Below are 56,573 nucleotides of genomic sequence, written 5' to 3' on the forward strand. Positions count from 1 at the left end.
CCCAGTAAATGATTTGTGTTCTGGTGCAATAAGTTTGACTCCAACTAATAATTGTGTAACAACTACAGGAAGTTTTAGTGGTTCGGGAAATATAGGAACAACAACTTCGTGTTTTTCAACTGCTTTACAAGATGTTTGGTACAGCTTTGTAGCTACCGATCCTACTATGAGCATATCACTTTCTAATGGTGTAGGCGTAAACTTGGGGATGGAAATCATTACTGGTTCATGTTCTGGAACTAGTTTTGTATGTGATAATAGTTCTACTAGTTCTGTTAGTGAGTTTTATCAAAACAATACTTTTACTGTAGGGCAAACGTATTTTGTTAGAGTATTTCATGCTGAATCAAGTTTATTGACTACCAATTTTACAATTTGTGTTCAAAATTATCCAACCCCAGTAAATGATTTGTGTTCTGGTGCAATAAGTTTGACTCCAACTACTAATTGTGTAACAACTACAGGAAGTTTTAGTGGTTCGGGAAATATTGGAACAACAACTTCGTGTTTTTCAACTGCTTTACAAGATGTTTGGTACAGCTTTGTCGCTACCGATCCTACTATGAGTATTTCACTTTCTAATGGTGTAGGCGTAAACTTGGGGATGGAAATCATTACTGGTTCTTGTTCTGGAACTAGTTTTGTATGTGATAATAGTTCTACTAGTTCTGTTAGTGAGTTTTATCAAAACAATACTTTTACTGTAGGGCAAACGTATTATGTTAGGGTATTTCATGCTGAATCAAGTTTACTGACTACCAATTTTACAATTTGTATTCAAAATCCTAGTCTTTCAACGACGGAATATATTGTTGACGACATAAAAATTTATCCAAATCCAACAACTGATTTTATTGATATAGAAACAAATTTAAATGTTAAAGAAATCAGTTTGTATACAATTAGTGGTCAATTGATCTTGAGTTCAAATCAAAAAAGAGTTTTAACTTCAAATTTACCAAAAGGTATTTATTTGTTGAAGTTAGAAGATGAAAATGGAAATATTGCAACAAAAAGAATAGTAAAAAATTAATAGAAAAAAGCTGAAATTTTGATTTCAGCTTTTTTTATCTTCGCTTTGAGCGATTTTTATTTGCATAATCGTTGAAAGATTGTGTGCCATATTTTTCATACGTTCGCAATTAAAACCTTCAAAATTTTCGTTTATGGCTGCTTCAAAATGTTCTAACCAAATTTCAAACAATTCTTTTGATAAATACGATTTCATATTGACATCCAAATGAATTTGAGTCAGATTATTAAAATAACCACCGGTTCCAAAAATAGCTTGCGACCAAAAAGTCACTAGAATAGGTAAGTGTTCTTCCAACTTTATTTTGACAACATCAGTAAATATATAACTGATTTTAGCATCAGCTAAAAGTTTTTTGTAAAAATCCCCTACAATAATATATAAGTCGTCTTGATTTTGAACGTCATTCATTTCTCAAAAAAATTAAAGTACAAAGTTACATGATTCTGATTTCAATAATCTGATTTATGTCATATTTATAAAAGAAAAATCCCAAACTCCTTGTTGGAATTTGGGATTTAAACTATTGGGATTTATTTTTTACATATACGCTTCAATAGGAGCACAGCTACAAACTAAATTTCTATCACCATAAGCATCATCTACACGACGAACGCTTGGCCAAAATTTATTTTCAGCAATGTATTCCAATGGATAAGCCGCTTGTTCTCTAGTGTATGGGAAAACCCAAGTATCAGCAGTTAACATATTTAAAGTATGTGGTGCGTTGTGCAACACATTGTTAGTTTCTTCTTTGGTAGCTGCTTCAATTTCTTTTCTAATTGAAATCATAGCGTCACAAAAACGATCTAATTCGGCTAGATCTTCTGATTCTGTTGGTTCAATCATCAAAGTTCCTGCTACTGGGAAAGAAACGGTTGGTGCGTGGAAACCATAATCCATCAAACGTTTTGCAATATCGGTAACTTCAATTCCTTTTTCTTTGAAAGCTCTACAATCTAAAATCATTTCGTGAGCCGCTCTTCCCATTTCTCCTGAGTATAAAACAGGATAGTGCGATTCTAAACGCGTTTTCATATAATTAGCATTCAAAATTGCATATTTTGTAGCATTTGTAACGCCTTCTGAACCTAACATAGATATATATCCATAAGAAATTAAGCAAACTAATGCCGAACCATAAGGCGCAGCAGAAATAGCTGTAATTGCTTGATCTCCACCAGTAGGAATGATTGGGTTGGTTGGTAAAAACGGCACTAATTTTTCATTGACACAAATTGGTCCAACACCTGGTCCACCGCCACCATGAGGAATAGCAAATGTTTTGTGTAAGTTCAAGTGACAAACATCAGCACCAATGGTTGCCGGATTTGTTAATCCAACTTGTGCATTCATATTCGCTCCATCCATGTAAACCAAACCACCATTTTCATGAATAAGTTCTGTGATTTCGCAAATAGCGCTTTCAAAAACACCATGAGTTGATGGATAAGTTACCATTAATGCTGATAGATTATCTTTATGTTCGATAGCTTTTGCTCTTAAATCTTCAACGTCAATGTTACCGTTTTCCATTGTTTTGGTTACGATAATTGTCATTCCTGCCATCGCTGCCGAAGCTGGATTAGTACCGTGAGCTGATGATGGAATCAAACACACATTTCTGTGATCATCACCACGAGATAAATGATAAGCACGAATTGCCATCAAGCCTGCATATTCTCCTTGTGCACCTGAATTTGGTTGCAAAGTTGTTCCTGCAAATCCTGTTACTACATTTAATTGATGCTCTAATTTTTTAAGCATAATTTGGTAGCCTTCCGCTTGTTCCACTGGAGCAAATGGGTGAATACTGTTCCAATTTGCCATTGATAAAGGTAGCATTTCGGCAGCAGCGTTCAATTTCATCGTACATGAACCTAACGAAATCATCGAATGATTTAACGATAAATCTTTACGTTCTAATTTTTTGATATAACGCATCAACTGACTTTCAGAATGATGACTGTTGAAAACATCATGCGTTAAGAAAGAAGAAGTTCTTTCTAATGATGATGGGATGTTATTTGTTGAAGATAATTCAGATACTTTAAAGCTTTCTTTACCTGTTGTTTCCGCAAAAATGGCAATGATTTGATTCAAATCTGAAATAGAAGTCGTTTCGTTTACAGATATTGAAATGGTTTCGCCATCTACATAAAAGAAATTTACTTCGTGTTTTTCTGCAATTGCTTTCACTTTTGAAGCATCAGCTTTTACAGCAATAGTATCAAAGAAAGAAGTATTTACATTATAAACGCCCAATTTGTTTAAAGCATCTGATAAAGTTACCGCCGAAGCATGTACTTTATTAGCTATATATTTCAAACCTTTTGGACCGTGAAAAACGGCGTACATTCCAGCCATAACAGCCAATAAAACTTGAGCAGTACAAATATTAGAAGTTGCTTTTTCACGTTTGATGTGTTGCTCACGAGTTCCTAAAGCCATTCTCAAGGCACGATTTCCGTTAGCATCAATAGTTACACCGATGATTCTTCCTGGCATCGAACGTTTGTGTTCTTCTTTGGTTGCAAAAAATGCTGCGTGTGGTCCGCCATAACCCATAGGAATTCCGAAACGTTGTGAAGTTCCAACTACAACATCAGCACCCATTTCTCCTGGAGGTGTTAATTTTACTAATGATAAAATATCTGATGCTACAGCCACTTTTATTTCTTTTTCATGAGCTTTTGCAATAAAATTGGCATAGTCATTTACTTGACCAAATTTTCCTGGATATTGTAAAATCGCTCCGAAAAAGTCAGTAGAAAAATCAAATGTTTCGTGATTTCCAATTACTAATTCAATTCCTTTTGGAGTTGAACGTGTTTGTAAAACCGATAAAGTTTGAGGTAATATCTCTTCAGAAACGAAGAATTTATTAGAATTATTTTTCTTTTGATCACGAGTACGAACGTCGAATAATAATGCCATTGCTTCAGCTGCAGCAGTTCCTTCGTCAAGAAGTGATGCATTAGCAATTTCCATTCCGGTTAATTCAATTATCGTTGTTTGATAATTTAGAATTGCTTCCAAACGACCTTGAGCAATTTCAGCTTGATAAGGTGTATAAGCTGTGTACCATCCTGGATTTTCAAAAATATTTCTTTGAATTACCGCAGGTACAATTGCTGGATGATATCCCAAACCAATATACGATTTGAAAACTTTATTTTTCTTTCCTAATTCTTGAATGTGCGTTAGGTATTCATATTCAGTCATTGGAGCGTCTAAATCTAAGTCTTTTTTTAGACGGATATTGTCTGGCACAGTTTCATAAATTAACTGGTCAAGACTTTCTACTCCTATGGTTTTAAACATATGTTGTAGGTCGTTCTCACGTGGACCTATGTGGCGTAATGCAAATGAGTCTGTTTTCATTTAATAATTATATATATAAAGTTTGTGTGTTGTTTTAAGAGAACAAAAGTAATTATTAAACTTTTATTTTTAAGTTAAACAAAGGGTAATATTTTGAGAAATTGTTAACTAAAAACAAGGTTTATTAACATAATGATTAGTTTTGTAGCATGCGATTTTTTAATAAACTTTTCGGTTTTTACATCAATTCAAGCATTCATGTGGCTTTGTCTGTTTATGCTTTGGTGCAGTTGACGCAAATTTTGTTTAGGATTTCTAATGATTTTGCTACTTCTTACTTCGCTTTTTTTGGAACTATTGTGGGTTATAATTTTGTAAAATATGATGCTTTAGCGAGAACAAAAAAAGTACAAATGTCGCTCCAATTAAAAGGAATTGCCTTTTTGAGTTTTCTATCTTTAATAGCTACTGGATATTATTTTTTACAATTAGAAAAAACTACACAAATTATTGGTTTTGTATTTCTCGCCATAACATTATTATATACTTTGCCGTTCTTTCCTAACAAAAAAAATGCTCGAAATTGGGCTGGATTTAAAATTTATATTGTGGCTTTGTGTTGGGTAGGAGTGACGCTTTTTTTACCCATAATTAATAATCATTTGCCTTTTACAAGTTATGTGTTCTTGGTCGCAGCACAACGATTTATATTGATTTTTGTATTGATTTTAATCTTTGAAATCATCGATTTAAGATTAGATGATCCACATTTGAAAACTGTTCCGCAACAAATTGGAGTTTTAAAAACCAAACGTGTTGGAGTTGTATTGATGGTTTTATTCGTGTTATTAGAATTTTTATCGACGGATTTTAGAATAGAATTTTTTTCTTTAAAATCGGCTTTAGCAATAACAACAATTTTGTTTTTGTTGTTTTCAAATGAAAATAGGTCACGATATTATGCTTCTTTTTGGGTGGAAAGTATTCCTATATTTTGGTGGTTATTTTTGGTGGTTTTCGGCTAACTCTTTTAGAACTTTATTGCGTTCAGTAATAAAATTGGTTAAATATTTTTTCAGAATAAGTACATCAAATAGTTTTCCAAAAATACCATAAGGCGTTTGATACTGAATTTTGTCAATCATCATTACAAATCCGTTTCCTTCAATAAAGGAATGTTCGTGTTTGAACGATTTAAATTTGCCTTCAATCATTTCATCCACAAAATAACTTGGAATTTCCATAGCAGAAATTATACTCTTATGAGTTAAGTAAATTCCAAAATGTTTACCACGCCAAGTAACAGTTTCGTTTATATTTATCAAACCCGAAGTTACGCCATCAATTGCAGTTTCGTTCGACTTTGCTGTGGATAATTTATGGACATCGATGTTTCTTGATAAGTCGAAGATTATTGCTATCGGTGCTTTAATTTTAGTTGTAAGGTTTATTGTGGTCATTTATTTCACTAAAGTTTAATTTGAAAAATAGTCCAGTTATAATTGACGTAAAAACATATGCTGTTGTTATTTCTGGTTCTCTGTTATTGAATGTAATGGAAAAGCTAACTATAATTCCAATTACTGCTAAAGTTATCAAAATTAATTTTGATGTTTTGATATTCACATTTTTTCTCGCAAGCAAATAATATGCTAAATAGTAGATAATGTATGTTGGAATTGAAAAAATGAAGCCAAAAATGATAGTTATAGGATATACTTCTAATAAACCTAGTATTTTGTTTGAGTTTGGAATAAATAATAAATTTATAACCTCTGAAATTATTGGTGCTAGAGTTAAAGTTGCAAACCAATGTTTTAGTAAATAACTGAAGTTCATAGCTTGTTTAATTTAAACTCTGTCAAAATTTTAAACTTTGACAGAGTTGGGTTAAAAACTTATCCATTGAAAACTATTCGTTCTTCAACTTTTGTTTCACTTGCTTTTCGTTTTCCTCTAAAGAAAAAGTACAAGTTTAAAAATAACATAATTCCTAAATAGATGGTAAATCCTCCAATTTTGTAGCTTAATTTTTCTATTAATAATTGGTAACTGTCTTGGTACATATTCATTTCAAGAATCATTAATGCAAAACCTAAATTTAATAAATAAAAACCTGTTTCGAATAATTTGTTGGTCGCATTTGCAATTTCTTCCCGACCTTTAAAAATGTCTAACATATAAACTTTACTGTTTTTGAAAAGCGTTCTTGAAACGTAATATGTTAAGAATAAAGCAACTGGTAAGTAAATGGCGTAACCGATTAAAATTTTTGTAGTTTCCATAATAAATGTATTTAAATTAATTTTTTGATGTATTTCGTAAGAAGGATAATATTAAAGTAGTGCATCATGGCAATAGTGCAAATAATGACCGCCGATTTGAAAGCAATAATTTCAATAAGTTGATGAAACGAAAGGATTTTCTCCCAAGAAATTAAAGTCATGGCACAGTAGCCTAAATTCAATAAATAATAACCAACTAACAATATTTGATTGATTTTATGACACAAATCTTCATGATTTGGAAGTAGTTCTGAAACGAATATGTTGCCGTTGTTGTAACATATTTTCCCAACTTTTAGTATGATTATTGTGGTTATCAATAGGTAAATTGTGTAACCAATAATGTTGAGGTTCATGGTTTTTATAATTTATAGTGGCCAATTAAATTATGAATAAATAAACAAGTATTCACAATTGCAAAAAGCACAAAAAGTGTATTCATAAAATAACTTCCGACTTTGAATAAGGTTCGTTTCGGAATGTCATACATTGGATAATATGCTATTTGTGTAGCAACTTTTCCAACCCAATAAGCAGCAATTAATCCTGTTAAAGCAACTGCTAATGCTGATTGTTCTTTTAATTCATTTGTAAATAAAATTGCTATTAATCCGAAAGAAAAGTTCAAACCTTGGATATATCTTCCGTAGGTTTTTGCAATTTCTTGATTAAGTGGTTTGAGTTGTTTCACATCATTATACCAATCAAAAACTTGATGACGGATGTAAGGATAAATCATTGCTGTAAATATTTGACCTATTCCACTTAGGATAATCAGCCAATTTGGTATAATGAAGTTCATAAGTTTATTTTTTTAAGTTCGTATTCGCTTGTGATTTTTCTCATAATAATAAAAAAATATATTGCAATTGACATTGGGAAGAGTACCATTAATGTAAGTTCAATGAAATCATTACTTGATTGATAGTAAAACTGCTCTAAATAAAGCAAAGTGAGCTCTGTTATAGTTGCAAACCAGTATATTGTTAAATGTTTTTTGGCATATCTTGATTTCAGATAAGTAATATAAGTTAGAATAATTGCAGATATAACTTGAATTATCCCAAGTGGAATTTGTGCTAACATTCCAAGATATAAAGTAATAAATAGAGTTAATGTAGTATAAAATGCAATATTGTTTATTTTTCTTAAAGTTTTCATCGTATAGTTTTTTTACCTTCAATTGTGATTTTTGAACCTATTGCTAGAAATTCTGATGTTGGTTTTAATTCTTCTAAAAACTTAAAATCTTTGCCATAATTACTTTCAAAATCAACATCAATTTTGGATGCAATTACTTTTAGTTGTTCCCATCTTGGATGCGAAACGGCATATTCAATTGACTTATCTTTATTGTAATTGGTGTAACCAAAATAATGTTCAGTGATGAATTCGGCTTCTGAATTTGGTTCAATTGGAATTGCTTTTTTCTCAGTCTTCATTGCAATTGAATTCCATTTAGCATCTTTAAACCATTCGTATTTAAACGATTTTGAATTTTCATTTTCATTTCTGGAATGACGCATTTTCATTGTTTGATAATGTTCATTGTATAAGGTGTTGGCAACAATTGAAATGGCATGTTTCGGAACAATCTCTTTAACGAAAACTACGCCACGTTTCCAAATACCATCTTCGAATCTTTTTACATAGAATCGTAAATTGACTTCTTCAAAATTTATATGAAAAGGAACTTTGATTCCTAAAACTTTTACGTTTTCAAACATAAATCCGATTAAACTGATGTAACATTTGCCATTCCATAAGTCGATTTCGGTACCTTTTGGAACATAATTTTCTAAAATATTTGGATCGATTTCGTAATTGAACATTGCTAAATCATTCCACTCTGCGGTTAAGAAGCTCATTTGTTAAGTATATTAAATTTAGAATCAGAAAAGCTGCAATAGTTTATGTATAAATTGTAAAGTGCAATTATTAGGCACACATAAAAGAATTCATTTATGAAAAATTTGAAAAATAGGGTTACAAAAAACCAATAGAGTATTAAGAGAATTAGCAAGAGTCTATCATTTGCAATAGCATAAAACGTTAAAGTAAAGGCTATAAAAACCTGAAAGAATCCAAGCAACATTAAGAATCCATCACTGCTATCTAAATTGTAGCCAATAACATTTTCTATGAAAACAGGAATCAAAGCTACTATTGTTAGAATTAGATTTAGGTAAAATACAAACTGTCTCATAATTATTTATTATTTTAAACTTTCAGAAAAAAATGAAAGTTTTGATTAAATTTTTTTAGTTTTATTTCATTATTTTAACAACCAATTTTGCCAACCAATTGTCTTTGTATTCCGTCATTTTGTCTAACATATTATCAGCTTTTAAAACAAAATCATATAATTTAGTGGTTTGATCAACAAAATGTTTTTCTTCGGCTGTATTGTCAGATGTTATTGAGGAAACTTCTTTTAAAACTTTCAAAGCAGGTTTGATTTCACGTTTACTACGTTCTCTTGAAATTTTTACGGCTAATTCGTCTAAATCTTTTTCTGCTGTAAAAAATTCTCGTCTTTCACCAGCTTTGTATTCTTTGTAAACAATTCCCCAATCCATTAATGCTCTTAAATTCATAGAAGCATTTCCTCGAGAAATTTGCAATTCTTCCATAATGTCTTCCATTGAAACTGCTTCGTGAGAAACCATCAACAGCGCATGAATTTGAGCCATGGTTTTGTTAATTCCCCATTGGCTACCTAGTGCACCCCAAGTTTGAACGAATTTATTTTTAGCTTCTTTGAATTCCATTTTGATGGTTATTTCATATTGATAGGACAAAGTTAAGTAAAAGTTTTTAAAGTTTCAAAAAAATATGAAAGTTTATTTTAAAAAGAAACCGAAGCATTAAACTTCGGTTATCTTTTATCGTCTTTTGAATAATTTGAAACTCCATTTATATTGATTTCTGTTCCTAAAAAATGAGGTTCTCGATTTCTAATGACATCAATTACTGATTTACAAATCGAAAAATATTCTCTAAAACACACATAATTATAATTATTATATTCTCCTTCATTTGCAGAGAATCCAATAGATTCAATACCAAGATTATTTCCAATATATATAGCTCTATTCAAATGATATTCTTGAGTAATTAAGATTGCCTTATCAATTTTAAAGATATTTTTTGCACGATACATTGTTGAATAAGTATCAAATCCTGCATAATCTATGTAGATTTTTGTAGTATCAATTCCTTTTTCAAAACAGTAAGTTTTCATTACAGTTAACTCATCGTGAGCATCTGAACCATTGTCACCTGAGAGTAATATTTTATTAATTTTTTTAGATTCGTATAACTTTATTCCAGCATCAAGACGATCTTTTAAATATTTACTTGGCTTATTTCCATTAATTCCTGCACCAAAAATAATTCCAACATTTATTGTAGGAACGTCATTTTCGGAAGAAAAAATAAGTGAGTTAGTTTTAGATTTTACATAAAAGTTAATTCCAAAAATTAGGATTAGTCCAATAATGGAAACATAAAGTAGTTTCTTAAAATGTTTTTTAATGAAATTTTTCAAATCAAATAATTTTATATCAATCCTGCTCGTTTCAGCAACGCATCAGCTTTCGGTTCTTGACCACGAAACTTTTTATACAATTCCATTGGTAATTCGGTGCCACCTTTTGAAAGTACGTTATCTTTAAATTTTGCGGCAACTTCTTTATTGAAAATACCTTTTTCTTGAAAATAAGCAAACGCATCTGCATCCAAAACTTCGGCCCATTTATAACTATAATATCCAGAAGAATAGCCACCTTGGAAAATATGCGAAAACGAGGTACTCATGCAATTTTCTTCCACATCAGGATATAAACTTGTGCCTTCCATGGCTTGTTTTTCAAAAGCTTTTACGTCAGCAATAGTTTGTGATTTTCCGTGATACGTCATATCTAAAATCCCGAAACTCAATTGACGTAACGTTGCCATTCCTTCTAAGAAACTCGCGCTTTCTTTGATTTTTTCTACATATTCTTGCGGAATGATTTCACCAGTTTCGTAATGTTTTGCAAACAATGCTAATGCTTCCGGTTCGTAGCACCAATTTTCCATAACTTGACTTGGCAATTCCACAAAATCCCAATAAACCGAAGTTCCAGATAAACTTGGATAAGTTGTGTTGGCTAACATTCCGTGTAAAGCGTGACCAAATTCGTGGAATAATGTTGTTACTTCATTGAAGGTTAGGAGTGAAGGTTTCGTTTCTGTTGGTGGAGTAAAATTACAAACGATAGAAACGTGTGGTCTTTCATTAATTCCATTTTTAACGGCTTGCGATTTATAAGAAGTCATCCAAGCGCCATTTCGTTTTCCTTTTCTTGGGAAAAAATCGGAGTAGAAAATGGCAACTAATTGTCCTTCGAAATCCATAACTTCAAAAGTTTGAACATCTTCATGGTATTTGTCAATATCAAAAACTTCTTTAAAAGTAATTCCGAATAGCTTTTCAGCAATAGTAAATGCTCCATTTAAAACATTTTCTAACTTGAAATAAGGTTTTAAAATTTCATCATCAAAGTTGAATAGTTTTTGTTTCAATTTTTCTGAATAGTAAGCTCCGTCCCATTTTTCTAGTTGGTCAATTCCGTCCAATTCTTTTGCGAAAGCAGTTAGTTGCGCAAATTCTTTTTGGGAAGCAGGTTTTGCTTTTTCCAACAAATCATTCAAAAAAGAAAGTACTTTTTCAGGATTTTGAGCCATTCGTTCTTCCAAAACAAAATCAGAATGTGATTTGTATCCTAATAAATTAGCACGTTTATGACGTAATTCTACTATGCGTTTTACGTTTTCTTTGTTATCGAATTCGTTATCTTGAAACGATTTTTTTCCAGCTACAATTGCTATTTCTTTTCGTAATTCACGATTTTCAACATAAGTCACAAAAGGCAAGTAACTTGGGAAATCTAAAGTAAAAACCCAGCCTTCCAAATTTTTAGATTTTGCCAAACTTGCTGCCATTTCTTTTGCGCCATCAGGCAAACCTTTTAAATTTTCTTCGTTTGTAATATGTAATTGATAGTTATTAGTTTCTGCCAAAACATTTTCGCCATAAGTCAATTTGATTTTGGCTAATTCGGTGTCAATTTCACGTAATTTTAATTTGTCTTCTTCATTCAATAATGCTCCATTTCTAGAAAATCCTTTGAATTTTTTATCTAATAAAGTAGCTTGTTCAGTAGTTAAATTCAAAGAATCTTTTTGATCGTAAACGGCTTTAACTCTTTTGAATAAATCTTCGTTTAAGGCAATATCATTACTAAATTCAGTCAACAACGGAGAAACTTCTTGAGCGATTTTTTGCATTTCATCACAAGTTTCAGCCGAATTCAAATTGAAGAAAATAGATGACAATCTATCCAATTGTTCGCCAGAAAAATCTAAAGCCACAATCGTATTTTCAAATGTTGGGGTATCAGAATTTGTAATTATGGCATCAATTTCGGCTTTTGCTTTTGAAATATTTTCGATAAAAGCAGGTTTGTAATCTTCTAGTTTTATTTGCGAAAAAGGTGCAGTATTATGTTTGGTGTTGAATGTTGAGGTAAGTGTTTTCATTGCTCGCAAAGGCGCAAAGGCGCAAAGTTTTTTAAAGTTTAAAATTTTCTAAATTTTGGTAGGTATTCCAAAAACGAAGTAATTCTAAGGTGTTGGAATTTATTTTGTAATAAAGAGTAATTTGTTTTGTAATCACCACTTTATTAACTTCTTTATAATTTGTAGAAATGAATTCAATGTTATTTTTATCTATTAAAGTAATGGTGTAGTCAATTTTGTCGATAAAATTCACAACATCTTGAAATGTCCATTCAGCTTCTAAATAATCAATGTTTTGCCAATAGTCTTTTTTAGCTTGTGGCGACCAAATAATATTCATTATTTGAAATACTTAGAATAACGACTTCTAGTTTCTTCCATAGCCATATTATGAGTAATTCCTTCATTATTTTCCAATGAATAAATTGCTTCATCAATAGCCGCTTTTTGCTTTTCGGTTAAAGTGGATTTGGATTGTATCAAAAGTATAATTTCTTCAATCAACTTTAGGTTTTCAATATCCAAAATAACCTTTGCCAACTCAATTTTAGAAGTTTGAATGTTCATAGTATTCTTTTTATCAAAGATAATTATTTTTTCAATTCAGATGCTGCTTTATTCACCGCTTCTTTTAGACTTTCTTTGTAGAAAATGATTTTGTCTAACACACATTTATCATGACTTCCGATTATTTGTGCGGCAAGAATTCCAGCGTTTTTTGCTCCGTTTAACGCAACAGTTGCAACAGGAACTCCACCAGGCATTTGAAGAATCGATAAAACAGAATCCCAACCGTCAATAGAATTGCTAGATTTTACAGGAACTCCAATTACAGGAAGCGGCGACATTGAAGCAACCATTCCAGGTAAATGAGCCGCACCACCAGCGCCAGCAATGATTACTGAAATACCGCGATTGTGAGCATTTTTACTAAAATCAAATAATTTTTCAGGCGTTCTATGCGCCGAAACAATATCGACCTCAGTTTCAATGTCAAATCCTTTTAAGATGTCGATGGCTTCTTGCATTACAGGCATATCTGAAATGCTTCCCATTATTATGGCTACTTTGCTCATTTTGATTTGATGTAGTTTAAGAGTTTAAATTTGTTTAAAATTAATACTAATAATAGACAAATAATATAATTTAAAATAAAATTTTTTATGTTGGTTCCGTGTAATAAATCTTGTCCGTTACAATTATCTCTAATTTCAAATTGATAATAAAAATTAAAAGGAAACCCAACTTTTAAATTTGGCATTGTTCCTTTAAATGAATTGAAAATCAAAGAAAATAAAAAGGACAAAAAAGAAACAATACAGAATATAATTATTGAATAAAAACTAATATTTAATAATCTTTTTATCATATTGAAATTAAGAAATCACTCGGATACTATTCTTTACTTCTTCCGCAATTTTCCTCGCGTCAACCATATTTTCATTTACAATCGTAACGTGTCCCATTTTTCGGAAAGGTCTTGTTTCTCTTTTACCGTAAATATGAGGTGTTACACCATCAATCGCCATGATTTTTTCAATATTTTCGTAAACTACTTGACCCGAAAAACCTTCTTCACCGACCAAATTTACCATAATTCCGGCAACTTTGCTATCAGTAGTTCCTAAAGGTAAATCTAAAATGGCACGTAAATGATTTTCAAATTGCGAAGTATAACTCGCTTCTATCGAATAGTGTCCCGAATTATGAGGTCTTGGCGCAACTTCGTTTACCAGAATTTCATCGTCTTCTGTTTGAAACATTTCGACAGCTAATAATCCAACGTGATTGAAAGCCTGTGAAACTTTTAAGGCAATTTCAGTAGCTTTTTGAGCCACTTTGTCATCAATACGAGCTGGACAAATCACATATTCTACTTGATTGGCTTCAGGATGAAATTCCATTTCAACAACAGGATATGTTTTGACTTCTCCAGAAACCGAACGTGCCACAATAACAGCCAATTCATTTTTGAAAGGCACCATTTGTTCTGCAATGCATTCCACTTCGGGTAAATTAATTAAATCTATTGTTGAGCGAACTATTTTTACACCATTTCCATCGTAACCAAATTGAGCACATTTCCATACAAAAGGAAATTCTAATTCGTCTTTTTCTAAAGATTTTCTCAAATCATTCAAATCTACAAATCGTTGATGAGGTGAAGTTGGAATATTGTTTTCAACATAAAAGTCTTTTTGACGTCCTTTATTCTGAATCAATCGCAATGTTTTTGGTGAAGGATATATAGGTAATCCTTCTGATTCCAAAACGTCTAAAGCATCAAGATTTACGTTTTCGATTTCGATGGTTAAAAGATTCACCATTTTTCCAAATTGATAAACGGTGTCATAATCCATCAAACTTCCTTTATAAAAAGCATTGCAACTGTATCTTGCTGGCGCTTCTTCGCTTGGTTCCAAAACCAAAGTTTGAATGTCGAATTTTCTAGTTTCGGTCAATAGCATTTTGCCTAATTGTCCGCCACCGAGAATTCCTAACTTAAAATCGGATGAGAAATAATTCATTTCGTCGTAGTTATTTTTTTTATTGGTCTCATGCAGTCGCTCCGCTCGAGTCATTGTAATGTTGTAGTTGTTTGTGCAAAGATAAACATTTGAAAATTATTTTAATCGCTTCAAAATATCTTTCACTGCCGATTTATAAGCAGGAGTTTGGTGACTGCAATCTCTTTGAAGTAAAAATTTTAATTCCTCATTTACCCAATGGTGTTTTTTGCCAAGATTATATAAAGTTCGCATTGTATAAGCTGCATTTGCGGCTTTGTCAGATTCAATCAACCAATCTAAACAAGTTTCAATTATCTTTTCTTCTTGATTTTCTGTTAAAGAATATTTTTTTGAATTGGATAGAAATAAACAAATTTTTGAAATCGAACGTATAGCAGAATCATTTTTATAATGAGGTAACGTTTCGCAAAAATCTTCTAAAAAAGGTAAAAATAAATCCATTTTTTCTTCACAAATCAATTCCAAAATCCAACAAGCTTTATGGTGATTTTTATCCTTAATATTAAATGCAATTTCTAATAAATACTTTAAATAATCAGGATTGGCAAAGATGAAATCTTTATTATCATCTCTACTTTTCCTATGTGCTGTGCTTTTAGCGATTTGATTGTAATATTCTGTATTCATTTTGTAAATATATTAAATTAGCAAAAAAGTCAAAATACTTGTTATTAAATAGTTATTACTTCGTAAATTTGCTCCTTTATTTTTTAAAACAACAACACAATGATACATCTTCACGATAAAACTTTCGAGCCATTTATTTCTTCAGAAGAAATTGATTTCGCAATTGCAAATATGGCCAAACAAATGGACGACGATTTTTTTGATGAAGTTCCAGTTTTTGTTGGGATTTTGAATGGATCATTTATGGTAATGTCCGATTTGATGAAGCACTACAGAGGAATGTGTGAAGTGAGTTTTATGAAAATGGCTTCTTATGAAGGAACGCAATCTACAAATGACGTTAAACAACTAATCGGAATCAACGAAAACCTTGAAGGAAGAACCGTTGTAATTGTTGAAGATATTGTAGATACAGGAAATACAATTGAAGAATTGAAAGCAATTTTCAAGGAAAAAGGAGTAAAGCATTTAAAAATTGCAACTTTATTCTTCAAACCTGAAGCATACAAAAAAGATATTAAAATAGATTACGTAGGGATTAGAATTCCTAACAAATTCATCGTTGGATATGGTTTAGACTACGATGGATTAGGAAGAAACCTAGCAGACGTTTATCAATTAGCACAATAATAGAGAGTTGCCAGTTATCGGTTTTCAGTTTTCAGTTAACCGATGACAAACAACCGAGAACCGACAACAAATAATAACTGACAACTTTTAATAAAATGATCAACATCGTTCTTTTCGGAAAACCAGGTGCAGGAAAAGGCACACAAGCTGAATTTTTAAAAGAAAAATACAATTTAACACATCTTTCAACAGGAGATATTTTTAGATTTAACATCAAAAATGATACTGATTTAGGAAAATTAGCCAAAACCTATATGGACAAAGGCGATTTGGTTCCTGATGAAGTTACCATTCAAATGTTGCAAAGTGAAGTTGATAAAAACCCAGATTCGGCAGGATTTTTATTTGATGGTTTTCCAAGAACTTTAGCACAAGCAGAAGCTTTAGATAACTTTTTGGAGTCTAAAGAACAAAGCATTACAGCAACGGTTGCGCTTGAAGCAGATGATAATATCCTTGTAGCTCGTTTGTTAGAAAGAGGAAAAACTTCAGGTAGACCAGACGATCAAGACGAAGAAAAAATCAGAAATCGTTACGGCGAATACAACCAAAAAACAGCACCTTTGATGGATTATTACAAATCTCAAGGAAAATTTCACGCTGTAAATGGTATCGGAACCATCTTAGAAGTTAACGAACGATTGAATCAAATTTTCGATAAATTATAGTCTAAAGAATTGACTTGGAGATAAATTTCGAGCATTCAATTTTTTTTCAGATATTTGCACTCACAAAAGGAGCTATTTCCGATAATAGGGATTTATGCTCTTTTTTTGTAATTTTAAACTATGGAAATTTTAATAATACTTTTTCTAATCATTTTAAATGGTGTTTTTTCAATGTCAGAAATCGCGTTGATTTCGGCAAGAAAAAACCGATTAGAAACGGCTGCCAAAAAAGGAAATGCCAATGCCAAAGCGGCTTTAGATTTGGCAAATTCACCAAACGAATTTTTATCAACAGTTCAAATCGGAATTACATTAATTGGAATTCTAACTGGTATTTATTCAGGTGATAAAATAACAACCGATGTTCAAAATTTTGTAGCATCGTTTGAAGCTTTAAAACCATACGCTAATTCAATTGCAGTTGGAATTGTAGTAGTAACTTTAACTTTTTTCTCACTAGTTTTAGGTGAATTATTACCAAAACGAATCGGATTAAATTACCCAGAATCAATCGCAAAAGCCGTTGCCGTTCCAATGAAAATTGTTTCTAAAGTTACAATGCCTTTCATTTGGTTACTTACAACTTCTACAGATTTTTTACTGAAAATATTGCAAATAAAACCAACGGCTGACGGAAAAGTAACCGAAGAAGAAATTAAAGCAATCATTAAAGAAGGTACAGAAGGCGGAGAAATTCAAGAAATCGAACACGATATTGTGGAACGCGTTTTTCACATTGGTGATAGAAAAGTAAATTCGCTAATGACACATAGAAATTCTATTGTTTATTTGTCTTACGAAGATTCTGTTCAAGAAATAAAAAACAAAGTTCTTGACGAATTACATTCGTTTTATCCAGTTTGTGAAGACAATCTTGATGATGTTGAAGGAATAGTCCTTCTAAAAGATTTATTCGTAAGTTTTGAAAAAGGTGGCGATTTCGATTTGAAGAAAATCACTAAAGAACCTGTTTATTTCATCGAGCATACATCAGCATATAAAGCCTTAGAAAACTTTAAAATATCTAAAGTTCACTATGCTTTAGTTACCGATGAACACGGAGTTTTTCAAGGAATTATTACATTAAATGATATTTTAGAAGCTTTAGTTGGTGATGCTGCCGATTTCTACGAAGATGAATTCAAAATCGTCGCTCGTGAAGACGGAAGTTGGTTGGTTGACGGACATTATTCGTTACACGATTTTCTAACCTATTTCGATATGGACGATCTAATTGGCGATTACGAAGTAACAACCGTAAGCGGATTAATTGTAACCGAATTAGGAATCATCCCAAAACAAGGTCAAAAACTTATTTGGAACAAACTAGAATTTGAAGTTATAGATATGGATGGCGTCAAAATTGACAAAGTTTTAGTTACCAATATTAAAAATAATTAGGAGCGAATGGCTCGGGCATTTTAGCAAACCATATTCCTGCTTTTCGTTACAATCTTTTTTTGCAAAAAAGATTTTCTCTTCAATCAGGGCTAGCTAGCCAACCATTTACATAAAATAATAGTTTTAGAAAAGGATTTATCTGAAATCTGAAATCTGAAATCTGAAATCTAAAAAAAATGACAGAAGGAAATTTTGTAGACTACGTAAAAATATATGTTACTTCCGGAAAAGGAGGAAAAGGTTCTACGCATTTACATAGAGAAAAGTTTATTGAAAAAGGCGGTCCAGATGGTGGTGATGGAGGTCGTGGTGGACACGTATACATAAAAGGAAACAAAAATCTTTGGACATTATTCCATTTGAAATTTGTAAAACACATGCGTGGTGGTCACGGTGGCGATGGAGGAAGCTCTAGAAGTACTGGTCACGATGGAGAAGATAAATATGTAGAAGTGCCATTAGGAACTGTTGTGAAAGATATCGAAACAGGAGAAATTCTTTTTGAAATCACAGAACACGGCGAAGAAAGAATTTTAGCTCAAGGTGGAAAAGGTGGTTTAGGAAATTGGCATTTTAGAAGTTCCACAAACCAAACGCCAAGATATTCACAACCCGGAATGCCATCAACTGAATTGGATGTTATTCTGGAATTAAAAGTTCTTGCAGATGTTGGTTTAGTAGGTTTTCCAAATGCAGGAAAATCGACTTTACTTTCAGTTTTAACTTCTGCTAAGCCAAAAATTGCTGATTATCCTTTTACAACTTTAAAACCTAATTTAGGAATTGTTGCTTACAGAGAATTTCAATCGTTTGTAATTGCAGATATACCAGGAATTATCGAAGGTGCAGCCGAAGGAAAAGGTTTAGGACATTATTTCTTACGTCATATAGAAAGAAATTCAACTTTATTGTTTTTAGTTCCAGCTGATGCTGATGATATCAAAAAAGAATACGAAATTCTATTAGACGAATTACGTCGTTACAATCCAGAAATGTTGGATAAAGATAGACTTTTAGTAATCTCAAAATGCGATATGCTTGATGATGAATTAAAAGCAGAAATGAAACAACATCTAGATAAATCCAAACTCGGAATTCCATATATGTTCATCTCATCAGTAGCGCAACAAGGTTTAACTGAATTAAAAGACAAACTTTGGGAAATGCTAAATGTAGAAGATGAAAAGCCTGAGAACAGCCACGGTTTGTAAGATATTTCTAAATAAAGTAAAGCTTCGAAATTTTCGAGGCTTTTTTTTTGTGTTTTGATTTCCTAAAGTAAAGTTAAAATTAACTTATTAATTCAGGTTTTTGACCATAAAATTTAAATAATCCTCAAAAAATCGTAATTTCGCAACACTAAAATTTTGCAATATTCAATTCAAAGTGTAACAAATTGCATTTTAAATAGACTATTAGCTAACAAACAATTAACCTTTTATATTTTCAATTATGAAGAAAATTTTATTATCCTTAATTGCTGCCATTATGCTTGTTCCAACAAGTGTTAAAGCAGACGAAGGAATGTGGTTTTTAATGTTCATCGAACGTTTAAATCACCGCGATATGCAAAAAATGGGCTTGCAATTAACAGCCGAAGAAATCTACAGCATCAACAATCATAGTTTGAAAGATGCTATTGTACAATTTAATGGAGGTTGTACTGCAGAAATCATCTCTAAAGATGGTTTAGTTTTAACAAATCACCACTGTGGTTATGATGCTATTGCAGAATTATCATCAGCTGAAAAAAATTATTTAAAAGATGGATTTTGGGCTGCAAATAGAAAAGCAGAAATGAAACCATCTAGTTTGTACGTTAGATTCTTTGTTAGAATGGATGATTGTACAAAAAGAATTTTAGCAGTTGTAAATCCTTCAATGAGCGAAGCAGATAGAGAAAAAGCAATCAATCAAGAAATAGCTAAAATCGAAAAAGAAAATAACGAAGGCGGAAAATATACGGTTTCTGTTCGTCCATTTTTTCAAGGGAATGAGTTTTATTATTTTGTTTACCAAGATTATAAAGACGTTCGTTTAGTTGGAACTCCTCCAGAAAGTTTAGGAAAATTTGGTGGTGATACAGACAACTGGGAATGGCCACGTCACACTGCAGATTTCTCAATGTTTAGAGTTTATGCTAATGCTGATGGTTCTCCAGCAGAATATTCTGAAAACAATGTTCCATTAAAACCAAAACATTACTTACCAGTTAATTTAGGTGGTGTTAAAGAAAATGATTTTGCAATGATTCTTGGTTATCCAGGAAGAACCAACCGTTGGATGCCAGCAGCTGGAATTGAGCAAAATGTAAAATTTGCTTATCCAGCATGGGTTGAAGGAGCAAAAACTGGAATGGATGGAATGAAAAAATACATGAATCAAAGTGATGCTTTGAACCTTGTATATGCTTCAAAATATGCTTCAACAGCTAATTACTGGAAAAACCGTCAGGGAATGATTGATGCTTTGTCTAAATTTGGGACAGCAAAATCTAAAGCAGCACAAGAAGCTAAGTTTGATAAATGGGCTAACAAACCTGCCAATAAAGCGAAATACGGAAATGTAGTTTCAACTATTAATAAGTATTATGCAATGACGAATGAAAAATCACGTCATGATAACTACTTACAACAATTATTCAGAACATCATCTTTTGGAACAATCGGAAGAAGTTTAGGAAGACAATTGGACGGTTATGTAAAAGCAGATGCTGTAAAACGTGCAACAATGGCACCTCAAATCACTGAAATGGCAACAGAAATGTTTAAAGAATTACACATTCCTGCTGAAAAAGATATCCTTGCTGCTCAATTGAAAACATACGCAACTAAATCAATAGGTTATGATATTGCGCCAATGGTAAAACAAATAGGTGATGCAAACAATAATGATTTTACAAAATATGTAAACGCGGCTTTCGATTTAAGTATTTTTACTTCAGTTGATAGAATTAAAGCATTCTTAGATTTACCAAGCGAAGCTATGCTAACAAACGATCCATTATATGCATTATCAAATGATATGGTGGCACATTTCGGAAAAAGAACTGATGAATTAGCGAAAGCTCAAAATGATTATGCTGCTTCTTTCCGTTTATTGGTTGAAGGTTTAAGAGAGTCTAAAATTGGTGCTATCAAATATCCAGATGCTAACTCTACTTTACGTTTAACTTACGGAAAAGTTCGTTCGCTTCCTGCTGACAAAAGAAATGACGCAACAATAAATAATTATACAACACTTGCTGGTCAAGTAAAAAAATACAAAAAAGGAGATCAAGAATTTGATTTACCAGCGCGTATTTTAGAAATGAATAAAAACAAAGATTTCGGTCGTTATGCAGATAAAGATGGTTCACTTCACGTGAATTTCTTAACAGATAATGATATCACAGGAGGAAACTCAGGTTCACCAGTTCTTAACGGAAAAGGAGAATTAATCGGATTAGCTTTCGACGGAAACATCGAAGCTATGGCAGGTGACGTAATCTTTGATAACAAATTACAAAGAACAATCAATGTAGATATTCGTTATGTTCTATGGGTTATCGAGAATTTCTCAGGTGCAAAACACATCGTTGACGAAATGACTTTGGTTAGATAAATCTAATTACGAGATAATCGTAAAAAAATAACTCCGAATTAAGAAATTAGTTCGGAGTTTTTTTATGAGCGAATGGCTCGGGAATTTTTGATGTCCATGTTCCTGCTTCTAGAACTCGCTTTTTTATAGCGTTAATTTCGAGAACCTTAATCAACACTATAAAAAGATCTCAAACAATTCTAGTATCAGGGCTATATAGTCATTGTGTCGAATAAATGTTACTCATTTACAATTACCCTTAATCCTTTAGTATGGCTAGTATATTCTGGAGCATACATACTTTGTATTGTTGTTATTCCATTTGAAAAATCACCAACATTATTTACTCTAATATCATATTCTATAACATAAGTTCCTTTATTGATTTTATCAAAAAAGAAGTGCGTTGCAGCATCTTTTGTATTCATATAATATCCTAAACCGTCATTCCATTTATACTCTGATAAAACATTTACTGGTTCAAAGCAAGATGCTCTCATATCTTTTAAATGAATAAATTCTAGATCTTCTTTTGTTGTGATTATTAATCGAACAGTAACTAAATCTCCCAATTTTAATGAGTTTTCGGCTGTAATTCTTTGTAATTCTTCACCTTTAGAAGTATTTTTCTTTATGAATAGTTCTTTAGTAGTGGACAATAAACTTCCAATATTAGTTTTTATTTTGTCTAAATCTTCAAAATATTGCCAATATACACCACCGTAACCCGGAACATCAGTCTTGTTTTGAATAGAAATAGAAGCCATTTCTTTAGTAATCTCATTAGACTTCCATGCCATTTTAATATAACCTGTTTCAGCTTCTTTTTCGTTTTCAGAAAGTTTTTGGGTCATTATTTTTTTATCATCAATGTTAAAAATTGTATTATCCTTGATACTAAGCCAATCTTTTCCTTGAAGTAATAAAGCATAAATAGCTTCAGTTGTTGATTTTGTTGTTGGCCAATTTTTAGTTTGTTTGGTTTTTAATAACCATACTTTCATTTCATCAACTGATTTTGAATCATTAGTAATTTCAGAGAAAGCTTCAATAAGTAATGCTTGTGTTTCAATTGGTGCTTGATACCAATTCCAACCTGATGTATTTTCAATCCAATACATTCCTATATCCTCATTGTTAGATGAATTTTCTTTTAGACTTTCAATTATCTTTTTAGCAGTTAATTTTTCATCAAATCTATTTAAGACTAACGATGCTAAACCTTTATTATAAATAGTGTAATTGTGCCAACTCGATTTAATTATTTTTAGTTGCTTGTTAATAATAATTTTTACTTTTTCCGAAATAGGAAAACTATCTAAATAAAAACTCCTAGCATATAAATAATGTAAATCCTCATAAGGATTGTTTTTATAGTTTTTAACTTCAATATTGATGTTTCTCTCTAAATATTTAGTATCTAAATAAGGTAGTGCACTATTATTGATTTCTTTAAAACTTAAATTGCTATCATTGTTTGTTTTAAGTATTTGCAAATGACCAAGTCCTGCAACAATATGAGTTGTAATGTATTCGTTTTCTGTTCCTCCATCAAACCAAGCAAACCCTCCAGATGGTCTTTGTTTTTCTTTTAACTTATTATAAATGTTATTAGTTGAGGTCTTCATATTCTCTAAGTCAAATAATAACGCTAGTTTTTTCTTTTTTTCTTCTTCGTTTTCAATATCATTTATCCAAGGAGTTTCTGCTAAAATTAATGATTTTAGTTCTTCATTTAGGTCTAATTTAGACACTGGCTTTCCTGATTTTTTCCAATCTTTAAATACTTTTCCAATTTTTGGATTACTATTTATTATTTTGGTTGCCAATACATTTGCATAATACCTTGCGAAAGTTTGCTCGGCACATTCATGTTCATATTCCATTAAATAGGGTAGTGATTGAATTGCAATCCAAGTTGGATTAGAAGTATATTCTAAAACAAATTGGTGATTTGTTAAAGTATTTGAAATGTTGTTTTTTAAATTATTAAATGAATATTCTTTTTTGGAGTTTTCTCTAATCCAAATAGGAATGCTTTCAGTAACTAGTATGTTGTTTGTTAAAACTGGTAAGACACTTTCTTCACCATCAGAAAAATTATCTGCTTTTGCAATTAGTTTATATTGAATTCCTTGTAGACCTTTTGGAATAGAAATTTTCCATTTCACTATGGTATTTCCGGCTGGAGTTATTGTAAAGTTTTTTGCACTATTTGAATTTAGTGTTTTACTGTCAATATTTTCCATTGTAGTTGCATCAAATAGTTGTAAAATAGCTGTTCCAATTTTAGAACTTGATGTTAGATTACTCACTTTAGCTGAAATTTCTATAGTGTCATTTTCTCTGAAAAACCTTGGCATATTTGGAACTATCATCAGTTCTTTTTGGGTAATTACAGATTTTTCTAAATAGCCCATTGTAGCATCTTTTTTATGAGCCAATAATCTAAATTTCCACTGTGTTAATTCTTCTGGACTTTTAAAGCTAAAATGTATTTTTCCGTTAGCATCCGTTTTAAGATTTGGATAGAAAAAAGCTGTTTCGTTTCTGTTTGTTCTTGTTTTTACAGTGGCTAACATTTCTTGAGCTCCATATGTTGTAGTAACTATCACTACACCATTTGCACCTTGTGAACCATAAAGAGCAGTTCCTTGTGCACCTTTAATTATGTTCAGGTCAATTATAGAATCAACTGGCATTTGAGCTAGTGTATTTGCATCTGAAATTTTACCATCAATCACATACAAAGGATCTGAATCAGCTCCAAGTGTACTTAAACCTCTAATAATAACATCAATTTTGTTTGTACCTGGTTGCCCAGAAGATAAAGCAATATTTGCTCCAGCTAGCTGACCTTGCAAAGACTGCAACACGTTTGTGTTTGGTCTGTTTTCAATTGTCTTGGCAGAAATAGTGTTAGACGAACCAATAGCTTTTGGCTTGGTTGCTGTTTTACAATAACCCTGAATAACAACTTCATCTAATTTAGTTGCCGATTCAGCTAAAGCCACTTTGTAGCTGTTTGCAGCGCCAACTGTAATTGTCTTGTTGTCATAGCCAACAAAAGAAAATATTAGTATCTCTCCAGGAGCGGCTTCAATTTCAAAATAACCATCCATATCTGAGGAAACTCCTCTGGTTGTTCCTTTAATAACAATATTTGCACCAGGTAAAGGAAGTTTGCCATCGGTGATAAATCCATAAACTGTTGTAGCGTTTAAGGGTTTTTTAGCTTTTTTAGAAATTTGTTTTTTATATTCTTTAGTTACTATTTGGTTGTTCTTATTGTTAAAATCAAATCCAAACCACATTAATTGATTGCTTTCATTTTGAAATTCAATAGTAGATAAATTATGATTAAAATTATTTAAGAAAAACTCTATTGTCTCAAATCCAAAAGCAGTTTTTCCAGAAAAATAATTTCTGTAATATTGTTGTGAAATTAAGTTATTCCAATAACTACTTTTAAATTGGTCTAGTGAGCTATCATACATTGAAGCCAATGCTTCAAATTCGAATTTTTGACCATCTTCATTTATTTTGAACGACCAATTTTCGTTTTTTCCTGGTTCTAATTTGTTTCTAAATGTTTCTGTTTCTATAGTTATTTTCGGAGTATCTTCAATTATTAAAACGTCTTTAGTAAATACGAAGCGTTGATTGTCATAAACAGTTTCCAATCCAATTTTAAAAACATTTTTAATTTCTTTTTGGATGGGTATTTTTAATTCAGTCTTATAGTTATCAGTTGAAAGGCTTTTTTCAAAAAAAACTTTACTATCAAAAACGCCATAACTAGATAAATAAAGTTCTGGTAATGCACTATTTATTTGAACTAAAACATACCCATCTTTTTTTGGGTCTTTGTTAAGTTGTTGTATGGTGATTAATTCATCAGCAAAAGATTGTTTGTCATTAATTTGATACAATTCAAACGAAGCTTTAGTTTCTATGTTATTATTTGATTTATCATTAGCTGTAAAAACTAATTTATAATAGCCTGATTTGTAATTAGAAATGAAATCTAATGCAATAGATTTATCTACACTAGTGTTTACTTTTTTTGAAAACACTAAGGTTCCAATGGTATTTTCTTCATTAATTTTTTGATTATTTTCATTAGGAAATAATTTTTCAAAATCTTCATTAGTAATTAGATTTATTTCTGGTTTTTCAAAAACACGTTTTTTAAACTTTCTTTTAAATCCATCAATAAAATAAAGCTTTAGTTCTCCATTTGTAGTAACAAATTGATTGTTTAGATTAGTACTATTTAATAAAATATTGTTTTTTTCATTTGAGATAACTTTGCTTGGAATTTTAATGTCGAGTTTTAATGATTGTTTTCCAATAGTAATATTAGTTTCTGCAGAATGGGTTTCACCATTATTATCGGTTATGTCAGCTTTTATGGTGTAGTAATAAGTTGGATTTTTATCAAATTCAAAATCTTCGTCAGCTTTTGCCACAAATTCAATTTTAAAATTCCCAAGATTATCAGTTGTTGTGTTAGAAGAAATAAAAGATTTATCATTATTAGTGTAGTTTCTCTTATTAATACTATAGGAAACTTTTGCGTTAGATATTGAACTTCCTGCAAATGATTTTGCTTTACCAGTAATTGTTATTTTATCATTTAAAGTATAACTCTCTTTGATTGGTTCAAAATTAATTTCAAATTTAGGTCGTTTATATTCTTCTACGCTAAATCTAATTTCAGAATATTCAAATTTGCCATTATCCCAAATAGGGTGTTCCTCTTCGTTTTTATTGAATAATGCATCGTTTTCATAGTTTTCAGGTTCTTCGGCACTTATTGTGAATTCACCTGTTAAACCATTTTTTGGCAAAATAAATTCTCCATTGAATGAGCCAAAGTCATTAGTTGTAACATCAAATGATTTTATTTCTGAATAATTTGCGTCTTCAATTATAATGTGAACAAGAAAGTTAGGAATCACTTTATGAACTCCATTTTGGTTTTGTATAGCTATTCCTTTATAGTAAACAGTTTGGCCAGGTCTATAAATACCTCTGTCTAGGTAAATACATACTTTTGCTCGTATTTCTTCATTTTCTTCGTTCTCATATTTGTTTAAAGTATGTAAATAATTACCATCTAAATTTAATGTATCACTTTTATTTATAATAGTTATCTTACGATAATTATAGTTTGAGTTTTTGATTTTGCTTTCATCAAATTGAATTATTCCTTCTTTGTCTGTGATTAAATTAAAATCATTGCTTTTTACTAGACAATTTTCAATTGGTTTACCTGTTTTCCTGTCTAATACTTGGTAAACTGAATTTGATTTGTTTTCATATCCTAAGACACAGCTATTTGAAATAGTGATTATTCTATAAATAGCTTTTTTATTATCAAAATTTTCAATTTTAAGTAAGTAACTTCCAAGTTCTAGTTTTGGTAACAGTACTTCTGTTGTATAATTAAAATAATCATTATTGCTTTTTAAAGAGAATTCGTGTGATTTATAGATTTTATTTTTTGAAATAAAATTATTGACGATGCTATCATTTAAAAGATCTTTACTGTCGAATTTAGAAGTTATCTTATAGAAATTAATATCAAATTTGTCTATGTTTTTATAGCTAACAAAGGCACGCGTATTTTCATTTTCATAAGATTGTTTTTGAATTTTTATGCTTAACTCTTTTAATGTAATTTCATGTTGTTTTAAAGTTGCTTTTTTAAATGTATTTGATCTGTTCTTTAAAGTAAGAACGCTGTCTAAACATGCAACAGCTTTAATATTAAAATCAGGATATTTATCCTTTGATGCATATTTATTGTAGATACTAGCTTTTTCAAATAAAATTCTTTGCATTAAAATTTCATTAGAAGTCTCTTTTTTCAAAAGGTCTAATTTCTTTAAAAAATTAAAATCAGATTTTAAAATGTAATTATTGCAAAATAGTAACCTTTCTAATTCCATTTCAGATAATCCGGCAGGATAATCAAATTGTTGATATAGAAGTAAGATCTTTTTTATATTTTTATCTTTTAATGAATCAAATTTTATTTTTTTGAATTCTTCATTTGATACAGAAAATAAGCTTCTAGATTGTTGATTATTATTAGGGTTGTAGTAATGCCATTCTCTAATTTTAGTACTATAATAATCTATATTTGATTGGATTAAATAGTTGTATAATGATGATTTATTAAAGTATTCTTCATTAAAGAAAACAAAAATTTCCGAATAATTTTTGAGATTAGTATTTTTTAAAATTTCTTCATTTTCAAGCGTTTCTTCATATGTAATTTCAATTTTATCTTCAAAATCTTTATGTGTCCAAGTTAGAAAATCATCAGCTTTTATTGAATCAAGTTTTGTTCTTTTCTGAAGTTTATATCTATTAACTAACAAATAAGAATTTAGACATTTTGCATAAACCAAATTCAATAATGCTTTTGAAGGAATTGAGGCCTTGTTAATTTCATATTCTAAATTAGAAATAATTTTATATTGAGCCTCTTCTTCTAAAGACATAATATACTTGGATTTATAAAAAAAACACTTTATAATCTGAACCTCATTTTTGTCAGTAACTGCTTTATTGTAAATTGTTGTTACTTCGCGAAATGCCGATTTTGTTTTATTATCAATTTCAAGCTTAATAACTTTTTCCCAAGATTTTTCATACTTCTGTGCAAATGATGACATAGAAAATATATAAATAAGTAAGATTGTAATTTTTTTCATAAATGTGAGTTTCTATATATAGAGTATGATTTTTTTAAAAAGGTTGGAATTGGTTTTATTTTATTAAAATTAGTTTAAAAAAATAACATACTCAAACCAATTTCTTATTTTTGAAAAATAATAACGACCCATGAAATTTCTACCTTTTTTATTTCTTCTAATTTCCTTCAATATGATGGCAGAAACTGATTTTGAAAAAGCAGAGAAACTCTACAAACAAGAAAAGTACGACCAAGCCAAAACTCTTTTTGAAAACTATTTAAAATCCAATCCCAATCATTACAAAACTGTTGAATATCTTGGTGACATCGCAGGACATCAAAAAAAATGGGATGAAGCTATCAAACAATATAAAGTTTTAAAAACTCAGTTTCCTAAAACAGCCAATTATTGGTATAAATATGGTGGAGCTTTAGGAATGAAAGCCAAATCAGTCAATAAATTCAAAGCATTAGGAATGATTGATGATGTAGAAAATGCATTTCTTACAGCTGCAAAATTAGATGTAAAACATATTGATTCACGTTGGGCATTAGTAATGCTTTACATAGAATTACCAGGAATTGTTGGTGGAAGTGAGACTAAAGCTGTAAAATATTCTAACGAATTAATGGAACTTTCTAAAGTAGATGGCTACCTTTCCAAAGGTTACATCGACGAATATTTCAATCGTTATAAAAAAGCAGAAACAAATTATATAAAAGCACACGAAATTGGCAATTCAAAAACCACTTTTCAAAAATTATATAATTTATATTTGAATAAAATTAAAGACAAAGCGAAAGCAACGAAGTTAAAAGAACAATTCGAAAAAAAATAACAAAACTCAAATTCCAAATTCCAATAATTATAGGTTTGGGATTTGGAATTTTAATAATTGGAATTTCAAATGCGTACACATTTCATAGCCATTGGCGGTGCAGCTATGCACAATTTAGCACTAGCATTACACAATAAAGGATATCAAGTTACAGGAAGCGACGACGCGATTTTTGAGCCATCAAAATCACGTTTGGAAAAAAAAGGATTATTGCCTCTAGAAATGGGTTGGTTTCCAGAAAAAATCACTCAAGATATTGAAGCTATCATTTTAGGAATGCACGCAAAAGCAGACAATCCAGAGTTGCTAAAAGCTAAAGAATTAGGATTGAAAATCTATTCTTATCCTGAATTTTTATACGAGCAATCTAAAAATAAGACAAGAGTTGTAATTGGTGGTTCACATGGAAAAACTACCATTACTTCAATGATTTTGCACGTAATGCATTATCATAATATCGAAGTTGATTATATGGTTGGAGCACAGTTAGAAGGATTTGATACTATGGTTCACCTAACAGAAAACAACGATTTTATTGTACTTGAAGGCGATGAATATTTGTCATCACCAATAGACAGAAGACCTAAATTTCACTTATATCAACCTAACATCGCGCTACTTTCTGGAATTGCTTGGGATCATATTAATGTTTTTCCAACCTTTGAAAATTATGTAGAGCAATTTGAAATTTTTGTAAATCAAATTACAAAAGGTGGAATTCTTGTTTACAATGAAGAAGATGAAACCGTAAAGAAAGTAGCCGAAAATTCTGAAAATCCAATCAGAAAAATTGCTTATCAAACGCCAAGCTACACTGTTGAAGACGGAACTACCTTGCTTGATACTCCAGAAGGCCCAATGCCAATAGAAGTTTTTGGTGCTCACAATTTAAATAATCTCGCAGGAGCCAAATGGATTTGCCAAAATATGGGCGTTGATGAAGCTGATTTCTTCGAAGCAATAGCCAGTTTTAAAGGAGCAAGCAAACGTTTAGAAAAAATTGCTGAAGGAAAAGGAAAAGTAGCTTATAAAGATTTTGCCCATTCACCAAGTAAAGTTTCAGCAACGACAAAAGCAGTTAAGAATCAATATCCAGATAGAACTTTGATTGCTTGTTTAGAATTACACACTTATAGTAGTTTAAACGCTGAATTTCTAAAAGAATATCAAGGCGCTCTAGACGCAGCTGATGTTGCGGTAGTTTTCTATTCGCCTGATGCTGTAAAAATCAAGCAACTAGAAGAAGTGACTTACGAGCAAATTGCACAATCATTCCAAAGAGAAGATTTAATTATCTATACTAATCCAGCCGATTTTAAGAATTTCTTATTCAGTCAAAACTTTGATAATTCGGCATTATTATTAATGAGTTCAGGAAATTATGGTGGATTAAATTTTGATGAAGTAAAAGAGTTGATGAAGTAAAATAATGTAGAAATGAATTAATATATCAATGTGAAAATGGAGTAATTGAAATAGTATTATATTTTCACATTGATATATTTATAATGTCCAACAATATCATAACTAAACAAACAATCTTCCAAAACCTGTCCGCCTCCAACATTGTGAACCAATAAAGGTCGTTTTCCGTCAGATGATTTTTTGTGAGTTATAATTCCAATGTGAGGTAATTTTCCATTAATCATCCAAGTTACAATTTCGCCAGTTTTATAATCAATTGGATTATTTGAAACTTCCAGTTTTTTGCCTTTTCGTTCAAAAAAAACTTCAAGATTTGGAACTCTTCTGTGATCAATATTAGTATCTGTTTTTTTCAAACCCCATTTGGTTGGATATTTCGAAAAGTTAGCTTTCATGTCTTCGTGAACTTCTTTTTGCAAATCAATTCCAAGTTTTCGGTAAGCACGAATTACAACATCACTACAAACTCCAGTTTTGGCAGGAACATCACCATTCGGATATTTTAAAGAAACATAATCTGGAGTATAAACTACATTTTCATCAACAATTGAAATGGCAGCATTCGACAGTTTCTCTTCAAAAGTAGAAGGATTTTCAATCACAGCAACTGAAATATTTTCAGCTTTTAAATTAATGTTTTCAGCTTTTTTGCATCCTAATGAAAAGAAAATTACAAGAAGAATTAATAGTAGTTTCATGAATTGTTTTTTATTCAAACGAAATTTCTAATCATTTTATTTTGAACTCTTTAAAAAAATATAGTTATTTGTACTTTAATAAACGCCAAAATAATCATGTACACACCTATCAATCAATGGGCTGAAGACGATCGCCCAAGAGAAAAATTTCTACTTAAAGGAAAATCTTCCTTATCAGATTCCGAATTACTTGCTATTTTAATTGGTTCCGGCTCAAGAAATGAAAGCGCAGTGCAACTTTGTCAACGCATTTTATTTTCTGTCGATAACAATTTAAATCAACTCGGAAAATTATCAATCCAAAAACTTACCGAATTTAAAGGAATTGGCGAAGCTAAAGCCATTACTATTGCTGCTGCTTTAGAATTAGGAAGAAGAAGACGAACCGAAGACGCAGAAGAACTTAAAAAAATAACTTCGAGCAAAGCCGTTTTCGAAATTATGCAACCCATAATTGGCGAATTACCTCATGAAGAGTTTTGGATCTTATATTTGAATAATTCTAACAAAGTCATTCACAAAGCGCAACTTTCAAAAGGTGGAATTACAGGAACGGTAGTCGATAGTAGAATTGTTTTTAAAACGGCTTTTGAACAAAATGCAACATCCATTATTTTAACTCATAATCATCCATCAGGAAAATTAGTAGCAAGTGATGCCGACAAAGAAATTACTCAAAAGTTAAAAATGGCAGGTAAGCAACTTGATATTATAGTTATTGACCACATTATAATTACAGAAAACGGTTATTATAGTTTTCAAGACGAAGGCATATTCTAATTACAATTTGGACAAATACCAATAAGAAGCAATTGCTTTTCTTGAATTATATAGTCTTTTGGTAAAATAATTTTTGGAGATGTATTTTCAATACAAGTAGTTTCATGACACTTCACACAATTAAAATGAACATGATCATGATTATGTTCTTGATTTTTATGTTCACATGTGTTGCAAAGAGCATATTGAATTCCGCCATCAAGATTTGCTATTTTGTGCAATTTCCCCTCTTCAACTAATCTATCTAAAGCTCTGTAGATTGTCACTCTATCTATACTTTTTTCAAAATAATCTTGAAAGTCTTTGTGAGTTAATGCAACTTTCTTTGTTTTTAAAAGTGATACTATTTCATCTTTAGTTGTTGAATTGCGTTCTCTTTTTATTTTTTTCTCCATTGCAATTAAGATTTTTTATATATTTGCAACATTGTTGCGTTTAATAAATATTTATAATGAAAAAACAAATCACAAATTCACTAGATATTATAGGAATTTCTAGTGCTACATTATGCCTAATTCATTGTTTAGTTTTTCCTTTGATAAGCATAATTCCTATTGGTATTTCTCATAACCATTGGGTAGATTTAGCATTTGCTTTATTCGGCTTGTTTGCTGTTGTAAAAATACTAAAAACATGTACTCCTTTTTATATAAAGTCTATTTTATTAATCTCAATTTCAATAATTATAGGGTCAATTTTGATAACGCTATTTTTTCACCATCACTCTTCTTTGTTATATTTTGGTGGAATAGGAATGATTATTGGGCATTTATTAAACTTCAAATATCACAAACATTAAAATGAAAAAATTACCTGTAACAGTTTTATCAGGATTTCTTGGTGCTGGAAAAACTACATTGCTAAATCATATTTTGCACAACAAAGAAGGCTTAAAAGTAGCTGTTATTGTTAATGATATGAGTGAAGTAAATGTAGATGCTCGATTAGTAAAAGAGGAAATGACTTTGTCTCGTACAGAAGAGAAGCTTGTTGAAATGAGTAATGGTTGTATTTGTTGCACATTGCGTGAAGACTTAATGCTAGAAGTAGAAAAATTAGCAAAAGAAAATCGTTTTGACTATTTATTGATTGAAAGTACTGGAATTTCAGAACCAATACCTGTAGCACAAACTTTTACATTTGTAAATGAAGAAGAAAATATAGATTTATCTCGATTTAGTTATATTGATACAATGGTTACTGTTGTAGATGCTTTCAATTTTTTTAAAGATTTTGGAAGTGCAGAAACGCTAAAAGACAGAAAGGCATCTGATATTGAAAACGATGACAGAACTATTGTAAATTTATTAGTAGATCAAATAGAGTTTGCCAATGTTATATTGTTAAATAAAACTGATTTGGTTACCAAAAATCAATTAGATTTATTAGAAGCATCCATAAAGAAACTTAATCCAATTGCTCGTTTAATTCATGCGGAACATAGTAAAGTTGCTTTAAAAGAAATTATCAATACCGGATTATTCAATTATGAAGAAGCCGAAGCTTCGGCAGGATGGATTCAAGAATTAGAAGGAATTCATACACCAGAAACCGAAGAGTATGGGATCAATTCTTTTGTATATAGAAATGCCAAACCTTTTCATCCCTACAGATTTTGGGATTTTTTAAATGCTAATTTTCCAGCTACAGTTATAAGAAGTAAAGGTTTGTTTTGGATTGCTTCAAGACCAGATCAAGCATTCAATTGGAGTCAAGCAGGTGGTTCTTTAAAAGCTGATGGTGCCGGAATTTGGTGGGCTAGTATGCCGTTTTCTGAAAGGATGAAACATAGTAATTTTGCCGAAAATCAATCTATTATTGAAGAAAGATGGTCGCTTAATTTTGGTGATCGTCTAAATGAAATTGTTTTTATTGGTATCCAAATGGATGAAAAAATAATTAAAGAGCAACTCGATAATTGTATTTGTAATGAAAGTGAATGTGAAGATTTTAAAAATGGCACATTTTCTAAAGCAGATCCTTTTCCAGTGCCAAGACAATATTTTAATAATTAATATTTGAGTTTTTTCAAGTCTTTTGTAGGGAGATGTTTTTTGGTTAAAATAGATAGTAATCCCTACAAAAGCATGAAAAAATTTAACAAAATATTTGAATAGCATTTTATTAACTTGCAACATATTTTTTTGATAATGCTACAAACAAAAAACCTAACTTTTTTTTATAATAAAGATACGCAATTTGACTTTCCAGAATTACGTTGTGATGCTTCAAATACTCTTCTAATCACAGGAAATTCAGGCAAAGGAAAGACAACGTTATTACACCTTTTGGCAGGTTTACTTCGTCCAAAAAAAGGAGAAATTGTAATAGAAAATACTGACATTAGTTCGCTTTCTGAAAAACAATTAGATCAATTTAGAGGAAAAAACATTGGGTTGATTTTGCAACAATCACATTTTATTGCATCGATGACCGTTTTAGAAAATGTTGTTTTAGCTTCTTGGCTTGCAACAGGTAAAAAAGCATTCCAAAAAGCTGAAAAGTTGTTATCTGAATTGGATTTAGATAATCAAAAGCAAAAATTACCGTCGCAATTAAGTATTGGTCAACAACAAAGAGTTTCTATAGCAAGAGCTTTAATAAACGAACCAAAATTACTTTTAGCAGACGAACCAACATCTAGTTTAGATGATGAAAATGCTTTTAAAGTCGCTGATTTACTTGAAAAATTATCTAAAGAATATAAAGCAGCTTTGGTAATTGTTACACATGATTCTCGATTAAAAAATAAATTTTCTAACCAAATAAATCTCAATTAATATGATAGCAAAATTAGCTTGGAGAAACATTTGGTTCAAACCATTAAACACACTTTTAAGTATCATATTATTAGCTTCAAGTGTAGCAATAATTACGGTTTTGATTTTATTGCAAAAACAATTTGAAGAAAAATTCTCAAGTAATATTGACGGAGTAGATTTAGTGCTTGGTGCACAAGGAAGTCCGATGCAATTGATACTTTCATCAGTGTATCATATAGATAATCCAACAGGAAATATTAGTAATGATTCTGCTAAAGTTTGGATGAATCATCCGTTTATTGAGAAAGCAATTCCGTTGGCATTTGGTGATAATTACCGCGGATTTAAAATCGTTGGAACTAATTCAGATTACCTAGATAAGTATAAAGCCAAAATTGTAAAAGGTAAATTATTTGATAAAAATTTTGAAGTTGTTGTAGGAAGTGAAGTCGCTCAAAAATTGAATTTAAAAGTAGGAGATACTTTTTTCGGTTCCCATGGAGATGCTGCAGAAGGAGAAGTTCACGACCATTATGCTTATAAAATTTCAGGTATTGCCTCTCCAACCGGAAGTGTAATCGATAATTTGATTTTGTGCAATATACCAAGTGTTTGGCAAATGCATGGAAATCATGAAGATGAAAATCCAGCTCACGGTGAAGAAGGTCACGTTCATGAAGAAGATGAACACGTTCATACAAAAGCATGTAATCACGACCACGAGCATCATGAAACTGACATGACTTTGAACGAACCCAACATGGAAATCACAGCCGTTTTATTAAAATTCAGAAATAAAATGGGAATTGTAATGTGGCCAAGAATTATTGCCCAAAATACTAAAATGCAAGCAGCATCGCCAGCAATTGAAGTAAATAGAATTTTTAGTTTGTTCGGAATTGGATTAAAAGCTTTAGAATATTTGGCTTATGCAATTATGTTGATTTCTGGAATATCTATTTTTATTGCGCTTTACAATCGATTGAAAGAACGAAAATATGAATTTGCCTTAATGCGAATCAACGGCGCAAGCAGAGTGCAACTTTTATCTTTAATTCTGATAGAAAGTCTTATTTTATGCTTCGTTGGATTTTTATTTGGAACAATTTTTGGTAGGTTTGCATTAGGATTTATCTCTAATTCTGCAGAGGATGATTTCAAAATGGCTTTTAATCCATTAGAGATTGTTTGGGAAAAGGAAACAATGTTGTTGGTTGCAACATTAGTAGTAGGAATAATTGCAGCGTTAATTCCCGCAATAAAAGCATATCAATTAAATATTTCAAAAACATTAGCAAATGCGTAATTCATTAAAAATAGCTTTAGGTTTAGTAGTAGCAGTTTTTTGTTTGAGTTTTACAACTTCAGATAAAATTCAAATCGAGAAAACCAATTTTTTAATTAAAGGTGATACCTTAACTTGGAAAGTTTTGGGAGAAATTAAATATGTAAAGAAAAATCATCCTAAGTATGGCGAGGTTCAATTTCCAGTTGTAAATGATAAAGTGAAATTAAGAGGTAAAAAGAAAATTTTTATTTCAGGATTTATTGTACCCATTGATAATAAAAGCTATGCTTTGAGTAAAAATGTTTTTGCTGCCTGTTTTTTTTGTGGTAAATCAGGACCAGAATCTATTGTTGGTTTAAATTTTAAAGGTGCAACACCAAAGCTAAAAACGGACCAATATGTAACCATTGAAGGAACTTTTAGATACAATGAAGACGATGCAGACGATTGGATTTATAATTTAGATAACGCTGTAATTGTCAAAGGAAATTAGATGTTTCAAAATAAAATTACCGATATTTTCTTTGATTTAGATCATACACTTTGGGATTTTGACAAAAATTCTGAATTGGCATTTGATAAAATTTTTAAAGAAAAACACCCTTCAATAGATACCAAATCATTTGTAGAAATCTACGCACCAATCAATCAAGCATGTTGGAAACTATATCAATTTGATAAAATTTCTCACGAGGAACTACGTTACAAGAGATTGAAAGATTCATTTGATGCGCTAAACTATTCAATTTCTGATGAGGATATTAATCAAATATCAGTTGATTATATAACTTATTTACCAGAAAACAACATGTTATTTGATGGCGCAAAAGAAGTTTTAGATTATCTTAATCTTAAATATAAGTTGCATATTATAACTAATGGATTTGCTGAGGTTCAATATAAAAAACTAAATAATTCAGGAATTTCAGATTATTTTATTTCTGTAACCAATTCGGAAATGGCTGGTGTAAAAAAGCCAAATCCTAAGATATTTGAGTATGCTTTATCAAAGGCAAATGCTAATAAACAAAATAGTATTATGATTGGCGATTGTATAGATGCTGATGTAAGAGGAGCATTAGATTTTGGAATTGATGCCATATTTTTTAACGAAAGTAAAATTGAAACTCCTTCTCATATCAGACAAGTGAATCACTTATTAGAATTAAAAAATTACTTCTAATTAAAAAAAGTAAAATTCTAAACTATTTACTAATCACTATTTACTGTCACTAATAATTGTATTTATCTTTCCAACGATTTTTTAAAAATTCTCTAGTTCCATTTTCCCTAGAATTATTTCCAGGATCGTAGAATTTTGTTTCTTTAATGGCATCAGGTAAATATTCTTGTTCGCTAAAATTGTTGGTATAATTATGCGAATATTGGTATTCATCACCATAGCCCAATTCCTTCATTAATTTGGTTGGAGCATTTCGTAAATGAATTGGAACAGGTAAATCACCGGTTTGTTTTACAATAGCTTGCGCCTCACCAATTGCCATATAACTTGCATTACTTTTTGGAGAAGTTGCTAAATAAACTGCACATTGACTCAAGATAATTCTGCTTTCAGGATAACCAATTGTGGAAACGGCTTGAAACGTATTATTCGCCATAATAAAAGCAGTCGGATTAGCATTTCCAATATCTTCACTTGATAAAATTAGCATTCTTCTAGCTATAAATTTCACATCTTCTCCGCCTTCAATCATTCGAGCTAACCAATAAACTGCTCCATTTGGGTCGCTTCCACGAATAGATTTTATAAAAGCCGAAACAATATCATAATGTTGTTCGCCAGTTTTGTCATAAAGAACTGTGTTTTGTTGTACTAATTCCAAAACTTTTTCATTGGTAATTGTAATTTGACCTTCAGGGCTTGCGTTTACAACCAATTCAAAAATATTTAATAGTTTGCGTCCATCACCTCCAGAAAGTCGCAACAACGCCTCTGATTCCTTTATTTTTATTTTTTTAGACGAAATTATAGTGTCTAATTTCATTGCTCGTTCCAAAAGCGCTAATAAATCTTCCTTAGAAAACGGATTTAAAACATAAACCTGACAACGTGACAATAACGCAGGAATCACTTCAAAACTTGGATTTTCAGTCGTCGCTCCAATCAACGTTACCCAACCTTTTTCTACAGCTGCCAAAAGTGAATCTTGCTGCGATTTACTAAAACGATGAATCTCATCAATAAACAAAATTGGATTTTTTGCCGTGAACAATCCGCCACTTTGTTTTGCTTTTTCAATCACATCGCGAATGTCTTTCACACCACTATTTATCGCACTCAATTCATAAAACGGACGATTACTTTGCTTAGCAATAATCTGAGCCAAAGTCGTTTTTCCAGTTCCAGGCGAACCCCAAAAAATCATTGACGGAATAACGCCACGAGCAATCTGTTGCGTCAGCGAACCATTCGGTCCAACCAAGTGCAACTGACTAATGTAATCTTCTAATTTCTGCGGACGAATGCGTTCGGCTAAAGGTGCTTCCATTTCTAATGTGGCAATTTGATAATTTTTCAATGTATCAATTTTCAGAAAGATTGATAATAGCACAAATTTAAGTATTAATTTGAGTTATTTGATATTCAAACATTTTCTAATTTTCATAATAAATTGTTTCACTTTCACATCGATTCATTTTTACATTAAACTATGACAAAATAGCATTAAATAATTATTGGTTGTATTTTTGATAAATCAATTGTCACTATGAGACACAATAACGAAATAAACCATTTTAAATTTTCACCATCAACTTGGATTGTTCCAACTTTTTTGTTGGTTGTGATTTGGTTTGTGTTTTATGTAGAAAATTCTTTTAATATTGATTTAGGTAATCACGGAATTCTTCCAAGAACGTTCTCAGGATTGCAAGGTGTAATTTTCAGTCCGTTTTTGCACGGCGATTTGAGTCATATTGCTAATAATTCGTTGCCACTTTTTATTTTGACAACCGCGTTAATTTATTTTTACAGAGAAGTTTCACTAAAAGTTTTGGTATACGGAATACTATTTTCAGGAATAATCACTTGGATTATTGGTCGCGAATCCTATCACATTGGCGCCAGCGGATTAATTTATGTTTTGGTTTCCTTCATTTTCTTTAAAGGAATGATGACTAAATATTATCGATTGATGGCGTTATCACTTGCCGTTGTTGTTTTATATGGTGGAATGATTTGGTATGTTTTTCCCGACGTAGACCACAAAATTTCTTGGGAAGGACATTTAGCAGGGTTACTAACAGGATTTGTTTTTGCTGTAAGATTCAAAACACCCGATTATGTAAAAGACATACAATACGAATGGGAAAAACCTGATTTCAATCCGCAAGAAGATGCCTTCATGAAACGCTTTGATGAAAATGGCAACTTTGTAAATCCACCAAAACCTGAAGAACTAATGGTTGAGTATGAAGAAATTTTAGCTGAACCTGTGAAATATGTTTATGTTTTTAAGGAGAGTAAGGATGAAGATCAAGTAGACGAATAGTTTGCTTTTTAGCCCCGATAGCAATGAAAATCTCGTCTTTTGGGACGAGATTGTAATGTATAGCGGGAAAATGGTTTGCAAATAAAGCCCAAGCCATTCGCTTCTAATAAAATTGTTATTGTCGTTGGCGAACTGTCTCATACAAAAATGCTCCACAAGCCACAGAAACATTTAGTGAACCAATAGTTCCGAACATAGGTAGTTTTCCTTTGGCATCTACAATTTTCAAAACCGATGGATTGATTCCTCTATCTTCGCTTCCCATGATGATAGCAACTGGTTCGTTTAATGAAATATCGTAAATACTATCTTCGGTTTTTTCGGTTGCGGCAACTGTTTTGATTCCGCTTCCTTGAAGGTAGAAAATAGCGTCTTTAATGTGATCTACTTTACAAATTGGCACATTAAAAACTGCTCCAGCTGAAGTTTTTACAGTATCTCCATTCACTGGTGCTGAGCCTGTTTTTTGAACAATAATTCCGTCAACTCCAGTACATTCTGCAGTTCTAATTATGGCACCAAAATTTCTAGCATCGCTCAATTGGTCAAGGATTAAAAACAAAGGCATTTTTCCGCTTTCTACAACGCTGTCAACAAGAGTTTCTAGCTTTACAAACGAAATAGGAGCAATGGTTGCCACAGCACCTTGGTGATTATTTGGAGTTAATCGGTTTAATTTTTCTACAGGAACATAAGAGAAATTAATGCTATTTTTTTTCATAGCTTTCATCAATTCCTGCATCAATTCGCTTTGGGCATCGCTTTGAACGAATACTTTATCGATTTCTTTTCCTGCATTTATAGCTTCTATAATTGCTCTAATTCCGAAGATTTGGTTTTCTTTTTCCATGGCGCAAAGGTAAACTTTTTTAAGAAGGTTTAAAAGTTTAAATGAGTAAGAGTTTAAAAGGTAGCTTTCAAACTAATATGAACAATAGAATTAGAAAGTTTTATGGCTTGTTCGTTGGTGCTTCCGTTGGCGTAAATCAAATTGAAAAGTCCGTTTTTTGTCAATAATCCAAATCCGAAACCGAGTCCAAGAAGATTGCCTGTTGAATCAGTTGTTTTATCTTGAAAATAACCATAATCAATTATAGAATGCACATAAATATTTGGCGAAAGTATATAGCGATACTCAGTCAAAATAGAGGAGAAGATGTTACCTTGTAAACTATTCTCATTAAAGCCTCGAATCGAATTGATACCGCCAAAACGATGCAATTCATTAATAATATAGTCATCACTTTGCAGATAGAAATTTTGAGTTTTTAAATTGACCACATTTTTATTGTTGAGATACAAATTATGTTTCAAATTCAAACTTCCAAAAAACTGTGAATTACTTTGAAATTTGGACTCGCGTTTTCCTGTTCCAATTTTTAAACTATAATTACTTTTTTCAGGAAACAGAAAATCATCTTGTTTAAAATCTACAAACTCAAAAGTAGACGTAATAAATTGGTTTTCAAAGTCACTTATAGTAGAAGTGTTTACATTATTAATATCACTTGATTCAGCCGATTGATAACCTAAATACAATCTAGTATTATAATTAAAATAATAACCTAAATCGATGGATGTCTGTGTATTTTGAAAGGTACTGTCTTGCTTGAAAATATTCAGTTGTGCTTTCAATCCAATCGGGCTTTTGAAAATATAAGGAAGTTCTAAACCAAGGTTAAACGTTTTTTGATCTTCGCCATTGCTTTTCCAATACAAAGCTATTTTTTCACCTGAATTTAAAATGTTATTCAAAGTCAAATCCAAATAACCATTAAAAATAACTTTAGAATTTTCATCGTTAGAAAAACCAATAAAACCATCAAAGTTATTCGCTTTTGCTTTTTCCAAATAAACATAAACTTTTGTGGAATCTTTGGTAAACAAAATCTCAGGATATTTAGTTTGCTTTACAAATCGATATTGCTCAATGTCTTTGTAAAGTTTTTCCAAATTCTGCTGATTGAAAACTCTTTTTCTATAAAGTCGTTTCAAATTTTTCTTGTGACCTTCCGGAAATTTGTCATAACCATTAATAACAATATCATTCAATTGACGCTTTTGTTCCGTTTTTACATTCAAGTCAGCCGTAACAAGACCGTTTTTATTTTTAATATTCAGTAATTTCACTTTAGCCATCGAAAAACCTTTTGTTTCTAATTGTTTCAAAGTCGAATTCAAAAAGGCTTCACTTTCAACAAAAGGCAATTTCAAAGTGTCATTTTCAACTTCATAAATGCCCCAATTTTTAACTGTATAATCTTTACCTATATATATATGTATAAAATTAGTTTTTTCACCTATATTATATAGGTATAAAAAAGTGCTGTCATTTTCCTTTTTACTTTCAATCATTTCATGCTCTAAAAAACCAACCTTCAACAACTTTTCAGAAAATAATTTAGTTTCATCAACAACACCTTTTGCATTACTAAAGGATTTAGAATAACCTACAGAATCGATAACTTTAGTTTGCTTATCATTTTTACCAATAATTTTCAAATGCATATTTTGCCCAACGCTATTTAGGGAAAATAGAAATATGAAAATTAAAATTAGTTGTTTCATTAAAGCTGAATTTAGTTCAGTTTCTAGGAGCGAATGGCTTGGGTTTTATTTGTAATCCTTATTCCTGCTGCCTTTCCAAATCTTTTTTTGCAAAAAAGGATTTTCCCTTGCATCAGGGCTATAAAGCCAGCTATTCTAATATTTGTTGCCGTTGTAAAAATAACGTAAAAATTGTGAGTTTAATATATTTTTTCAGTCCTTAAGAAATGTTGTTGAAAATTAATGAATTATGATTTTTTTTATTAAAAATAATTACTACATTTGCAACCCCTAAAAAGTGGGGAATTAATAAATAAAAGAAAAATTAGTATTTAATTATGCCAACAATTCAACAATTAGTAAGAACAGGAAGAACTCAAATCACTAAGAAGAGTAAATCGGTTGCTTTAGATTCTTGTCCTCAAAGAAGAGGTGTTTGTACGCGTGTTTACACTACTACTCCAAAAAAACCAAACTCTGCAATGCGTAAAGTTGCGCGTGTACGTTTGACTAATGGAAATGAAGTGAATGCTTACATCCCAGGAGAAGGACACAATTTACAAGAGCACTCGATAGTATTAGTGAGAGGCGGAAGAGTAAAAGATTTACCAGGAGTTAGATACCACATCGTTCGTGGTGCGCTTGATACCTCAGGTGTAGCAGGAAGAACGCAACGTAGATCTAAGTATGGTGCAAAACGTCCAAAAGAGGCGAAAAAGTAATTTTTAAAACTCAAAAAGAAAAGACATGAGAAAAAGAGCAGCAAAGAAAAGACCTCTTTTACCAGATCCAAGGTTTAATGACCAATTGGTAACACGTTTTGTAAACAACTTAATGTGGGATGGTAAAAAATCTACAGCTTTTAAAGTATTTTATGATGCAATTGACATCGTAGAAGCAAAGAAAAACAATGATGAAAAATCAGCATTAGAAGTATGGAAAGATGCTTTAACTAACGTTATGCCTCACGTAGAAGTACGTAGTCGTAGAGTTGGTGGAGCTACATTTCAAATTCCAATGCAAATCAGACCAGATAGAAAAATTTCTATGGCAATGAAGTGGATGCTTCTTTATGCTCGTAGAAGAAATGAGAAATCTATGGCTCAAAAACTAGCTTCTGAAATTTTAGCTGCTGCTAAAGAAGAAGGTGCTGCTGTTAAAAAGAGAATGGATACTCACAAAATGGCTGAAGCAAACAAAGCATTCTCACACTTTAGATTTTAATACATACAGAAATGGCTAGAGATTTAAAATTCACGAGAAATATTGGTATTGCAGCTCACATTGATGCTGGTAAAACAACAACAACTGAGCGTATATTATTTTACACTGGTAAATCGCATAAAATTGGTGAGGTGCACGATGGTGCTGCAACAATGGACTGGATGGCACAAGAGCAAGAAAGAGGTATTACAATTACTTCTGCTGCTACAACTTGTGAGTGGAATTTTCCAACAGAACAAGGAAAAGTATTACCAGAATCACAACCTTATCACTTCAATATTATTGATACTCCTGGACACGTTGACTTTACTGTAGAGGTAAACCGTTCTTTACGTGTACTTGATGGTTTAGTTTTCTTGTTTTCTGCTGTTGATGGTGTTGAGCCACAATCAGAAACTAACTGGAGACTTGCTGATCAATATAGAGTTCCACGTATGGGATTTGTTAATAAAATGGACCGTCAAGGGTCTAACTTTTTGGCAGTTTGTCAACAAGTAAGAGATATGCTAAAATCAAATGCAGTTGCAATTACTTTACCAATTGGTGAAGAAAATGATTTTAGAGGTGTAGTTGATTTAGTAAAAAATCAAGCAATTGTATGGCATGATGCAACTCAAGGTGCAACTTTTGATATAATTGATATACCAGCTGATATGGTTGCTGAAGTTAAGGAATATAGAGATATTCTTATTGAAGCAGTTGCTGATTATGATGAAAATCTGCTTGATAAATATATGGAAGATCCAGATTCTATCACAGAAGAAGAAATAAATAATGCTTTACGTGCAGCTACTATGGACATGGCTATCATTCCTATGATTGCAGGTTCTTCTTTCAAAAACAAAGGAGTTCAGTTCATGTTAGATGCGGTTTGTAAATATTTACCATCTCCTTTAGATAAAGAAGGTATTCAAGGTATTCACCCTGATGATGCTGATTTATTAGAAGAAGATCAAACTAAAATCTTACGTCGTCCTGATGTAAAAGAGCCGTTCGCTGCTCTTGCATTCAAAATTGCTACTGACCCTTATGTTGGTCGTTTAGCTTTCTTCCGTGCTTATTCAGGTCGTTTAGATGCAGGTTCTTATATCTTAAACACTCGTTCTGGAAACAAAGAAAGAATTTCTCGTATCTACCAAATGCATGCTAACAAACAAAACCCAATCGATTACATCGAGGCTGGTGATATTGGTGCAGCAGTTGGATTTAAAGATATTAAGACTGGAGATACAATGTGTGATGAAAAACACCCAATTATTCTTGAGTCAATGAAATTCCCTGCACCGGTAATTGGTATCGCTATTGAACCAAAAACCAAAGCAGACGTTGATAAAATGGGTATGGCTTTAGCTAAATTAGCTGAAGAGGATCCAACGTTTACTGTAAGAACAGATGAAGCTTCAGGTCAAACTATTATCTCTGGTATGGGTGAGTTACACTTAGACATTCTTGTAGATCGTATGAAACGTGAATTCAAAGTTGAAGTTAACCAAGGTGAACCTCAAGTAGAATATAAAGAAGCTTTCACAAAATCTGCTCAACACAGAGAGACTTATAAAAAACAATCTGGAGGTCGTGGTAAATTTGGAGATATCGTATTTAGACTTGAGCCTGCAGATGAAGTTGATGGAAAAGTGCCTGTAGGGTTACAATTCGTTAACGAAGTTAAAGGTGGAAACGTTCCTAAAGAATATATTCCTTCTGTAGAGAAAGGTTTTAGAGAAGCAATGAAAACTGGTCCATTAGCTGGATATCAAGTAGATAGTTTAAAAGTAACCTTATTGGATGGATCTTTCCACCCAGTAGATTCTGATGCACTTTCTTTTGAATTAGCAGCTAAAATGGGATACAAAGAAGTAGCTAAAGCTGCAGGAGCTGTTATCCTTGAGCCAATTATGAAAATGGAAGTAATTACTCCAGAAGAAAACATGGGTGATATCGTTGGTGATATTAACCGTCGTAGAGGTCAAGTAAATGATATGGGTGACAGAAATGGAGCTAAAACTATCAAAGCTAATGTGCCTTTATCAGAAATGTTTGGATATGTTACAACATTAAGAACATTATCTTCAGGTAGAGCAACTTCTACAATGGAATTTTCACATTATGAACAAACTCCTTCTAATATTTCAGAAGAAGTTATCAAAAAAGCAAAAGGTAACGCTTAATTTTTAACAAGATGAGTCAAAAAATTAGAATAAAATTAAAATCTTACGATCACATGTTGGTTGATAAATCAGCTGAGAAAATCGTAAAAACTGTGAAAAGCACAGGTGCTGTTGTAACAGGTCCAATTCCGTTACCAACTCACAAAAAAATATTTACTGTATTACGTTCTCCTCACGTTAATAAAAAATCGAGAGAGCAGTTTGAAGTAATGTCATACAAAAGATTATTAGATATTTACTCTTCATCTTCAAAAACTATTGATGCTCTAATGAAATTAGAGTTACCAAGTGGTGTTGAAGTAGAAATTAAAGTTTAATCTGAGTAAGATTTGAAAAATAAAACCGCTAAAGTAGCACTTACTTAGCGGTTTTTTTAAACTTTAAAATAATATTTGGTGGTTGCAATATTAGTTGTATATTTGCACCCTCAAAAGAGGCGGTATGTATCGTTCTCAAAATTAATTAATTAATAAATTGTTTAATATGTCTGGGTTAATTGGAAGAAAAATCGGCATGACTAGCATTTTCGATGAAAACGGGAAGAACATTCCTTGTACAGTAATCGAAGCTGGACCTTGTGTCGTTACCCAAGTCAGAACCAATGAGGTTGACGGGTATGAAGCTCTTCAACTTGGTTTCGATGACAAAACAGAAAAACATGCTACTAAAGCTGACTTAGGTCACTTTAAAAAAGCTGGTACTTCTGCTAAAAAGAAAGTCGTTGAATTCCAAGGGTTTGAAGGTGAGTTTAAGTTAGGTGACAATGTCACTGTTGAGGTATTCAGCGAAGGAGAATTTGTTGATGTACAGGGTGTTTCTAAAGGTAAAGGTTTTCAAGGTGTTGTAAAACGTCACGGTTTTGGTGGTGTTGGACAAGCTACACATGGTCAACATAACCGTTTAAGAGCGCCAGGTTCTGTAGGAGCATCTTCTTATCCATCACGTGTATTCAAAGGAATGCGTATGGCTGGAAGAATGGGTGGTGAAAATGTAAAAGTACAAAATCTTAGAGTTTTGAAAGTAGTTGCTGAAAAGAATCTACTTGTTGTTAAAGGAGCTATTCCTGGATGCAAAAACTCTTATGTAATCATTCAGAAGTAATGGAAGTAAAAGTATTAGACATCAACGGAAAAGAAACTGGAAGAAAAGTTCAACTTTCTGATTCAGTTTTCGCAATTGAGCCAAATAATCACGCAGTATATCTTGATGTAAAGCAATATCTTGCTAATCAAAGACAAGGAACGCACAAAGCTAAAGAAAGAGCTGAAGTTGCAGGTTCTACTCGTAAGATTAAAAAGCAAAAAGGTACTGGTACAGCTCGTGCAGGTAGTAAAAAATCTCCAGTTTTTAAAGGAGGAGGAACTATCTTCGGACCTAGACCAAGAAGTTATTCTTTTAAATTGAATAAAAGTTTGAAAAGATTGGCAAGAAAATCTGCCTTCTCTTTGAAAGCTAAAGAATCAAATTTAATCGTAGTAGAAGATTTTAATTTTGAAACTCCAAATACTAAAAAATTCATTAGTGTTTTGAAAGCCTTAGGGTTAGAAAATAAAAAATCTCTAATAGTGTTGGGTGATTCAAATAAAAATGTATATTTGTCGTCACGCAATTTAAAAGCATCTAGCGTTGTAACTAACTCTGAGTTAAGTACTTATGCTATTTTAAATGCTAATAATTTAGTTCTTTTAGAGGGTTCTTTAGAAGGAATTGAAGAAAATTTAAGTAAATAACAAGCCATGAGTATCATAGTTAAACCTATTATTACAGAAAAAATCACCAAAGATGGTGAGGTTTTCAATCGTTTTGGTTTCGTTGTAGATAAAAAAGCTAATAAAGTACAAATTAAGAAAGCTGTTGAAGCTACTTATGGAGTATCAGTTGTTAGTGTTAATACAATGAATGTTAGACCAGATAGAACTACTAAATACACTAAAAGTGGTTTGATAAGTGGAAAGTCAAATGCTTATAAAAAAGCAATTGTTCAAGTACAAGAAGGAGAAACAATAGATTTTTACAACAATATCTAATAAATTAAGATGTCAGTAAGAAAATTAAAACCTATTACCCCGGGTCAGCGATTTAGAGTTGTTAATGGTTTTGACGCCATTACAACTGATAAGCCGGAGAGATCTTTGATCGCACCGATAAAAAACTCAGGAGGTAGAAATAGTCAAGGAAAAATGACCATGCGTTATACAGGCGGTGGTCACAAACAAAGATATCGTATCATTGATTTCAAAAGAACTAAAGTTGGAATTCCAGCTACAGTGAAATCAATTGAGTATGATCCAAACAGAACTGCTTTTATCGCATTATTATGGTATGCTGATGGAGAGAAAACGTATATCGTTGCTCAAAACGGTTTACAAGTAGGACAAACTGTTGTATCTGGTGAAGGTGCAGCTCCTGAAATTGGAAATACTTTACCATTAAGTAAAATTCCTCTAGGAACAGTGATTTCATGTATTGAATTACGTCCTGGTCAAGGTGCTACAATCGCTAGAAGTGCAGGTACTTTTGCTCAATTAATGGCAAGAGATGGTAAATACGCTACAATTAAAATGCCATCAGGTGAAACAAGATTAATCTTGTTAACTTGTTCAGCTACAATTGGAGCAGTATCTAATTCTGATCATCAATTAATTGTATCTGGTAAAGCAGGTAGAACAAGATGGTTAGGAAGAAGACCAAGAACAAGGCCGGTAGCTATGAACCCTGTCGATCACCCAATGGGTGGTGGTGAAGGACGTTCATCTGGAGGTCACCCACGTTCTAGAAAAGGTCTTCCTGCTAAAGGTTATAGAACTCGTTCTAAAGTTAACCCGAGTAATAAGTATATTGTTGAACGCAGAAAGAAATAATTAGATAGACATGGCACGTTCATTAAAAAAAGGACCTTTTGTACACTATAAATTAGATAAAAAAGTTCAAGAAAATATCGAAAAAGGAAACAAAGGTGTTGTTAAGACTTGGTCTAGAGCATCAATGATTACTCCAGATTTCGTAGGACAAACTATCGCAGTACACAATGGTCGTCAATTTGTTCCAGTTTATGTAACTGAGAACATGGTAGGTCACAAATTAGGAGAGTTTTCACCAACAAGATCATTTAGAGGTCATGCTGGAGCAAAAAATAAAGGTAAAAAATAAGAAGCAATGGGAGTTCGTAAAAGAGAATCAGCAGACGCAAGAAAAGAGGCTAATAAGTCTATAGCTTTTGCTAAATTAAATAACTGCCCTACTTCACCTAGAAAAATGCGCTTAGTAGCAGACTTGGTAAGAGGTCAGAAAGTGGAAAGAGCTTTAAATGTATTAAGATTTAGCTCAAAAGAAGCTTCACGCAAATTAGAAAAACTATTATTATCTGCAATCAATAACTGGGAGCAAAAAAATAGTGAAGGTAATGTAGCTGAAGCAGGCTTATTTGTAAAGGAAATCCGTGTTGACGGTGGAATGATGTTGAAAAGACTTCGTCCAGCACCACAAGGAAGAGCACACAGAATTAGAAAACGTTCTAATCACGTTACAATCGTATTAGGACAATTAGATAACACACAAAGCAATTAATTAAGATGGGACAAAAGACAAATCCAATAGGAAACAGACTTGGTATCATCAGAGGATGGGATTCAAACTGGTATGGTGGAAATGATTACGGTGATAAAATCGCTGAAGATTATAAAATCAGAAAGTATATTCATGCTCGTTTATCAAAAGCTAGTGTATCAAAAGTAATCATCGAGAGAACTTTGAAACTTGTAACCGTTACTATCACTACTGCTAGACCTGGTATCATTATCGGAAAAGGTGGACAAGAGGTAGACAAGTTGAAAGAAGAACTTAAGAAAATTACTGACAAAGAAGTTCAAATTAACATCTTTGAAATTAAAAGACCTGAGTTAGATGCTTATTTAGTTGCAACAAGTATTGCTCGTCAAATCGAAAGTCGTATTTCATACAGAAGAGCTATTAAAATGGCCATCGCAGCAGCAATGCGTATGAATGCAGAAGGTATTAAAGTTTTGATTTCAGGTCGTTTGAATGGTGCTGAAATGGCACGTTCAGAAGGTTTTAAAGAAGGAAGAATTCCTTTGTCAACTTTCAGAGCTGATATTGATTACGCACTTGGTGAAGCTCATACTACTTATGGTAGAATGGGAATCAAAGTATGGATCATGAAAGGTGAGGTTTACGGAAAACGTGATTTATCTCCACTAGTTGGAATGGATAAAAAGCAAGCTTCTGGTGGAAAAGGTGGAGACTCTCCAAGAGGAGATAGAAAACCATTCAACAAAGGTGGTAAACCAGATGCACGTAAAAGAAAGTAATTTTTTAAATTAAAGAAAAATGTTACAGCCTAAAAGAACAAAATACCGTAAGGTACAAAAAGGTAGAATGAAAGGTGTTTCTCAAAGAGGACACATGCTTTCAAGTGGAATGTTTGGAATTAAATCTGTACATGAAAAAGGTGTATTTTTAACTTCACGTCAAATAGAAGCTGCGCGTATTGCTGCAACTCGTTTTATGAAAAGAGAAGGACAACTTTGGATTAATGTATTCCCAGACAAACCTATAACAAAGAAACCTCTTGAGGTACGTATGGGTAAAGGTAAAGGTGCCGTAGAATATTGGGCTGCCGTTGTTAAACCCGGAAAAATTATGTTTGAAGTTGGAGGAGTACCTTTAGCAGTTGCAAAAGAGGCATTACGTCTTGCAGCTCAAAAGCTTCCAGTTAAAACTAAGTTTGTTGTTGCTAGAGATTTCGAAGCATAATATATATAAAATTATGAAACAATCAGAAATTATTAGTCTGTCTACAGCTGAGTTACAAGTTAAACTTAGTGAAGTAAAAAAAACATACGCTGAATTAAAAACCGCTCACGCTATTTCACCAATTCAAAACCCACTTCAAATTAGAACAATGAGAAGAGCGGTAGCAAGATTGGCAACTGAATTAAGCAAAAGAGAATTGTAATCTGCTGAACGATGGAAGATAAAAGAAATTTAAGAAAAGAAAGAATTGGTGTGGTTACTAGCAACAAAATGGAGAAATCTATAGTTGTTTCTGAAACAAGAAGAGTAAAGCATCCAATGTATGGTAAGTTCGTGTTAAAAACTAAAAAATATGTTGCACACGACGAAACAAATGACTGTAACATTGGGGATACAGTAAAGATCATGGAAACAAGACCTTTATCTAAGTTGAAATGTTGGAGATTAGTTGAAATCATTGAAAGAGCGAAATAGTTATGGTACAACAGGAATCTAGATTAAAAGTAGCAGATAACACAGGAGCAAAAGAAGTTTTGACTATCCGTGTTTTAGGAGGAACGAAACGTCGTTATGCCTCTGTTGGAGATAAAATTGTAGTGTCTATTAAAGATGCAACACCAAACGGAAACGTTAAAAAAGGTGCTGTTTCTACTGCAGTTGTTGTACGTACCAAAAAAGAAGTGAGAAGAGCTGATGGATCTTATATCAGATTTGACGATAACGCATGTGTATTGTTAAATGCTGCTGGTGAAATGAGAGGAACTCGTGTTTTTGGTCCGGTTGCCAGAGAACTTCGTGAAAAACAATTCATGAAAATTGTATCATTAGCACCTGAAGTGCTTTAATTCGATTAATGATGACAAAGTTAAAAATAAAATCAGGTGACGTAGTAAGAGTTATTGCTGGAGACCATAAAGGTACTGAAGGTAAAGTTCTTAAAGTTGACCGTGAGAAAAATAAAGCGATTGTTGAAGGTGCTAACATGGTTTCGAAACATACTAAACCAAGTGCAAAAAACCCTCAAGGAGGAATCGTTAAGAAAGAAGCTCCTATTCATATTTCTAATTTGTCTTTAATAGATCCAAAATCTAAAGAAGCTACAAAAACAGGAACAAGAGTAGAAGGAGATAAGAAAGTGAGATTTTCTAAAAAATCAAATCAAGTATTATAGTTATGGCATATATCCCTAGACTAAAAGAAGAGTATAAGAGCAGAGTAATTGCAGCTCTTAAAGAAGAGTTCGGTTATAAAAACGTAATGCAAGTTCCTAAACTTGAAAAAATCGTTATTAGCCGTGGAGTTGGTGCAGCTGTATCAGATAAAAAGTTAGTTGACTACGCAGTAGATGAATTAACTAAAATTACTGGTCAAAAAGCGTTAGCTACAATTTCCAAAAAAGACGTAGCGTCATTCAAATTAAGAAAAGGAATGCCTATTGGTGCTAAAGTTACTTTACGTGGAGAAAAAATGTATGAGTTTTTAGATAGACTTATTACTTCAGCTTTACCACGTGTAAGAGATTTTAGTGGAATCAAAGCTACTGGATTTGACGGAAGAGGTAATTATAATCTTGGTGTTTTGGAACAAATCATTTTCCCAGAAATTGATATTGATAAAGTAAACAAAATTTCAGGTATGGATATTACTTTTGTAACTTCAGCAGCAACTGATAAAGAAGCAAAATCATTATTAGCAGAATTAGGTTTACCTTTTAAAAAGAATTAAGACATGGCTAAAGAATCAATGAAAGCCCGCGAGGTTAAGAGAGAAAAAACGGTAGCTAAGTATGCTGAAAAGAGAAAAGCTTTATTAGAAGCTGGAGACTATGAAGGTTTACAAAAATTACCTAAAAATGCTTCACCAGTTCGTTTACACAATCGTTGTAAATTAACAGGTAGACCAAGAGGTTATATGCGTCAATTCGGTCTTTCACGTGTAACATTCCGTGAAATGGCAAACCAAGGATTAATTCCAGGTGTTAAAAAAGCTAGTTGGTAAATTAGTTTATTTCAGCAGATAATTGTACATTTGCCGGATTTTTGCCGGTAACGTGCAATTATCTGCTTTAAAAATTGAGTTTAATGGCTTCAGGTTCAACAGAATAGTTCTTTTGAAAACCGTAGCCGAATTTTAATAAATATGTATACAGATCCGATTGCAGATTATCTTACGAGAGTCAGAAATGCTGTTAGAGCTAACCACAAAGTGGTTGAGATTCCAGCTTCTAATCTTAAAAAAGAAATCACAAAGATTTTATTCGATCAAGGATATATCTTAAGTTACAAATTTGAGGATTCAACCGTTCAAGGTTCTATCAAAATTGCTTTGAAGTATGATAAAGATACTAAAGAGCCTGTAATTAAAGACATCCAAAGAATTAGTAAACCAGGTTTACGTAAGTACGCAGGTGCTTCAAAATTACCAAGAATCTTAAATGGTTTGGGTATTGCTATTGTTTCTACATCAAAAGGTTTGATGACTGGAAAACAAGCTAAGCAATTGAATGTTGGTGGAGAAGTAATTTGTTACGTATACTAATTTAAAGCTAAGCGACAATGTCAAGAATAGGAAAAAATCCAATTGTAGTTCCAGCTGGTGTAACTGTAGAAGTTACAGAAGGATTGGTTACAGTAAAAGGAAAATTAGGACAACTAACTCAGGAGTTTTCGGACGTTACTGTAAAGTTAGAAGAAGGTCAAGTAATTGTGGAAAGATCATCTGACCACAAAGATCATAGAGCTAAACATGGTTTATACAGATCATTAATCAATAATATGATTGTTGGAGTATCAACTGGTTTTACTAAAGAATTAGAGCTTGTGGGTGTGGGATACAGAGCTTCAAATCAAGGACAAAAACTTGATTTAGCTTTAGGTTTTTCTCACAATATCATTTTAGAAGTTGCTAAAGAAGTTACTTTAGAAACTATTTCTGAAAAAGGTAAAAACCCTATCGTAAAACTTACATCTTATGATAAACAACTTTTAGGTGCTATTACTGCGAAAATTAGAAATTTCCGTAGACCAGAACCATACAAAGGAAAAGGTATCAAGTTTGTAGGTGAAGTATTAAGAAGAAAAGCAGGTAAATCAGCTTAAAAATAAAGGTTATGTCATTAACAAAATCTGAAAGAAGACAGAGAATCCAGTATAGAATAAGAAAGATTGTTAGCGGTACTGCTGCTAGACCAAGACTTTCTGTATTCAGAAGTAATAAAGAAATCTACGCACAGCTAATTGACGATGTAAATGGTGTTACTTTATTAGCTGCTTCATCTAGAGATAAAGGAGCGGATATTAAAGGTACTAACGTAGAAGTTGCAACAGCGGTTGGAAAACTTGTTGCTGAAAAAGCGTTAAAAGCCGGTATAGATTCAGTAACATTCGATAGAGGAGGTTATTTATATCACGGTCGTATTAAATCATTAGCAGAAGGCGCTAGAGCCGCTGGACTTAAATTCTAATATATTATGTCTAAATACAAAAATGTAGAATTAGTAAAACCTAGTGGTCTTGAATTAAAAGATCGTTTGGTAAGTGTAAATCGTGTTACCAAAGTAACAAAAGGTGGTAGAGCTTTTGGGTTCTCAGCAATTGTTGTTGTAGGTGATGAAAATGGTGTTGTTGGTCATGGATTAGGAAAATCTAAAGACGTTTCTGAAGCAATTGCGAAAGCAGTAGAAGATGCAAAGAAAAATTTAGTTAGAATTCCTTTAAGTGGTCAATCTGTACCTCACGAACAAAAAGGTAAATTTGGTGGAGCTCGTGTGTTCTTAATGCCTGCATCTCATGGTACAGGAGTTATTGCTGGTGGTGCTGTTCGTTCAGTACTTGAATCAGTTGGAATTCACGACGTATTATCAAAATCTCAAGGTTCTTCAAATCCACATAACGTGGTGAAAGCAACTTTTGATGCATTACTACAAATGAGAAGCGCTTATACTGTTGCAAAACAAAGAGGAGTTTCTTTAGAGAAAGTTTTTAAAGGTTAATTCAAGGAAATTATGGCTAAATTATTAGTAAAACAAGTTAGAAGCAAAATCAACTGTCCACTTACTCAAAAGAGAGGTTTAGAAGCTTTAGGTCTTCGTAAAATGGGACAGGTTGTTGAGCATGATTCAAATCCAACAATCCTTGGAATGATAAATAAAGTTAAACACTTAGTTTCCGTTGAGGAAGTTAAATAACAATTATAGTTATGAATTTAAGTAACTTACAACCTGCTGAAGGTTCTACACACAATCAAAATAAAAGAGTTGGTAGAGGAGAAGGTTCTGGTAAAGGTGGTACTTCTGCAAGAGGTCACAAAGGAGCAAAATCTCGTTCAGGATATTCTAAAAAGATTGGTTTTGAAGGAGGTCAAATGCCACTTCAAAGACGTGTGCCTAAGTTTGGTTTCAAGAACATTAACAGAATTGAGCATCAAGGTGTAAATCTTGACACTCTTCAAGCTTTAGTTGATAACGGAATCGTTACTGATACTGTAGATTTTACAGTTTTAGTCGAAAACCGTTTAGCTACCAAAACCGAATTAGTTAAAATTTTAGGTAGAGGTGAATTAAAAGCAAAATTAAAAGTAACTGCTCACAAATTTACTGCTACTGCAAAAGCTGCTATCGAAGCTGCTGGTGGTGAAGCAGTAACATTATAATATTCTGACCTTATGAAGAATTTTATTGAATCGTTTAAGAATGTTTGGAAAATAGAAGAGTTGAGAAACAGAATCTTGTTTACTTTAGGTTTACTTTTAGTATATAGATTTGGTGCTCATGTAACTCTTCCTGGTATCGATGCTACACAGCTTTCTGGACTTGCAGGGCAAACAGATAAAGGGATTGGATCAATTCTTGATATGTTTACCGGTGGAGCATTTTCAAAAGCATCTGTTTTTGCATTAGGTATTATGCCTTACATTTCTGCTTCAATTGTTGTTCAGTTAATGGGTATAGCAATTCCTTATTTGCAAAAATTACAAAAGGATGGTGAAAGTGGTAGAAAGAAATTAAACCAAATTACACGTTGGTTAACTATTGGTATCACATTACTTCAAGGTCCAGGTTATATTTATAACTTGTACAGAACCATTCCTAGTAGCGCATTTTTGTTAGGATTTGATTCATTTTCTTTCTTATTTTCTTCAGTTTTGATTTTAACAACAGGTACAATTTTTGCTATGTGGTTAGGAGAAAAAATTACTGATAAAGGTATAGGAAATGGTATATCTCTATTAATTATGGTCGGTATTTTAGCAAGATTACCTCAAGCTCTTATACAAGAGTTTCAATCAAGAGTTACCAACAATAATGGTGGTTTAATGATTCTTGTTATTGAAATTATTGTTTGGATGTTGGTAATTATTGCTTGTGTACTTTTAGTTATGGCAATTAGAAAGATACCTGTTCAATATGCTAGAAGAACAACTTCTGGTGATTTTGAACAAGATATGATGGGTGGTAATAGACAATGGATTCCATTAAAATTAAATTCAGCTGGTGTTATGCCAATCATTTTTGCTCAAGCAATTATGTTTATCCCTGCTGCTTTAGCTGGTCTTTCACAGTCTGAAACATCTCAATCTATTGCAGGTGCTTTTAGCAACATGTTTGGATTATGGTATAATTTAGTATTTGCTCTATTAATCATTATCTTTACATTCTTTTACACGGCGATTACGGTTCCAACAAATAAAATGGCAGACGATTTAAAGAGAAGTGGTGGTTTTATACCAGGTATTAAACCAGGTGTTGAAACAGCAGATTTTCTTGATAAAATTATGTCATTGGTAACTTTTCCAGGTTCGTTATTCTTAGCTTTAATAGCTGTGTTCCCAGCAATTGTAGTTAGTTTAGATGTACAACAATCATGGGCTATGTTCTATGGTGGAACTTCTTTAATCATTATGGTTGGAGTTGCAATCGATACTATTCAACAAATAAACACTTATTTATTGAATAAGCATTATGATGGTTTGATGAAAAGTGGTAAAAATAGAAAAGCAGTAGCTTAATTTTTATGGCAAAACAATCAGCAATAGAACAAGACGGATCAATAATTGAAGCATTATCAAATGCTATGTTCCGTGTAGAATTAGAAAACGGACATATCGTTATCGCACACATTTCAGGAAAAATGCGTATGCATTACATCAAGTTGTTACCTGGTGACAAAGTGAAACTTGAAATGAGTCCTTACGATTTGTCTAA

At 31.9% G+C, this 56,573-nt stretch carries 66 protein-coding genes (1 of these 66 running past the window's edge); 43 read left to right on the top strand and 23 right to left on the bottom strand.

Features of this window, described 5'->3' with window-relative positions:
- Positions 1–1,033, top strand: a 1,033-nt coding sequence (locus ACIQ06_RS10890) for a T9SS type A sorting domain-containing protein (RefSeq protein ID WP_396146280.1), incomplete at its 5' end; no start/stop codon positions are given.
- 24 nt (positions 1,034–1,057) lie between these two features.
- Here ACIQ06_RS10890 and ACIQ06_RS10895 read toward each other — a convergent pair.
- Positions 1,058–1,444, bottom strand: a complete 387-nt coding sequence (locus ACIQ06_RS10895) for a group III truncated hemoglobin (protein ID WP_396146282.1) — start codon at positions 1,442–1,444, stop codon at positions 1,058–1,060.
- A 129-nt stretch (positions 1,445–1,573) separates the two neighbouring features.
- The gene (gene gcvP, locus ACIQ06_RS10900) at positions 1,574–4,417 is read right to left on the bottom strand and encodes an aminomethyl-transferring glycine dehydrogenase (RefSeq protein ID WP_396146284.1); all 2,844 of its coding nucleotides are present in this window, start codon (positions 4,415–4,417) and stop codon (positions 1,574–1,576) included.
- Positions 4,418–4,566: 149 nt separating this feature from the next.
- On the opposite strand from gcvP, the gene ACIQ06_RS10905 reads away from it, so the two are divergent.
- Positions 4,567–5,382, top strand: coding sequence for a hypothetical protein (locus tag ACIQ06_RS10905; protein ID WP_396146286.1), 816 nt, complete (start codon positions 4,567–4,569; stop codon positions 5,380–5,382).
- Here ACIQ06_RS10905 and ACIQ06_RS10910 read toward each other — a convergent pair.
- The 15 genes from ACIQ06_RS10910 to ACIQ06_RS10980 form a co-directional block, all read right to left on the bottom strand.
- Positions 5,359–5,817 (bottom strand): cell division protein, encoded by a 459-nt coding sequence (locus tag ACIQ06_RS10910; RefSeq protein WP_396146288.1) that lies wholly within the window; start codon positions 5,815–5,817, stop codon positions 5,359–5,361. The genes ACIQ06_RS10905 and ACIQ06_RS10910 overlap by 24 nt on opposite strands.
- Positions 5,792–6,196, bottom strand: coding sequence for a hypothetical protein (locus tag ACIQ06_RS10915; RefSeq protein WP_396146290.1), 405 nt, complete (start codon positions 6,194–6,196; stop codon positions 5,792–5,794). The genes ACIQ06_RS10910 and ACIQ06_RS10915 overlap by 26 nt, the downstream gene beginning before the upstream one ends.
- A 59-nt stretch (positions 6,197–6,255) precedes the next feature.
- Positions 6,256–6,642: a hypothetical protein gene (locus ACIQ06_RS10920; protein ID WP_396146292.1), complete on the bottom strand. Its 387-nt coding sequence runs from the start codon at positions 6,640–6,642 to the stop codon at positions 6,256–6,258.
- 11 nt (positions 6,643–6,653) lie between these two features.
- A complete protein-coding gene (locus tag ACIQ06_RS10925; RefSeq protein ID WP_396146294.1) occupies positions 6,654–6,998 on the bottom strand; it encodes a hypothetical protein in 345 nt (114 codons plus the stop codon).
- 5 nt (positions 6,999–7,003) lie between these two features.
- Entirely contained in the window at positions 7,004–7,444 is a 441-nt protein-coding gene (locus tag ACIQ06_RS10930) for a hypothetical protein (RefSeq protein WP_396146296.1), read from the bottom strand.
- On the bottom strand, positions 7,441–7,803 hold the full coding sequence (locus ACIQ06_RS10935) for a hypothetical protein (protein ID WP_345090822.1): 363 nt from the start codon (positions 7,801–7,803) through the stop codon (positions 7,441–7,443). The genes ACIQ06_RS10930 and ACIQ06_RS10935 overlap by 4 nt, the downstream gene beginning before the upstream one ends.
- Positions 7,800–8,510, bottom strand: coding sequence for a YqjF family protein (locus ACIQ06_RS10940; protein ID WP_396146298.1), 711 nt, complete (start codon positions 8,508–8,510; stop codon positions 7,800–7,802). Before ACIQ06_RS10940 ends, ACIQ06_RS10935 begins: the two co-directional genes overlap by 4 nt.
- A 399-nt stretch (positions 8,511–8,909) precedes the next feature.
- Entirely contained in the window at positions 8,910–9,413 is a 504-nt protein-coding gene (locus ACIQ06_RS10945) for a GbsR/MarR family transcriptional regulator (RefSeq protein ID WP_288132980.1), read from the bottom strand.
- Between the two features lie 107 nt (positions 9,414–9,520).
- Positions 9,521–10,192, bottom strand: a complete 672-nt coding sequence (locus ACIQ06_RS10950) for a vancomycin high temperature exclusion protein (RefSeq protein ID WP_396146300.1) — start codon at positions 10,190–10,192, stop codon at positions 9,521–9,523.
- 11 nt (positions 10,193–10,203) lie between these two features.
- Positions 10,204–12,228: a M3 family metallopeptidase gene (locus tag ACIQ06_RS10955; RefSeq protein WP_396146302.1), complete on the bottom strand. Its 2,025-nt coding sequence runs from the start codon at positions 12,226–12,228 to the stop codon at positions 10,204–10,206.
- A 31-nt stretch (positions 12,229–12,259) separates the two neighbouring features.
- A complete protein-coding gene (locus ACIQ06_RS10960) occupies positions 12,260–12,547 on the bottom strand; it encodes a type II toxin-antitoxin system RelE/ParE family toxin (RefSeq protein WP_396146304.1) in 288 nt (95 codons plus the stop codon).
- The gene (locus tag ACIQ06_RS10965) at positions 12,547–12,774 is read right to left on the bottom strand and encodes a hypothetical protein (RefSeq protein WP_396146306.1); all 228 of its coding nucleotides are present in this window, start codon (positions 12,772–12,774) and stop codon (positions 12,547–12,549) included. Before ACIQ06_RS10965 ends, ACIQ06_RS10960 begins: the two co-directional genes overlap by 1 nt.
- A gap of 23 nt (positions 12,775–12,797) precedes the next feature.
- A complete protein-coding gene (gene purE, locus ACIQ06_RS10970) occupies positions 12,798–13,283 on the bottom strand; it encodes a 5-(carboxyamino)imidazole ribonucleotide mutase (RefSeq protein ID WP_374552272.1) in 486 nt (161 codons plus the stop codon).
- Between the two features lie 300 nt (positions 13,284–13,583).
- Positions 13,584–14,735 (bottom strand): 5-(carboxyamino)imidazole ribonucleotide synthase, encoded by a 1,152-nt coding sequence (locus tag ACIQ06_RS10975; RefSeq protein WP_396146362.1) that lies wholly within the window; start codon positions 14,733–14,735, stop codon positions 13,584–13,586.
- 96 nt (positions 14,736–14,831) lie between these two features.
- Positions 14,832–15,365, bottom strand: a complete 534-nt coding sequence (locus ACIQ06_RS10980; protein WP_396146309.1) for a hypothetical protein — start codon at positions 15,363–15,365, stop codon at positions 14,832–14,834.
- Positions 15,366–15,464: 99 nt separating this feature from the next.
- On the opposite strand from ACIQ06_RS10980, the gene hpt reads away from it, so the two are divergent.
- The 5 genes from hpt to ACIQ06_RS11005 all read left to right on the top strand — a co-directional run bounded on the left by hpt (position 15,465) and on the right by ACIQ06_RS11005 (position 21,667).
- Complete coding sequence (gene hpt / locus ACIQ06_RS10985; RefSeq protein ID WP_344816897.1) at positions 15,465–15,995, top strand: hypoxanthine phosphoribosyltransferase; 531 nt, start codon at positions 15,465–15,467, stop codon at positions 15,993–15,995.
- A gap of 95 nt (positions 15,996–16,090) precedes the next feature.
- Complete coding sequence (locus ACIQ06_RS10990) at positions 16,091–16,663, top strand: adenylate kinase (RefSeq protein WP_396146312.1); 573 nt, start codon at positions 16,091–16,093, stop codon at positions 16,661–16,663.
- A 171-nt stretch (positions 16,664–16,834) separates the two neighbouring features.
- On the top strand, positions 16,835–18,064 hold the full coding sequence (locus tag ACIQ06_RS10995) for a hemolysin family protein (protein ID WP_396146364.1): 1,230 nt from the start codon (positions 16,835–16,837) through the stop codon (positions 18,062–18,064).
- Positions 18,065–18,240: 176 nt separating this feature from the next.
- A complete protein-coding gene (obgE, locus tag ACIQ06_RS11000; RefSeq protein ID WP_345090847.1) occupies positions 18,241–19,275 on the top strand; it encodes a GTPase ObgE in 1,035 nt (344 codons plus the stop codon).
- Between the two features lie 241 nt (positions 19,276–19,516).
- The gene (locus ACIQ06_RS11005) at positions 19,517–21,667 is read left to right on the top strand and encodes a S46 family peptidase (RefSeq protein ID WP_396146314.1); all 2,151 of its coding nucleotides are present in this window, start codon (positions 19,517–19,519) and stop codon (positions 21,665–21,667) included.
- A 218-nt stretch (positions 21,668–21,885) separates the two neighbouring features.
- On the opposite strand, the gene ACIQ06_RS11010 is transcribed toward ACIQ06_RS11005, so the two are convergent.
- Complete coding sequence (locus ACIQ06_RS11010; RefSeq protein ID WP_396146316.1) at positions 21,886–28,374, bottom strand: alpha-2-macroglobulin family protein; 6,489 nt, start codon at positions 28,372–28,374, stop codon at positions 21,886–21,888.
- 130 nt (positions 28,375–28,504) lie between these two features.
- On the opposite strand from ACIQ06_RS11010, the gene ACIQ06_RS11015 reads away from it, so the two are divergent.
- Positions 28,505–29,194, top strand: a complete 690-nt coding sequence (locus tag ACIQ06_RS11015; RefSeq protein ID WP_396146318.1) for a tetratricopeptide repeat protein — start codon at positions 28,505–28,507, stop codon at positions 29,192–29,194.
- Between the two features lie 69 nt (positions 29,195–29,263).
- The gene (gene murC, locus ACIQ06_RS11020; RefSeq protein WP_396146320.1) at positions 29,264–30,619 is read left to right on the top strand and encodes a UDP-N-acetylmuramate--L-alanine ligase; all 1,356 of its coding nucleotides are present in this window, start codon (positions 29,264–29,266) and stop codon (positions 30,617–30,619) included.
- 56 nt (positions 30,620–30,675) lie between these two features.
- Here the strand turns inward: murC and ACIQ06_RS11025 are convergent, their stop codons facing one another.
- Positions 30,676–31,317 carry a DUF1287 domain-containing protein gene (locus tag ACIQ06_RS11025; protein WP_396146322.1) on the bottom strand — a complete coding sequence of 214 codons (642 nt, stop codon included), beginning with the start codon at positions 31,315–31,317 and terminating at the stop codon, positions 30,676–30,678.
- 96 nt (positions 31,318–31,413) lie between these two features.
- Here ACIQ06_RS11025 and radC point away from each other — a divergent pair, with 96 nt between their 5' ends.
- A complete protein-coding gene (gene radC / locus ACIQ06_RS11030) occupies positions 31,414–32,097 on the top strand; it encodes a DNA repair protein RadC (RefSeq protein WP_396146324.1) in 684 nt (227 codons plus the stop codon).
- Here radC and ACIQ06_RS11035 read toward each other — a convergent pair.
- Complete coding sequence (locus ACIQ06_RS11035) at positions 32,094–32,492, bottom strand: Fur family transcriptional regulator (protein WP_396146326.1); 399 nt, start codon at positions 32,490–32,492, stop codon at positions 32,094–32,096. The two genes, radC and ACIQ06_RS11035, sit on opposite strands and share 4 nt — an antisense overlap.
- A 56-nt stretch (positions 32,493–32,548) precedes the next feature.
- On the opposite strand from ACIQ06_RS11035, the gene ACIQ06_RS11040 reads away from it, so the two are divergent.
- The 6 genes from ACIQ06_RS11040 to ACIQ06_RS11065 all read left to right on the top strand — a co-directional run bounded on the left by ACIQ06_RS11040 (position 32,549) and on the right by ACIQ06_RS11065 (position 37,330).
- The gene (locus ACIQ06_RS11040; protein ID WP_396146328.1) at positions 32,549–32,896 is read left to right on the top strand and encodes a MerC domain-containing protein; all 348 of its coding nucleotides are present in this window, start codon (positions 32,549–32,551) and stop codon (positions 32,894–32,896) included.
- Position 32,897: 1 nt separating this feature from the next.
- Positions 32,898–34,112 (top strand): GTP-binding protein, encoded by a 1,215-nt coding sequence (locus ACIQ06_RS11045; protein WP_396146330.1) that lies wholly within the window; start codon positions 32,898–32,900, stop codon positions 34,110–34,112.
- Between the two features lie 135 nt (positions 34,113–34,247).
- Positions 34,248–34,877, top strand: coding sequence for an ABC transporter ATP-binding protein (locus ACIQ06_RS11050; RefSeq protein WP_396146332.1), 630 nt, complete (start codon positions 34,248–34,250; stop codon positions 34,875–34,877).
- A 1-nt stretch (position 34,878) separates the two neighbouring features.
- Entirely contained in the window at positions 34,879–36,165 is a 1,287-nt protein-coding gene (locus ACIQ06_RS11055) for an FtsX-like permease family protein (RefSeq protein ID WP_396146334.1), read from the top strand.
- On the top strand, positions 36,158–36,640 hold the full coding sequence (locus ACIQ06_RS11060; protein ID WP_396146336.1) for a hypothetical protein: 483 nt from the start codon (positions 36,158–36,160) through the stop codon (positions 36,638–36,640). Before ACIQ06_RS11055 ends, ACIQ06_RS11060 begins: the two co-directional genes overlap by 8 nt.
- Positions 36,641–37,330 (top strand): YjjG family noncanonical pyrimidine nucleotidase, encoded by a 690-nt coding sequence (locus ACIQ06_RS11065; RefSeq protein ID WP_396146338.1) that lies wholly within the window; start codon positions 36,641–36,643, stop codon positions 37,328–37,330. It abuts the gene before it with no gap.
- A gap of 49 nt (positions 37,331–37,379) precedes the next feature.
- Here the strand turns inward: ACIQ06_RS11065 and ACIQ06_RS11070 are convergent, their stop codons facing one another.
- Positions 37,380–38,657: a replication-associated recombination protein A gene (locus ACIQ06_RS11070; protein ID WP_396146365.1), complete on the bottom strand. Its 1,278-nt coding sequence runs from the start codon at positions 38,655–38,657 to the stop codon at positions 37,380–37,382.
- A 219-nt stretch (positions 38,658–38,876) separates the two neighbouring features.
- On the opposite strand from ACIQ06_RS11070, the gene ACIQ06_RS11075 reads away from it, so the two are divergent.
- On the top strand, positions 38,877–39,659 hold the full coding sequence (locus ACIQ06_RS11075) for a rhomboid family intramembrane serine protease (RefSeq protein WP_396146340.1): 783 nt from the start codon (positions 38,877–38,879) through the stop codon (positions 39,657–39,659).
- A 115-nt stretch (positions 39,660–39,774) separates the two neighbouring features.
- Here ACIQ06_RS11075 and rlmB read toward each other — a convergent pair whose 3' ends face one another.
- Together rlmB and ACIQ06_RS11085 are read right to left on the bottom strand one after the other, a co-directional pair.
- A complete protein-coding gene (gene rlmB / locus ACIQ06_RS11080) occupies positions 39,775–40,509 on the bottom strand; it encodes a 23S rRNA (guanosine(2251)-2'-O)-methyltransferase RlmB (RefSeq protein ID WP_344816882.1) in 735 nt (244 codons plus the stop codon).
- A 53-nt stretch (positions 40,510–40,562) separates the two neighbouring features.
- On the bottom strand, positions 40,563–42,227 hold the full coding sequence (locus tag ACIQ06_RS11085) for a hypothetical protein (protein ID WP_396146343.1): 1,665 nt from the start codon (positions 42,225–42,227) through the stop codon (positions 40,563–40,565).
- Between the two features lie 317 nt (positions 42,228–42,544).
- Between ACIQ06_RS11085 and rpsL the strand changes: the two genes are divergently transcribed.
- The 26 genes from rpsL to infA all read left to right on the top strand — a co-directional run.
- Positions 42,545–42,928, top strand: a complete 384-nt coding sequence (gene rpsL / locus ACIQ06_RS11090; protein WP_007136570.1) for a 30S ribosomal protein S12 — start codon at positions 42,545–42,547, stop codon at positions 42,926–42,928.
- A 25-nt stretch (positions 42,929–42,953) separates the two neighbouring features.
- Positions 42,954–43,430, top strand: coding sequence for a 30S ribosomal protein S7 (rpsG, locus tag ACIQ06_RS11095; RefSeq protein WP_344816880.1), 477 nt, complete (start codon positions 42,954–42,956; stop codon positions 43,428–43,430).
- Positions 43,431–43,441: 11 nt separating this feature from the next.
- Entirely contained in the window at positions 43,442–45,598 is a 2,157-nt protein-coding gene (gene fusA / locus ACIQ06_RS11100; RefSeq protein WP_396146346.1) for an elongation factor G, read from the top strand.
- 11 nt (positions 45,599–45,609) lie between these two features.
- The gene (rpsJ, locus tag ACIQ06_RS11105; protein WP_274782155.1) at positions 45,610–45,915 is read left to right on the top strand and encodes a 30S ribosomal protein S10; all 306 of its coding nucleotides are present in this window, start codon (positions 45,610–45,612) and stop codon (positions 45,913–45,915) included.
- 166 nt (positions 45,916–46,081) lie between these two features.
- Positions 46,082–46,699 carry a 50S ribosomal protein L3 gene (rplC, locus tag ACIQ06_RS11110; protein ID WP_344816879.1) on the top strand — a complete coding sequence of 206 codons (618 nt, stop codon included), beginning with the start codon at positions 46,082–46,084 and terminating at the stop codon, positions 46,697–46,699.
- Complete coding sequence (rplD, locus tag ACIQ06_RS11115; RefSeq protein WP_396146367.1) at positions 46,699–47,328, top strand: 50S ribosomal protein L4; 630 nt, start codon at positions 46,699–46,701, stop codon at positions 47,326–47,328. The genes rplC and rplD overlap by 1 nt, the downstream gene beginning before the upstream one ends.
- A 6-nt stretch (positions 47,329–47,334) precedes the next feature.
- Positions 47,335–47,625 (top strand): 50S ribosomal protein L23, encoded by a 291-nt coding sequence (rplW, locus tag ACIQ06_RS11120; protein WP_290835169.1) that lies wholly within the window; start codon positions 47,335–47,337, stop codon positions 47,623–47,625.
- A 9-nt stretch (positions 47,626–47,634) separates the two neighbouring features.
- Positions 47,635–48,459, top strand: a complete 825-nt coding sequence (gene rplB, locus ACIQ06_RS11125; protein ID WP_344816878.1) for a 50S ribosomal protein L2 — start codon at positions 47,635–47,637, stop codon at positions 48,457–48,459.
- 10 nt (positions 48,460–48,469) lie between these two features.
- Positions 48,470–48,748, top strand: a complete 279-nt coding sequence (gene rpsS / locus ACIQ06_RS11130; RefSeq protein WP_014085019.1) for a 30S ribosomal protein S19 — start codon at positions 48,470–48,472, stop codon at positions 48,746–48,748.
- A 6-nt stretch (positions 48,749–48,754) separates the two neighbouring features.
- Positions 48,755–49,165 (top strand): 50S ribosomal protein L22, encoded by a 411-nt coding sequence (gene rplV / locus ACIQ06_RS11135; protein ID WP_298119769.1) that lies wholly within the window; start codon positions 48,755–48,757, stop codon positions 49,163–49,165.
- 5 nt (positions 49,166–49,170) lie between these two features.
- The gene (rpsC, locus tag ACIQ06_RS11140) at positions 49,171–49,926 is read left to right on the top strand and encodes a 30S ribosomal protein S3 (RefSeq protein WP_298119771.1); all 756 of its coding nucleotides are present in this window, start codon (positions 49,171–49,173) and stop codon (positions 49,924–49,926) included.
- Positions 49,927–49,945: 19 nt separating this feature from the next.
- Positions 49,946–50,371, top strand: coding sequence for a 50S ribosomal protein L16 (gene rplP / locus ACIQ06_RS11145; RefSeq protein WP_344816877.1), 426 nt, complete (start codon positions 49,946–49,948; stop codon positions 50,369–50,371).
- Positions 50,372–50,384: 13 nt separating this feature from the next.
- Positions 50,385–50,573 carry a 50S ribosomal protein L29 gene (rpmC, locus tag ACIQ06_RS11150; RefSeq protein ID WP_298119774.1) on the top strand — a complete coding sequence of 63 codons (189 nt, stop codon included), beginning with the start codon at positions 50,385–50,387 and terminating at the stop codon, positions 50,571–50,573.
- Positions 50,574–50,584: 11 nt separating this feature from the next.
- Complete coding sequence (rpsQ, locus tag ACIQ06_RS11155) at positions 50,585–50,845, top strand: 30S ribosomal protein S17 (protein WP_035125656.1); 261 nt, start codon at positions 50,585–50,587, stop codon at positions 50,843–50,845.
- A 2-nt stretch (positions 50,846–50,847) separates the two neighbouring features.
- Positions 50,848–51,216, top strand: a complete 369-nt coding sequence (gene rplN, locus ACIQ06_RS11160) for a 50S ribosomal protein L14 (RefSeq protein WP_007803649.1) — start codon at positions 50,848–50,850, stop codon at positions 51,214–51,216.
- A gap of 11 nt (positions 51,217–51,227) precedes the next feature.
- Positions 51,228–51,542, top strand: coding sequence for a 50S ribosomal protein L24 (gene rplX / locus ACIQ06_RS11165; RefSeq protein ID WP_298304742.1), 315 nt, complete (start codon positions 51,228–51,230; stop codon positions 51,540–51,542).
- A 2-nt stretch (positions 51,543–51,544) separates the two neighbouring features.
- Positions 51,545–52,096 carry a 50S ribosomal protein L5 gene (rplE, locus tag ACIQ06_RS11170; protein ID WP_298304734.1) on the top strand — a complete coding sequence of 184 codons (552 nt, stop codon included), beginning with the start codon at positions 51,545–51,547 and terminating at the stop codon, positions 52,094–52,096.
- A gap of 3 nt (positions 52,097–52,099) precedes the next feature.
- Positions 52,100–52,369: a 30S ribosomal protein S14 gene (gene rpsN / locus ACIQ06_RS11175; protein ID WP_035125659.1), complete on the top strand. Its 270-nt coding sequence runs from the start codon at positions 52,100–52,102 to the stop codon at positions 52,367–52,369.
- A 141-nt stretch (positions 52,370–52,510) separates the two neighbouring features.
- Positions 52,511–52,909, top strand: a complete 399-nt coding sequence (gene rpsH / locus ACIQ06_RS11180) for a 30S ribosomal protein S8 (protein WP_298304731.1) — start codon at positions 52,511–52,513, stop codon at positions 52,907–52,909.
- Between the two features lie 17 nt (positions 52,910–52,926).
- Positions 52,927–53,469, top strand: a complete 543-nt coding sequence (rplF, locus tag ACIQ06_RS11185; protein WP_298304728.1) for a 50S ribosomal protein L6 — start codon at positions 52,927–52,929, stop codon at positions 53,467–53,469.
- Between the two features lie 11 nt (positions 53,470–53,480).
- Positions 53,481–53,834 (top strand): 50S ribosomal protein L18, encoded by a 354-nt coding sequence (gene rplR, locus ACIQ06_RS11190; protein WP_298304726.1) that lies wholly within the window; start codon positions 53,481–53,483, stop codon positions 53,832–53,834.
- Between the two features lie 3 nt (positions 53,835–53,837).
- Positions 53,838–54,362 (top strand): 30S ribosomal protein S5, encoded by a 525-nt coding sequence (gene rpsE, locus ACIQ06_RS11195; protein ID WP_089046918.1) that lies wholly within the window; start codon positions 53,838–53,840, stop codon positions 54,360–54,362.
- 12 nt (positions 54,363–54,374) lie between these two features.
- Positions 54,375–54,557, top strand: coding sequence for a 50S ribosomal protein L30 (rpmD, locus tag ACIQ06_RS11200; RefSeq protein WP_298119790.1), 183 nt, complete (start codon positions 54,375–54,377; stop codon positions 54,555–54,557).
- A gap of 11 nt (positions 54,558–54,568) precedes the next feature.
- Positions 54,569–55,021, top strand: coding sequence for a 50S ribosomal protein L15 (rplO, locus tag ACIQ06_RS11205; RefSeq protein WP_344816874.1), 453 nt, complete (start codon positions 54,569–54,571; stop codon positions 55,019–55,021).
- 12 nt (positions 55,022–55,033) lie between these two features.
- Complete coding sequence (gene secY / locus ACIQ06_RS11210) at positions 55,034–56,377, top strand: preprotein translocase subunit SecY (RefSeq protein WP_298304721.1); 1,344 nt, start codon at positions 55,034–55,036, stop codon at positions 56,375–56,377.
- A gap of 5 nt (positions 56,378–56,382) precedes the next feature.
- Positions 56,383–56,573 carry the 5' portion of a translation initiation factor IF-1 gene (gene infA, locus ACIQ06_RS11215; protein WP_007136545.1) on the top strand. 25 nt of this gene lie beyond the right edge of the window, so the window shows 191 of its 216 coding nt (coding positions 1–191); its start codon is at positions 56,383–56,385; the stop codon falls past the right edge of the window.

The sequence above is a fragment of the Flavobacterium sp. genome, from assembly GCF_044341265.1.
Classification (GTDB): Bacteria; Bacteroidota; Bacteroidia; order Flavobacteriales; family Flavobacteriaceae; genus Flavobacterium.

Bases quoted from the DNA above. Each gene is read 5' to 3' on its own strand.
- ACIQ06_RS10895 (WP_396146282.1), bottom strand. From the start codon at position 1,444: ATGAATGACGTTCAAAATCAAGACGACTTATATATTATTGTAGGGGAT.
- gcvP (WP_396146284.1), bottom strand. From the start codon at position 4,417: ATGAAAACAGACTCATTTGCATTACGCCACATAGGTCCACGTGAGAAC.
- ACIQ06_RS10905 (WP_396146286.1), top strand. From the start codon at position 4,567: ATGCGATTTTTTAATAAACTTTTCGGTTTTTACATCAATTCAAGCATT.
- ACIQ06_RS10910 (WP_396146288.1), bottom strand. From the start codon at position 5,817: ATGACCACAATAAACCTTACAACTAAAATTAAAGCACCGATAGCAATA.
- ACIQ06_RS10915 (WP_396146290.1), bottom strand. From the start codon at position 6,196: ATGAACTTCAGTTATTTACTAAAACATTGGTTTGCAACTTTAACTCTA.
- ACIQ06_RS10920 (WP_396146292.1), bottom strand. From the start codon at position 6,642: ATGGAAACTACAAAAATTTTAATCGGTTACGCCATTTACTTACCAGTT.
- ACIQ06_RS10925 (WP_396146294.1), bottom strand. From the start codon at position 6,998: ATGAACCTCAACATTATTGGTTACACAATTTACCTATTGATAACCACA.
- ACIQ06_RS10930 (WP_396146296.1), bottom strand. From the start codon at position 7,444: ATGAACTTCATTATACCAAATTGGCTGATTATCCTAAGTGGAATAGGT.
- ACIQ06_RS10935 (WP_345090822.1), bottom strand. From the start codon at position 7,803: ATGAAAACTTTAAGAAAAATAAACAATATTGCATTTTATACTACATTA.
- ACIQ06_RS10940 (WP_396146298.1), bottom strand. From the start codon at position 8,510: ATGAGCTTCTTAACCGCAGAGTGGAATGATTTAGCAATGTTCAATTAC.
- ACIQ06_RS10945 (WP_288132980.1), bottom strand. From the start codon at position 9,413: ATGGAATTCAAAGAAGCTAAAAATAAATTCGTTCAAACTTGGGGTGCA.
- ACIQ06_RS10955 (WP_396146302.1), bottom strand. From the start codon at position 12,228: ATGAAAACACTTACCTCAACATTCAACACCAAACATAATACTGCACCT.
- ACIQ06_RS10960 (WP_396146304.1), bottom strand. From the start codon at position 12,547: ATGAATATTATTTGGTCGCCACAAGCTAAAAAAGACTATTGGCAAAAC.
- ACIQ06_RS10965 (WP_396146306.1), bottom strand. From the start codon at position 12,774: ATGAACATTCAAACTTCTAAAATTGAGTTGGCAAAGGTTATTTTGGAT.
- purE (WP_374552272.1), bottom strand. From the start codon at position 13,283: ATGAGCAAAGTAGCCATAATAATGGGAAGCATTTCAGATATGCCTGTA.
- ACIQ06_RS10975 (WP_396146362.1), bottom strand. From the start codon at position 14,735: ATGAATTATTTCTCATCCGATTTTAAGTTAGGAATTCTCGGTGGCGGA.
- ACIQ06_RS10980 (WP_396146309.1), bottom strand. From the start codon at position 15,365: ATGAATACAGAATATTACAATCAAATCGCTAAAAGCACAGCACATAGG.
- hpt (WP_344816897.1), top strand. From the start codon at position 15,465: ATGATACATCTTCACGATAAAACTTTCGAGCCATTTATTTCTTCAGAA.
- ACIQ06_RS10990 (WP_396146312.1), top strand. From the start codon at position 16,091: ATGATCAACATCGTTCTTTTCGGAAAACCAGGTGCAGGAAAAGGCACA.
- ACIQ06_RS10995 (WP_396146364.1), top strand. From the start codon at position 16,835: ATGTCAGAAATCGCGTTGATTTCGGCAAGAAAAAACCGATTAGAAACG.
- obgE (WP_345090847.1), top strand. From the start codon at position 18,241: ATGACAGAAGGAAATTTTGTAGACTACGTAAAAATATATGTTACTTCC.
- ACIQ06_RS11005 (WP_396146314.1), top strand. From the start codon at position 19,517: ATGAAGAAAATTTTATTATCCTTAATTGCTGCCATTATGCTTGTTCCA.
- ACIQ06_RS11010 (WP_396146316.1), bottom strand. From the start codon at position 28,374: ATGAAAAAAATTACAATCTTACTTATTTATATATTTTCTATGTCATCA.
- ACIQ06_RS11015 (WP_396146318.1), top strand. From the start codon at position 28,505: ATGAAATTTCTACCTTTTTTATTTCTTCTAATTTCCTTCAATATGATG.
- murC (WP_396146320.1), top strand. From the start codon at position 29,264: ATGCGTACACATTTCATAGCCATTGGCGGTGCAGCTATGCACAATTTA.
- ACIQ06_RS11025 (WP_396146322.1), bottom strand. From the start codon at position 31,317: ATGAAACTACTATTAATTCTTCTTGTAATTTTCTTTTCATTAGGATGC.
- radC (WP_396146324.1), top strand. From the start codon at position 31,414: ATGTACACACCTATCAATCAATGGGCTGAAGACGATCGCCCAAGAGAA.
- ACIQ06_RS11035 (WP_396146326.1), bottom strand. From the start codon at position 32,492: ATGGAGAAAAAAATAAAAAGAGAACGCAATTCAACAACTAAAGATGAA.
- ACIQ06_RS11040 (WP_396146328.1), top strand. From the start codon at position 32,549: ATGAAAAAACAAATCACAAATTCACTAGATATTATAGGAATTTCTAGT.
- ACIQ06_RS11045 (WP_396146330.1), top strand. From the start codon at position 32,898: ATGAAAAAATTACCTGTAACAGTTTTATCAGGATTTCTTGGTGCTGGA.
- ACIQ06_RS11050 (WP_396146332.1), top strand. From the start codon at position 34,248: ATGCTACAAACAAAAAACCTAACTTTTTTTTATAATAAAGATACGCAA.
- ACIQ06_RS11055 (WP_396146334.1), top strand. From the start codon at position 34,879: ATGATAGCAAAATTAGCTTGGAGAAACATTTGGTTCAAACCATTAAAC.
- ACIQ06_RS11060 (WP_396146336.1), top strand. From the start codon at position 36,158: ATGCGTAATTCATTAAAAATAGCTTTAGGTTTAGTAGTAGCAGTTTTT.
- ACIQ06_RS11065 (WP_396146338.1), top strand. From the start codon at position 36,641: ATGTTTCAAAATAAAATTACCGATATTTTCTTTGATTTAGATCATACA.
- ACIQ06_RS11070 (WP_396146365.1), bottom strand. From the start codon at position 38,657: ATGGAAGCACCTTTAGCCGAACGCATTCGTCCGCAGAAATTAGAAGAT.
- ACIQ06_RS11075 (WP_396146340.1), top strand. From the start codon at position 38,877: ATGAGACACAATAACGAAATAAACCATTTTAAATTTTCACCATCAACT.
- rlmB (WP_344816882.1), bottom strand. From the start codon at position 40,509: ATGGAAAAAGAAAACCAAATCTTCGGAATTAGAGCAATTATAGAAGCT.
- ACIQ06_RS11085 (WP_396146343.1), bottom strand. From the start codon at position 42,227: ATGAAACAACTAATTTTAATTTTCATATTTCTATTTTCCCTAAATAGC.
- rpsL (WP_007136570.1), top strand. From the start codon at position 42,545: ATGCCAACAATTCAACAATTAGTAAGAACAGGAAGAACTCAAATCACT.
- rpsG (WP_344816880.1), top strand. From the start codon at position 42,954: ATGAGAAAAAGAGCAGCAAAGAAAAGACCTCTTTTACCAGATCCAAGG.
- fusA (WP_396146346.1), top strand. From the start codon at position 43,442: ATGGCTAGAGATTTAAAATTCACGAGAAATATTGGTATTGCAGCTCAC.
- rpsJ (WP_274782155.1), top strand. From the start codon at position 45,610: ATGAGTCAAAAAATTAGAATAAAATTAAAATCTTACGATCACATGTTG.
- rplC (WP_344816879.1), top strand. From the start codon at position 46,082: ATGTCTGGGTTAATTGGAAGAAAAATCGGCATGACTAGCATTTTCGAT.
- rplD (WP_396146367.1), top strand. From the start codon at position 46,699: ATGGAAGTAAAAGTATTAGACATCAACGGAAAAGAAACTGGAAGAAAA.
- rplW (WP_290835169.1), top strand. From the start codon at position 47,335: ATGAGTATCATAGTTAAACCTATTATTACAGAAAAAATCACCAAAGAT.
- rplB (WP_344816878.1), top strand. From the start codon at position 47,635: ATGTCAGTAAGAAAATTAAAACCTATTACCCCGGGTCAGCGATTTAGA.
- rpsS (WP_014085019.1), top strand. From the start codon at position 48,470: ATGGCACGTTCATTAAAAAAAGGACCTTTTGTACACTATAAATTAGAT.
- rplV (WP_298119769.1), top strand. From the start codon at position 48,755: ATGGGAGTTCGTAAAAGAGAATCAGCAGACGCAAGAAAAGAGGCTAAT.
- rpsC (WP_298119771.1), top strand. From the start codon at position 49,171: ATGGGACAAAAGACAAATCCAATAGGAAACAGACTTGGTATCATCAGA.
- rplP (WP_344816877.1), top strand. From the start codon at position 49,946: ATGTTACAGCCTAAAAGAACAAAATACCGTAAGGTACAAAAAGGTAGA.
- rpmC (WP_298119774.1), top strand. From the start codon at position 50,385: ATGAAACAATCAGAAATTATTAGTCTGTCTACAGCTGAGTTACAAGTT.
- rpsQ (WP_035125656.1), top strand. From the start codon at position 50,585: ATGGAAGATAAAAGAAATTTAAGAAAAGAAAGAATTGGTGTGGTTACT.
- rplN (WP_007803649.1), top strand. From the start codon at position 50,848: ATGGTACAACAGGAATCTAGATTAAAAGTAGCAGATAACACAGGAGCA.
- rplX (WP_298304742.1), top strand. From the start codon at position 51,228: ATGACAAAGTTAAAAATAAAATCAGGTGACGTAGTAAGAGTTATTGCT.
- rplE (WP_298304734.1), top strand. From the start codon at position 51,545: ATGGCATATATCCCTAGACTAAAAGAAGAGTATAAGAGCAGAGTAATT.
- rpsN (WP_035125659.1), top strand. From the start codon at position 52,100: ATGGCTAAAGAATCAATGAAAGCCCGCGAGGTTAAGAGAGAAAAAACG.
- rpsH (WP_298304731.1), top strand. From the start codon at position 52,511: ATGTATACAGATCCGATTGCAGATTATCTTACGAGAGTCAGAAATGCT.
- rplF (WP_298304728.1), top strand. From the start codon at position 52,927: ATGTCAAGAATAGGAAAAAATCCAATTGTAGTTCCAGCTGGTGTAACT.
- rplR (WP_298304726.1), top strand. From the start codon at position 53,481: ATGTCATTAACAAAATCTGAAAGAAGACAGAGAATCCAGTATAGAATA.
- rpmD (WP_298119790.1), top strand. From the start codon at position 54,375: ATGGCTAAATTATTAGTAAAACAAGTTAGAAGCAAAATCAACTGTCCA.
- rplO (WP_344816874.1), top strand. From the start codon at position 54,569: ATGAATTTAAGTAACTTACAACCTGCTGAAGGTTCTACACACAATCAA.
- secY (WP_298304721.1), top strand. From the start codon at position 55,034: ATGAAGAATTTTATTGAATCGTTTAAGAATGTTTGGAAAATAGAAGAG.